General features: G+C 71.9%; 40 protein-coding genes. 20 read left to right on the plus strand and 20 right to left on the minus strand.

Annotation, left to right across the window (positions count from 1 at the left end):
• The 4 genes from cydD to hisC form a co-directional block, all read right to left on the minus strand.
• A partial coding sequence (cydD, locus tag ACRWND_RS20615) for a thiol reductant ABC exporter subunit CydD (RefSeq protein WP_431951484.1) occupies positions 1 to 1,853 on the minus strand: 1,853 nt, incomplete at its 3' end.
• A 24-nt stretch (positions 1,854 to 1,877) separates the two neighbouring features.
• The gene (cydB, locus tag ACRWND_RS20620; RefSeq protein ID WP_431951486.1) at positions 1,878 to 2,879 is read right to left on the minus strand and encodes a cytochrome d ubiquinol oxidase subunit II; all 1,002 of its coding nucleotides are present in this window, start codon (positions 2,877 to 2,879) and stop codon (positions 1,878 to 1,880) included.
• A gap of 11 nt (positions 2,880 to 2,890) precedes the next feature.
• On the minus strand, positions 2,891 to 4,393 hold the full coding sequence (locus ACRWND_RS20625) for a cytochrome ubiquinol oxidase subunit I (RefSeq protein WP_431951488.1): 1,503 nt from the start codon (positions 4,391 to 4,393) through the stop codon (positions 2,891 to 2,893).
• A 158-nt stretch (positions 4,394 to 4,551) separates the two neighbouring features.
• Positions 4,552 to 5,625 carry a histidinol-phosphate transaminase gene (gene hisC, locus ACRWND_RS20630; protein ID WP_431951490.1) on the minus strand — a complete coding sequence of 358 codons (1,074 nt, stop codon included), beginning with the start codon at positions 5,623 to 5,625 and terminating at the stop codon, positions 4,552 to 4,554.
• Positions 5,626 to 5,965: 340 nt separating this feature from the next.
• Here hisC and ACRWND_RS20635 point away from each other — a divergent pair, with 340 nt between their 5' ends.
• From ACRWND_RS20635 to ACRWND_RS20650, 4 genes are all read left to right on the plus strand, one after another.
• Positions 5,966 to 7,066, plus strand: a complete 1,101-nt coding sequence (locus tag ACRWND_RS20635; RefSeq protein ID WP_431951492.1) for a LacI family DNA-binding transcriptional regulator — start codon at positions 5,966 to 5,968, stop codon at positions 7,064 to 7,066.
• Positions 7,067 to 7,236: 170 nt separating this feature from the next.
• The gene (locus ACRWND_RS20640; protein ID WP_431951494.1) at positions 7,237 to 8,271 is read left to right on the plus strand and encodes a metallophosphoesterase; all 1,035 of its coding nucleotides are present in this window, start codon (positions 7,237 to 7,239) and stop codon (positions 8,269 to 8,271) included.
• 161 nt (positions 8,272 to 8,432) lie between these two features.
• Positions 8,433 to 9,299: a hypothetical protein gene (locus ACRWND_RS20645; protein ID WP_431951496.1), complete on the plus strand. Its 867-nt coding sequence runs from the start codon at positions 8,433 to 8,435 to the stop codon at positions 9,297 to 9,299.
• Between the two features lie 49 nt (positions 9,300 to 9,348).
• Positions 9,349 to 9,921: a DUF4240 domain-containing protein gene (locus ACRWND_RS20650; RefSeq protein ID WP_431951498.1), complete on the plus strand. Its 573-nt coding sequence runs from the start codon at positions 9,349 to 9,351 to the stop codon at positions 9,919 to 9,921.
• A gap of 118 nt (positions 9,922 to 10,039) precedes the next feature.
• Here ACRWND_RS20650 and thiC read toward each other — a convergent pair whose 3' ends face one another.
• Complete coding sequence (gene thiC, locus ACRWND_RS20655) at positions 10,040 to 11,785, minus strand: phosphomethylpyrimidine synthase ThiC (RefSeq protein ID WP_431951500.1); 1,746 nt, start codon at positions 11,783 to 11,785, stop codon at positions 10,040 to 10,042.
• A gap of 181 nt (positions 11,786 to 11,966) precedes the next feature.
• Here thiC and ACRWND_RS20660 point away from each other — a divergent pair, with 181 nt between their 5' ends.
• Positions 11,967 to 13,319 carry a YibE/F family protein gene (locus ACRWND_RS20660; protein ID WP_431951502.1) on the plus strand — a complete coding sequence of 451 codons (1,353 nt, stop codon included), beginning with the start codon at positions 11,967 to 11,969 and terminating at the stop codon, positions 13,317 to 13,319.
• On the opposite strand, the gene ACRWND_RS20665 is transcribed toward ACRWND_RS20660, so the two are convergent.
• Positions 13,276 to 13,497, minus strand: a complete 222-nt coding sequence (locus tag ACRWND_RS20665) for a DUF5326 family protein (RefSeq protein ID WP_431951504.1) — start codon at positions 13,495 to 13,497, stop codon at positions 13,276 to 13,278. The two genes, ACRWND_RS20660 and ACRWND_RS20665, sit on opposite strands and share 44 nt — an antisense overlap.
• Positions 13,498 to 13,619: 122 nt before the next feature.
• On the minus strand, positions 13,620 to 13,937 hold the full coding sequence (locus ACRWND_RS20670) for a cupin domain-containing protein (RefSeq protein ID WP_431951506.1): 318 nt from the start codon (positions 13,935 to 13,937) through the stop codon (positions 13,620 to 13,622).
• 68 nt (positions 13,938 to 14,005) lie between these two features.
• Here ACRWND_RS20670 and ACRWND_RS20675 point away from each other — a divergent pair, with 68 nt between their 5' ends.
• The 6 genes from ACRWND_RS20675 (at position 14,006) to ACRWND_RS20700 (ending at position 18,810) form a co-directional block, all read left to right on the plus strand.
• Entirely contained in the window at positions 14,006 to 14,383 is a 378-nt protein-coding gene (locus ACRWND_RS20675) for a phage holin family protein (protein ID WP_431951508.1), read from the plus strand.
• Positions 14,384 to 14,407: 24 nt separating this feature from the next.
• A complete protein-coding gene (locus ACRWND_RS20680) occupies positions 14,408 to 14,944 on the plus strand; it encodes a low molecular weight protein-tyrosine-phosphatase (RefSeq protein WP_431951510.1) in 537 nt (178 codons plus the stop codon).
• Positions 14,941 to 15,837 (plus strand): fructosamine kinase family protein, encoded by an 897-nt coding sequence (locus ACRWND_RS20685; protein WP_431951512.1) that lies wholly within the window; start codon positions 14,941 to 14,943, stop codon positions 15,835 to 15,837. The genes ACRWND_RS20680 and ACRWND_RS20685 overlap by 4 nt, the downstream gene beginning before the upstream one ends.
• A gap of 80 nt (positions 15,838 to 15,917) precedes the next feature.
• A complete protein-coding gene (locus ACRWND_RS20690) occupies positions 15,918 to 17,054 on the plus strand; it encodes a cystathionine gamma-lyase (protein ID WP_431951514.1) in 1,137 nt (378 codons plus the stop codon).
• Positions 17,055 to 17,282: 228 nt separating this feature from the next.
• Positions 17,283 to 18,179: a LysR family transcriptional regulator gene (locus tag ACRWND_RS20695; protein WP_431951516.1), complete on the plus strand. Its 897-nt coding sequence runs from the start codon at positions 17,283 to 17,285 to the stop codon at positions 18,177 to 18,179.
• Between the two features lie 103 nt (positions 18,180 to 18,282).
• Positions 18,283 to 18,810, plus strand: coding sequence for an NUDIX domain-containing protein (locus ACRWND_RS20700; RefSeq protein WP_431951518.1), 528 nt, complete (start codon positions 18,283 to 18,285; stop codon positions 18,808 to 18,810).
• A gap of 160 nt (positions 18,811 to 18,970) precedes the next feature.
• On the opposite strand, the gene ACRWND_RS20705 is transcribed toward ACRWND_RS20700, so the two are convergent.
• The 3 genes from ACRWND_RS20705 to ACRWND_RS20715 form a co-directional block, all read right to left on the minus strand.
• Positions 18,971 to 20,416, minus strand: a complete 1,446-nt coding sequence (locus ACRWND_RS20705; protein WP_431951520.1) for a globin domain-containing protein — start codon at positions 20,414 to 20,416, stop codon at positions 18,971 to 18,973.
• 283 nt (positions 20,417 to 20,699) lie between these two features.
• A complete protein-coding gene (locus tag ACRWND_RS20710; RefSeq protein WP_431951522.1) occupies positions 20,700 to 21,332 on the minus strand; it encodes an HAD family hydrolase in 633 nt (210 codons plus the stop codon).
• Entirely contained in the window at positions 21,293 to 22,249 is a 957-nt protein-coding gene (locus ACRWND_RS20715; RefSeq protein ID WP_431951524.1) for a LysR family transcriptional regulator, read from the minus strand. Before ACRWND_RS20715 ends, ACRWND_RS20710 begins: the two co-directional genes overlap by 40 nt.
• Before the next feature lie 84 nt (positions 22,250 to 22,333).
• Between ACRWND_RS20715 and ACRWND_RS20720 the strand changes: the two genes are divergently transcribed.
• On the plus strand, positions 22,334 to 23,275 hold the full coding sequence (locus tag ACRWND_RS20720; protein ID WP_431951526.1) for a GNAT family N-acetyltransferase: 942 nt from the start codon (positions 22,334 to 22,336) through the stop codon (positions 23,273 to 23,275).
• A 106-nt stretch (positions 23,276 to 23,381) separates the two neighbouring features.
• On the opposite strand, the gene ACRWND_RS20725 is transcribed toward ACRWND_RS20720, so the two are convergent.
• The 3 genes from ACRWND_RS20725 to ACRWND_RS20735 form a co-directional block, all read right to left on the minus strand.
• Positions 23,382 to 24,269: a hypothetical protein gene (locus tag ACRWND_RS20725; protein WP_431951528.1), complete on the minus strand. Its 888-nt coding sequence runs from the start codon at positions 24,267 to 24,269 to the stop codon at positions 23,382 to 23,384.
• A 178-nt stretch (positions 24,270 to 24,447) separates the two neighbouring features.
• A complete protein-coding gene (locus ACRWND_RS20730; RefSeq protein ID WP_431951530.1) occupies positions 24,448 to 25,044 on the minus strand; it encodes a hypothetical protein in 597 nt (198 codons plus the stop codon).
• Complete coding sequence (locus ACRWND_RS20735) at positions 25,028 to 27,565, minus strand: hypothetical protein (RefSeq protein ID WP_431951532.1); 2,538 nt, start codon at positions 27,563 to 27,565, stop codon at positions 25,028 to 25,030. Before ACRWND_RS20735 ends, ACRWND_RS20730 begins: the two co-directional genes overlap by 17 nt.
• A gap of 727 nt (positions 27,566 to 28,292) precedes the next feature.
• On the opposite strand from ACRWND_RS20735, the gene ACRWND_RS20740 reads away from it, so the two are divergent.
• Positions 28,293 to 28,859 carry a dihydrofolate reductase family protein gene (locus ACRWND_RS20740; RefSeq protein ID WP_431951534.1) on the plus strand — a complete coding sequence of 189 codons (567 nt, stop codon included), beginning with the start codon at positions 28,293 to 28,295 and terminating at the stop codon, positions 28,857 to 28,859.
• Positions 28,860 to 28,921: 62 nt separating this feature from the next.
• Here the strand turns inward: ACRWND_RS20740 and dnaB are convergent, their stop codons facing one another.
• On the minus strand, positions 28,922 to 30,391 hold the full coding sequence (gene dnaB, locus ACRWND_RS20745) for a replicative DNA helicase (protein ID WP_431951536.1): 1,470 nt from the start codon (positions 30,389 to 30,391) through the stop codon (positions 28,922 to 28,924).
• Positions 30,392 to 30,827: 436 nt separating this feature from the next.
• On the opposite strand from dnaB, the gene ACRWND_RS20750 reads away from it, so the two are divergent.
• Complete coding sequence (locus tag ACRWND_RS20750) at positions 30,828 to 32,171, plus strand: MATE family efflux transporter (RefSeq protein WP_431951538.1); 1,344 nt, start codon at positions 30,828 to 30,830, stop codon at positions 32,169 to 32,171.
• A gap of 103 nt (positions 32,172 to 32,274) precedes the next feature.
• Here ACRWND_RS20750 and rplI read toward each other — a convergent pair whose 3' ends face one another.
• From rplI to rpsF, 4 genes are all read right to left on the minus strand, one after another.
• The gene (gene rplI / locus ACRWND_RS20755; protein WP_431951540.1) at positions 32,275 to 32,724 is read right to left on the minus strand and encodes a 50S ribosomal protein L9; all 450 of its coding nucleotides are present in this window, start codon (positions 32,722 to 32,724) and stop codon (positions 32,275 to 32,277) included.
• 18 nt (positions 32,725 to 32,742) lie between these two features.
• On the minus strand, positions 32,743 to 32,979 hold the full coding sequence (gene rpsR / locus ACRWND_RS20760) for a 30S ribosomal protein S18 (protein ID WP_026250812.1): 237 nt from the start codon (positions 32,977 to 32,979) through the stop codon (positions 32,743 to 32,745).
• 44 nt (positions 32,980 to 33,023) lie between these two features.
• Positions 33,024 to 33,605, minus strand: a complete 582-nt coding sequence (locus ACRWND_RS20765; protein WP_431951543.1) for a single-stranded DNA-binding protein — start codon at positions 33,603 to 33,605, stop codon at positions 33,024 to 33,026.
• Positions 33,606 to 33,666: 61 nt separating this feature from the next.
• Positions 33,667 to 33,957, minus strand: coding sequence for a 30S ribosomal protein S6 (gene rpsF / locus ACRWND_RS20770; RefSeq protein WP_361791024.1), 291 nt, complete (start codon positions 33,955 to 33,957; stop codon positions 33,667 to 33,669).
• Between the two features lie 291 nt (positions 33,958 to 34,248).
• On the opposite strand from rpsF, the gene ACRWND_RS20775 reads away from it, so the two are divergent.
• The 3 genes from ACRWND_RS20775 (at position 34,249) to ACRWND_RS20785 (ending at position 36,982) form a co-directional block, all read left to right on the plus strand.
• Complete coding sequence (locus tag ACRWND_RS20775) at positions 34,249 to 34,581, plus strand: hypothetical protein (protein ID WP_431951545.1); 333 nt, start codon at positions 34,249 to 34,251, stop codon at positions 34,579 to 34,581.
• 156 nt (positions 34,582 to 34,737) lie between these two features.
• Positions 34,738 to 35,859 (plus strand): lipid II:glycine glycyltransferase FemX, encoded by a 1,122-nt coding sequence (locus ACRWND_RS20780; protein WP_431951547.1) that lies wholly within the window; start codon positions 34,738 to 34,740, stop codon positions 35,857 to 35,859.
• Positions 35,860 to 35,950: 91 nt separating this feature from the next.
• Positions 35,951 to 36,982, plus strand: coding sequence for an alanine racemase (locus ACRWND_RS20785; RefSeq protein ID WP_431951549.1), 1,032 nt, complete (start codon positions 35,951 to 35,953; stop codon positions 36,980 to 36,982).
• Between the two features lie 111 nt (positions 36,983 to 37,093).
• On the opposite strand, the gene ACRWND_RS20790 is transcribed toward ACRWND_RS20785, so the two are convergent.
• On the minus strand, positions 37,094 to 38,641 hold the full coding sequence (locus ACRWND_RS20790) for a glycosyltransferase family 87 protein (protein WP_431951551.1): 1,548 nt from the start codon (positions 38,639 to 38,641) through the stop codon (positions 37,094 to 37,096).
• Between the two features lie 150 nt (positions 38,642 to 38,791).
• Positions 38,792 to 41,146 carry a transglycosylase domain-containing protein gene (locus tag ACRWND_RS20795; protein ID WP_431951559.1) on the minus strand — a complete coding sequence of 785 codons (2,355 nt, stop codon included), beginning with the start codon at positions 41,144 to 41,146 and terminating at the stop codon, positions 38,792 to 38,794.
• A 770-nt stretch (positions 41,147 to 41,916) separates the two neighbouring features.
• Between ACRWND_RS20795 and ACRWND_RS20800 the strand changes: the two genes are divergently transcribed.
• From ACRWND_RS20800 to ACRWND_RS20810, 3 genes are all read left to right on the plus strand, one after another.
• A complete protein-coding gene (locus tag ACRWND_RS20800; protein WP_431951553.1) occupies positions 41,917 to 42,567 on the plus strand; it encodes a PadR family transcriptional regulator in 651 nt (216 codons plus the stop codon).
• Between the two features lie 23 nt (positions 42,568 to 42,590).
• Positions 42,591 to 43,673, plus strand: coding sequence for an inositol-3-phosphate synthase (locus ACRWND_RS20805; RefSeq protein WP_431951555.1), 1,083 nt, complete (start codon positions 42,591 to 42,593; stop codon positions 43,671 to 43,673).
• A gap of 99 nt (positions 43,674 to 43,772) precedes the next feature.
• Positions 43,773 to 45,062 (plus strand): MFS transporter, encoded by a 1,290-nt coding sequence (locus ACRWND_RS20810; RefSeq protein WP_431951557.1) that lies wholly within the window; start codon positions 43,773 to 43,775, stop codon positions 45,060 to 45,062.
• Positions 45,063 to 45,171: the final 109 nt, after the last annotated feature.

Here is a 45,171-nt window from a genome sequence, read left to right on the forward strand (position 1 = left end):
CCCCTCCACACCCGGGTCAGCGGGGCGCGGTCCGCCGTGGGCGACCCGGCGGACCGCGAGGACACCGAAGACGTCGGGGAAGCCGAGGAGAACGAGGAGGCTGAGGCGGACGCCGAGGACGCGTCTGGGCCGACGCGCCGGGCGGCGGCCCCGCGGGGCGCCGGGACGGACGCCAAGGCCGAGGCCCGGGCGGTCCGGCGCGCATCGGTCGGCCCATCGGTCGGCGCGCTGGTCGGCACAGCAGGCCGTGGGCCGCCGCCGAGCCGTACCGTGCGGTCCGCCACGGCGAGCAGCGCCGGGCGGTGCACCACGAGCAGCACCGTACGGCCGGCCGCGAGCCGGCGGACGGCGTCGACCACGGCCACCTCGGTCTCGCCGTCCAGCGCGGCCGTGGGCTCGTCGAGCAGCAGCAGCGGGCGGTCGGCGAGGAACGCCCGGGCCAGGGCGACGCGCTGCCGCTGTCCTGCGGAGAGCCCGGCCCCGTCCTCGCCGACCGCCGTCGCGGGGTCGAGGTCCGGGGCGCCGGCGTCCCGGAGCGCGGTGCGGACCTCGGCCGCGTTCGCGTCCGGCCGGGCCAGCCGTACGTTGTCGGCGACGGTCCCGGCGAACAGGTGCGGCCGCTGGGGCACCCAGGCGATCTGCGCGTGCCAGCCGGCCGGGTCGTGGGCGGCGAGGTCGGCGCCGCCGGCCAGGACCCGGCCCGAGGTCGGCTCGGTGAAGCCCAGCAGCACGGAGAGCAGCGTACTCTTGCCGATCCCGCTGGGGCCGGTGAGGGCGATCGTCTCCCCGGGGGAGATGCGAAGGGAGACCGGTTCGAGGCGGCCCCGCACGGCGACCCCGTCCAGTTCGACGACGGCGCCTCGCAGGTCGGGGGCCGGGGCCGTGCCGCGCCGGGGCGGCGCCGTCTCGAGGACGGCGAAGACCTCGTCGGCGGCCGAGAGCCCCTCGGCGGCAGCGTGGTAGTGGGCACCCACCTGGCGCAGCGGCAGATACGCCTCGGGCGCCAGGACGAGGATGACCAGCCCGGTGTAGAGGTCGAGTTCGCCGTGGACCAGCCGCATGCCGACGCCGACGGCGACCAGGGCGACGGAGATGGTGGAGAGCAGTTCCAGAGCGACGGAGGAGAGGAAGGTGATGCGCAGCGTCCGCATCGTGGCGCGCCGGTGCTCGGCGGTGATGGCGCGGATGGATGCGGCCTGGGCCTTGGCCCGGCCGAAGACCTTGAGGGTGGGCAGGCCCGCGACGACGTCGAGGAAGTGGCCGGACAGCCGGGCGAGCAACTGCCACTGACGGTCCATCTGGGCCTGCGTGGCCCAGCCGATGAGGATCATGAAGACCGGGATGAGGGGGAGGGTCAGCGCGATGGTGAGCGCCGAGATCCAGTCCTCGGTGACGATGCGGGCCAGGACGGCGGCGGGTACGACGACGGCAAGGCCCAGTTGGGGCAGATAGCGGGCGAAGTAGCCGTCCAGGGCGTCGATTCCCCGGGTGGCGAGCGCGGTGAGCTCTCCGGTCCGGCGCTCGGTGAGCCCCGCCGGGCCGAGGGCGGTGACGTGCTCCAGCAGCCGTGTGCGCAACCGGGACTTGACGGTGGCCGAGGCCCGGTGCGCGCACAGCTCGGTGAGCCAGGAGACCGCCGCGCGGCCGGCCGCCACACCGGCGAGCAGCAGCAGCGGGCCGCGCAGCGCCCCGGCGTCGAGGCCGTCCTGGAAACCCCCGACCACGATCTTCGCGAGGAGCATCGCCTGCGCGACGACCAGTCCCGCACCGGCGAGACCGAGCAGGACAGAGACGGCGAGGAACACCCGGGTCGCGCTCGCGTGCCTCAGGAGCCGGGGGTCGACGGGTTTCACGTGAAACAGCTCCTTCGGTGCGCGTCAGTGCGCTTCGGCGATGTGCTGGGTGCCGATCCGCTTGCGGAACACCCAGTACGTCCAGGCCTGGTAGAGCACGACCAGCGGGGCGGCGATCCCGGCGCACCAGGTCATGATCTTGAGCGTGTACGGGGTCGAGGAGGCGTTCTCCACCGTCAGGCTCCACGCCGGGTCCAGCGTGGAGGGCATGACGTCCGGGAAGAGCACGAGGAAGAACATCGCCACCGTGGCGACGACGGTGATCCCGGAGAACGCAAACGCCCAGCCCTCGCGGCCCCGCAGATTGGCGCCCAGAGCGGCGAGCAGCGCCGCGACGGCGACCGCCGCGGCCGCCAGGCTCCGGCTGTCGCCGCCGTCGCCCTGCGTCCAGGCCAGGAAGGCGAGTGCCAGCAGCACGGTGACGGCTCCGGCCCGGGTGGCGAAGCGGCGGGCGCGGGCGCGGATGTCGCCGAGGGTCTTCAGCGCCGCGAAGACCGCGCCGTGGAAGGTGAAGAGGCTGAGCGTGACCAGCCCGCCGAGCAGGGCGTAGGGGCCGAGCAGGTCACGGACCCCGCCGGTGTACTCACCGGAGGCGTCGATCGCGACGCCGTGCACGATGTTGGCGAAGGCCACGCCCCACAGGAACGCGGGGACCAGGGAGGTCCAGAAGATGGCCTGCTCCCAGGCGGACTGCCAGCGTTCGCCGGTGCGCTTGGCGCGGTACTCGAAGGCGACCACCCGGATGATCAGGCAGAGCAGGATCACCAGCAGCGGCAGGTAGAAGCCGGAGAAGAGGGTGGCGTACCACTCGGGGAAGGCGGCGAAGGTGGCGCCGCCCGCGGTGATCAGCCACACCTCGTTGCCGTCCCAGACCGGCCCGATGGTGTTGATCAGCACCCGCCGCTCGGGGCGGTCGCGGGCGAGCAGCCGGGTGAGGACACCGATGCCGAAGTCGAAGCCCTCGAGGAAGAAGTAGCCCGTCCACAGGACGGCGATGAGGACGAACCAGACGTCGTGGAGTTGCATGCCGTCTCTCCCTAATACGAGAAAGCCATCGGGCGGTCGGGGTCGCCGCCGCCGATCTTCGTGGGGGGTTGGAGGTCGGCCTCGGTGAGCTCGGGCGGCCCGGCCTTGGCGTACTTGACCAGGAGCTTGACCTCGACGACCGCGAGGACGGCGTAGAGCGCGGTGAGGACGATCAGCGAGGTGAGCATCTCGGCGGTGGAGACACCGGGGGAGACCGCGTCCTCGGTGCGCAGCAGCCCGTAGACGACCCAGGGCTGACGGCCGTTCTCGGTGAAGATCCAGCCCCAGGAGTTGGCGATCAGCGGGAAGCCCATGGTGAGCAGCCCGATCCGCCAGTACCAGCGGGACAGGGCCGGGGAGAGGGCGGTGTTCCGGGTGAGCATCAGGCGCGGCGGTTCGTCGTCGGCGGTGCGCTGCTCCTCGGCGAGCCAGAACCGGCGGCGGGTGAGCCACAGGCCGGCCAGGCCTACCGCGAAGGAGGTCATGCCGAACCCGATCATCCAGCGGAAGCCCCAGTAGGCGACCGGGATATTGGGCCGGTAGTCGCCGGGGCCGTACTTCTCCTGCTCGGCCTTGTCGATGTCCTTGATGCCGGGGACGAAGGAGTCGAAGTCGTCGTGGGCGAGGAAGGACAGCAGTCCGGGGACCTCGATGGCCACGCTGTTGTGCCCCTTGTCGACGTCGCCGTAGGCGAAGATCGAGAACGGGGCCGGGGCCTCGCCGTCCCACAGGGCCTCGGCGGCGGCCATCTTCATCGGCTGCTGCTCGTACATGACCTTGCCCAGCCGGTCCCCACTGATCGCAGTGAGCAGGCCGGCGACGACGGCGGTGACCAGGGCGAGGCGCAGCGAGGTCCTCATGACCGCCACATGCCTGCGCCGGGCCAGGTGGTAGGCCGATATGCCGATCATGAAGGCGGCACCGGTCAGGAAGGCCGCGGTCAGTGTGTGGAAGACCACGACGAGGGTGGTGTTCTGGCTGATCACCGCCCAGAAGTCGGTGAGCTCGGCGCGTCCTGTGGCCTTGTTGTAGCGGTAGCCGACCGGATGCTGCATCCAGGAGTTCGCGGCGAGGATGAAGTACGCGGACAGGATCGTGCCCAGCGAGACCAGCCAGATGCAGGCCAGGTGGATTTTCTGCGGCAGCTTGTCCCAGCCGAAGATCCACAGGCCGATGAAGGTGGACTCGAAGAAGAAGGCGATGAGCGACTCGAAGGCGAGCGGGGCGCCGAACACGTCGCCGACGAAGCGCGAGTAGTCCGACCAGTTCATGCCGAACTGGAACTCCTGGACCAGGCCGGTGGCCACGCCCATGGCGATGTTGATCAGGAAGAGCTTGCCCCAGAACTTGGTGGCCTTGAGGTACTTCTCCTTGCCCGTGCGCACCCAGGCCGTCTGCAGACCGGCGGTCAGGGCGGCGAGGGAGATCGTGAGGGGTACGAAGAGGTAGTGGTAGACGGTCGTGATGCCGAATTGCCAGCGCGCGACGGCGACGGAGTCCAGTGCAAGATCCACGCCACGCCTCCTATCCTGGTGCGCTTGTGAAAGTGAACGCATTCACAAGCACAGTATGCCGCACACGTTTTCGCCCCCTCACACCGGGGGGTGTAGGGGGCGGAAACGGGACGGGTCAGGACGCCCTTGCGGAACCCGGGGCACCGCGCCCGGGCCGGCTACAGCTCCTTGCGGAAGGTCTCCGCCGTGCGGAGCATGACGTCGTTGGCGGCCTCCTCGCCGATCGTGATCCGCACGCCCTCCCCCGCGAACGGACGTACGGTGACGCCGGCCCGCTCGCAGGCCGCCGCGAAGTCGGCCGTGCGCTCCCCCAGCCGCAGCCACACGAAGTTGGCGTGGGTCTCCGGCACGGTCCAGCCCTGCCCGGTCAGCGCGTCGACGACCCGGGTCCGCTCACCGACCAGCGCGTCGACCCGCCGCAGCAGCGCCTCCTCCGCGCGCAGCGAGGCCACCGCCGCGTCCTGGGCGAGCTGGCTCACACCGAAGGGGACGGCCGTCTTGCGCAGCGCCGCGGCGACCGGCTCGTGCGCGATCGCGAAGCCCACCCGCAGTCCGGCGAGCCCGTACGCCTTGGAGAAGGTGCGCAGCACCGCCACGTTGGGGCGGTCGCGGTAGACCTCGACCCCGTCCGGCACCTCGGGGTCGCGGATGAACTCCCGGTACGCCTCGTCCAGTACGACCAGCACATCCGAGGGGACGCGGTCCAGGAAGCGCTCCAGCGCGGCCCGGCGGACCACCGTGCCGGTGGGGTTGTTGGGGTTGCAGACGAAGACCAGCCGCGTCCGGTCGGTGATCGCGGCGGCCATCGCGTCCAGGTCGTGGGTGTCGCCCGCGTCCAGCGGCACCCGCACCGAGGCCGCTCCGCTGATCTGCGTGATGATCGGGTAGGCCTCGAAGGACCGCCAGGCGTAGACGACCTCGTCACCCGGTCCCGCGGTCGACTGCAGCAACTGCTGGGCCACACCGACCGATCCGGTACCCGTCGCGATGTGCTCGACCGGCACGCCGAAGCGGTGCGCCAGCTCGGCGTGCAGGGCCGTGCACGCCATGTCCGGGTAGCGGTTGCACTTCTCCGCGGCGGCGGTGGCCGCCTCCAGGACACCCGGCAACGGGGCGTAGGGGTTCTCGTTGGAGGACAGCTTGTAAGCCGTCACCCCCTCTTCCACGGCCGGGGGTCTTCCCGGCTTGTACGTGGGGATGCCGTCCAGTTCGCGGCGCAGTTTGGGGCTCATGCCCCACACCATACGAGTGGCTGGGCGGCCCGGGGGAGGCCTTGCGGCACACGGGTTCGCGACAGGGGCCCGCGGCGGCGGACCGGGGTGCGGCACGCACTGCGCGCTGGTGGCGCGCGCGGTGGCGCGCATCCCTCGTAGGGGTGAGTTGAAGGCCCCGCAGCCCACGCGGCACGGGGGCGGCGGCGGGCCGTGCAAGGGCCGTATGCGGTGCCGGATACCCGCCGCCACCTGCGCTTTCCCGGCACGCGCCCGGCGGCGCGTGCGAGGAAACGTATCTGTCGGCGCCCTCCTTCGCACCCCGCGAACGGACCAACCGCGCCCCTACTATCACCACGCCATGACAGCAGCAGGGAAGCACCAGGCGAGCCGGCCCGTCGGACGCCGGCTGAGGCGTGCCGGCATCAGGGACGTGGCCGCCGCGGCAGGGGTCTCGATCACCACCGTCTCCGACGCGCTCAACGGCAAGGGCCGACTGCCCGACACCACCCGCCGTCACGTCCGTGAGGTCGCCGACCGGCTGGGCTACCGCCCCTCGGCCGCCGCCCGCACACTGCGCACCGGCAGGTCAGGGCTGATCGGCCTGACCGTGACGACGTACGGGGAAGAACCCTTCACCTTCACGGAGTTCGCCTACTTCGCCGAGATGGCCCGGGCCGCCACCTCCGCCGCGCTCGCCCGCGGCTACGCCCTGGTCATCCTGCCGGCCTCCTCCCGGCACGACGTGTGGAGCAACGTCGCGCTGGACGGCACGGTCGTGATCGACCCCTCCGACCACGACCCCGTGGTCACCGAGCTGGTACGGCAGGGCATCCCCGTGGTCAGCGACGGCCGCCCGGCCGGAAGCCTGCCCGTCCGCGCCTGGGTCGACAACGACCACGAGGCCGCCGTCCTCGGCATCCTGGAACACCTCGCCGAGGCCGGGGCCCGCAGGATCGGCCTGCTCACCGGCACCAGCACCGACACCTACACCCGGCTGTCCACCGCCGCCTACCTCGACTGGTGCGAGCGGATCGGCCAGGAGCCCGTCGTCGAGGCCTACCCCGCCCACGACCCGTGCGCCGGCGCCGTCGCCGCCGACCGCCTGCTCGCCCGGCCCGACCGCCCCGACGCCGTCTACGGCCTCTTCGACCCGGGCGGCACCGACCTGCTCGCCGCCGCCCGCCGCTACGGGCTGCGCGTGCCCGACGACCTCCTGCTGGTCTGCTGCAGCGAGAGCATGGTCTACGCGACGACCGAGCCCCCGATCACCACCCTCTCCCTCAAACCGGGGCGGATCGGCACCGCGGTCGTCCAACTGCTCGTCGACGCCATCGAGGGGGTGGACCCGGGCCGCCCGGTGCGGCAGGTGATGCCGACCGAGCTGATCGTGCGCACGTCCTCCCAGCGGCGGTCGCCGCGCACCACCGTCAGCCCGCCCCGCGGGCCCGCGGGAGGATAGAAGAAGGCGTCCGCCGGGAGGAAGAGGAGCCCATCCCGGGCGGATTTGTCCGGACCCAGGAAAATCGCTGTCAGCAGGTGTGTCACGCCACGACATCCTCATTCCTATGATGGGCGGATGGTGGCGAGACGGTGGAGGGGTCGATGACTCAGGGGGCAGGTCGGGGACCCATGCCCGATACCTCGTACGGCTGGTCTCAGGACCCGTCGGAGGCGGTGGCGCACGCCGCGCCCGTGGCGCCCCCGGCGCACCCCGCCGACGTCGGAGCCCCGCCCGCGCATCCGGCCGGACACCCGCCAACCATGATCGACGAGCAGATGGCGCCGCCCGAGTACACGCCCACTCAGCGCGACCTCCCCGTCATCACCACGACGGACGCCCGGGCCCTGGGCCCGCTCTACGCCGTCGGCGACATCCACGGCTACCTGGACCGATTGCGCGAGGCCCTGTACACGACCGGGCTCATCGACGCCGAGGGCCACTGGGCGGCCGGCAACGCCCGCCTGTGGTTCCTGGGTGACTTCACCGACCGCGGCCCCGACGGCGTCGGCGTGATCGAACTCGTCATGCAGCTCTCCGCGGAGGCCGCCGCGGCCGGCGGCTACGCCAGGGCCCTCATGGGCAACCACGAGCTGCTGCTGCTCGGCGCCCACCGCTTCGGCGACACCCCGGTGAACTCCGCCGGCGGCACCGCCTCCTTCCTGGCCGCCTGGCGCCTCAACGGCGGCCAGACGAGCGACATGGAGCGGCTGCAGGACCACCACATCGCCTGGATGTCCCGGCTGGACGCGGCCGCCCTCACCGACGGCCACCTGCTGCTGCACTCCGACACCACCGCGTACCTGGAGTACGGCACCACCATCGACGCGATGAACGACGCCGTCACCGGCGTCCTGCAGCGCGGTGACGCCGACGAGTGCTGGGAGCTGTTCCGCAAGTTCACCCGGCGCTTCGCCTTCCGCGGCGAGGCCGGGCCCCAGGCCGCCCGCGAGCTGCTGGACGCCTACGGCGGCCACCGCGTCGTGCACGGCCACAGCCCCATCCCATACCTGCTCGGCGAGCCGGGCGGCGATCTCGGCGCCGAACAGCCGGACCGCTCCGCGGTCGTGGAGGGCCCCCATGTGTACGCGGACGACCTGGCGGTGGCCATGGACGGCGGGGTGACGATGGACGGCAGGCTGCTGGTCGCCCAACTGCCCCTCTAGTCCCCGGAAGGCCCGATTTTCCGGAAACACTCTGTCATGGCGTCACCCCCGCGCTCTACCATCGGTATTCCGTAGGCAGCTTCTCCTCCGCTTCCGCCCAGCCGGACCGGACCTTCGTCCTTCGTGAACCCCGGGAGGAGCCGGAGACGGAGCATCGGGGGATGCACATGAACAGCGCTCCACACCTGCTGACCGAGGACCGTCCGGAGTTCGAGCGGGCCCTCGACGCGGCCCTGCGGTCGGAGGGCACCCGGGCCGCGCTCGCCGACACCCACAGCCGCCTCAGCGCCGAGCAGTTGCGCACCATGGCGCTCAACGCGGCCGCCCCCATCGCGGCCTGCGCCGCACCCGAGTACGAACAGTTCGTCAAGCTCCGCGAGACCGCGGCAGAGCGCCGCCGCGCGGCACGCACCGCGCGCGTACCCGGCCTCGGCTACGCGGCCGCGGCGGCCCCGGTCACCACGGACGGGCCGGGGGCCGGACTGTTCGCGATCGTCGCCGTGCTCACGCCGATCCTGGCGGCCACGGCCGCCGTCATCCTGCTCCTGCTGGGATACGCGCTGCGCCTCGGGCACCCGGAGCCGGCGATCGCGCCGCCGCTGCGCCAGGCCGGCTGGCTGTTCGCGGCCGTCGCCGCCTGCGGCATCGTCATCGGCATGGTCGGACTGCTGCTCACCGCACTGCGCAACGGCGCGGCCAACCGCCACGAGCCCCCGGACGACGACGGGTCACGGGACGTCGCGCTCGCACGCGAGGTGTGGCGCCGGGCGCTGCTGGAGCGAGGGCTGCAGCCCTTTCTCGCAGAAGCCCTGGCTCAGGCCGCCGGCACGGCCACCACGGCCCCCGCCCCTTCCGCGACCACCGGGGGCAACGCCCGGATGCCGCGCCTCGGTTACTCCCGCCCGGACTTCTCCAGCCCCGGCCCCGAGTCCTCCCCCGAACCGGGCGACCGCTTCTCCAGCCCCGACTTCTCGAGTCCGGACTTCTCCAGCCCCGACTTCGGCGGCCCGGAGCACCGATCCGACTGACGCGTCGCAGCGGGGAGCGCTGTCACACCCCCGTGTCAGGGTTCGGAGCATGGACATCGACCGGTTCTGGTCCCTGATCGCATCCGCCCGCTCCACCGCGGCGACCAGTGGCGAGCCCTTCGACGAAGTGCTGGCGGACCTGCTCACCGGGCTCCCGGCCCCGGAGATCCTCGCGTACGCGGAACGCTTCGACGCCCTGCACGACGCCTTGTACCGCTGGGACGTCTGGGCCGCCGCCTACCTGGTGGGCGGCGGTTGCTCCGACGACTCCTTCATCGACTTCCGCGCAGGGGTGATCGCCCAGGGCCGCGCGTGGTACGAGCGCGTCGCCGCCGCACCCGACAGTCTCGCGGGCCACCCCGCAGTGGTCGCGGCCGCACGGGCCGGGAGCGATGACGCGCTGTTTCACGAGGAGGTCGACTACGTGGCCGCCGAGGCCTTCGAGCGCATCACCGGCGACCGGGACGCCTTCTACACCGCCTGGGCCGCCCACCGGCCCGGCGACGCCCGGGCCACGGCGGAACCGGACATGGGCGAGGACTTCGACTTCGACGACCCCACGGAGATGCACCGCCGCCTGCCCCGGCTGGCCGGTCTGTACCTCGGCCCGGACAGCGCCTGAAGGCGGTCGAGGCACCGTGGCCCTGCCCCGGGGCGGGCCCGCGAGCCTGTGAGGTCGCGGGCCCGCACGGCAGCGGGCGGGTCGGTCGGCGGTCAGCGTGCGGCAGTCGATCCGCGGCTCAGTCGGCGATCGGGAGGTAGACGCGGTTGCCCGAGGCGGCGAACTCGCGCGACTTCTCCGCCATGCCGGCCTCGATCTCCTCCGCCGTGCCGCCGTGCCGGCGTCGGATGTCCTGGGAGATCCGCATGGAGCAGAACTTCGGACCGCACATGGAGCAGAAGTGCGCGGTCTTGGCCGGTTCCGCCGGGAGCGTCTCGTCGTGGAACTCCCGCGCCGTGTCCGGGTCGAGGGCCAGGTTGAACTGGTCCTCCCAACGGAACTCGAAGCGGGCGTCGGAGAGCGCGTCGTCCCATTCCTGGGCGCCGGGGTGGCCCTTGGCCAGGTCGGCGGCATGCGCGGCGATCTTGTACGTGATGACGCCGGTCTTGACGTCGTCGCGGTCGGGCAGGCCGAGGTGCTCCTTGGGGGTGACATAGCAGAGCATGGCCGTCCCCCACCAGGCGATCATCGCGGCGCCGATGCCGGAGGTGATGTGGTCGTAGGCGGGCGCGATGTCCGTGGTGAGCGGGCCCAGGGTGTAGAACGGCGCCTCCTCGCAGATCTCCTGCTGGAGGTCGATGTTCTCCTTGATCTTGTGCATCGGGACGTGCCCCGGGCCCTCGATCATGGTCTGGACGCCGTGCCGCTTGGCGACGGAGTTGAGCTCGCCGAGCGTGCGCAGTTCCGCGAACTGGGCCTCGTCGTTGGCGTCCGCGATGGAGCCGGGACGCAGGCCGTCGCCCAGGGAGTACGTGACGTCGTAGGCGGCGAGGATCTCGCAGAGCTCCTCGAAGTTCTCGTAGAGGAAGCTCTCCTTGTGGTGCGCCAGGCACCAGGCCGCCATGATCGACCCGCCGCGCGAGACGATGCCCGTCTTGCGGCGGGCGGTCAGCGGAACGTAGCGCAGGAGCACTCCGGCGTGCACCGTCATGTAGTCGACGCCCTGCTCCGCCTGCTCGATGACGGTGTCCTTGTAGATCTCCCAGGTCAGTTCCTCGGCCTTGCCGTCCACCTTCTCCAGGGCCTGGTAGAGGGGGACGGTGCCGATGGGGACGGGGGAGTTGCGCAGCACCCACTCGCGCGTGGTGTGGATGTTGCGTCCCGTGGAGAGGTCCATCACCGTGTCGGCGCCCCAGCGGGTGGCCCAGGTCATCTTCTCGACCTCCTCCTCGATGGAGGAGGTGACGGCCGAGTTGCCGATGTTGGCGTTGACCTTCACCAGGAAGCGCTTGCCGATGATCATCGGCTCGGTCTCCGGGTGGTTGACGTTCGCCGGCAGGACGGCGCGTCCCGCCGCGATCTCCTCCCGGACGACCTCGGGGGAGACGTTCTCGCGGATCGCGACGTACTCCATCTCCGGGGTGATCTCGCCGCGCCGCGCGTACGCGAGCTGCGTCACCGGCTGCCCGGTACTGCCGCGCCGCGGGAGGCGGGGGCGGCCGGGGAAGACGGCGTCCAGGTTGCGCAGACCGCCGCGCGGCGAGGTGTGCCGCAGGCCGTCGTCCTCGGGACGGACGGGACGGCCGGGGTACTCCTCGGTGTCGCCGCGGGCGACGATCCAGTTCTCCCGCAGCGCCGGGAGGCCGCGGCGGACGTCGGTGGTGATGTTGGGGTCGGTGTACGGGCCCGACGTGTCGTACAGCGTCACATCCTGGCCGTTGGTCAGATGCACTCGGCGGACGGGGACCTGGATGTCCGGGCGGGACCCGGTCAGATATCCCTTGTGCCAGCCGATTTCGCGCGCGCGTGCATCCTGCATGGTCATGAGACCCACTCCCTACGCCGGCATTACCCGGTAACAGGTTCAGCGGTCGGCGCAGCTGATGGCCCCTCGGCCGGTCAGCGCCCTCTCAGCCCGGTGCTCCGAGCTCCCGCGTTTGCAAAGGTGCCTCAACGCTAGCGGGTCCACGCCGGTCCACACCAGTGGGTGTTGCGATGATCGGGCGGTGGAAGCCTCTCCCCCGCAGACACCCGCCCACGGGCACACGCACAGCCACACGCACGGGCACGGCCACGGCCCGGTGCCGCCGGTCTCCCGGCACCTGCGCACGGTCATCGCCGCCGTGCTGATCCCGTTCGTCGCGGCCGTCGCGGCCGGCCTGGTCGTGCTGTGGCCGGGCGGTGTGCCCGAGCACCGGCACACCGGCGTCGGTTTTGACCAGCAGACGCAGACCGGGCGGGTGGTGAAGGTCGAGGACGTCGGATGCGCCGACGTCGGCGCAGGACCGGACGCCGATGCCGCACCCTCCCCGGCCTCGGCGCGGAAAGCCGCGGCCACCTGTGAGCGCGCGACGATCGAGGTCGGCTCGGGCGAGGACAGGGGCCGCACCTTCACCGAGATCGTGCTCCCGAGCCAGACCCGGCACTACACCGAGGGGCAGAGGGTGCTCCTGGCCTACGCGCCGCAGGCGCCGCGCGACCTGCGGTACTCGGTGGCCGACGTCGACCGGGCCTTCCCGCTGTGGCTGCTGGCCGGGATCTTCGCCGCCGCGGTGGTCGTGGTCGGACGGCTGCGCGGATTCCTGGCGCTGGCCTCGCTGGTCGTCAGTTTCGCGGTGCTGACGCTCTTCATCCTCCCGGCGATCCTGCACGGCGGCGATCCCCTGCTGGTCGCGGTGGTCGGCGGCAGCACCATCATGCTGATCGCGCTCTACCTGTGCCACGGCCTGAGCGCCCGCACCTCGGTGGCGGTGCTGGGGACCCTGTGCTCGCTGCTGCTGATCGGCCTCCTGGGCTCGGTCTTCGTCGACCGGGCGCTGCTCAGCGGCGACACCTCCGACGAGACGGGGCTGATCCACTCCCTGTACCCGGGCCTCGAGATCCGCGGACTGCTGCTGGCCGGCATCGTCATCGGTTCCCTGGGCGTCCTGGACGACGTGACGGTCACCCAGACCTCGGCGGTGTGGGAGCTGCACGGGGCTGATCCGGGGGCGAGCCGGCGACGGCTGTACGCGGCGGCGATGCGGATCGGGCGCGACCACATCGCCTCGGTCGTCAACACCCTGGTGCTGGCCTACGCGGGCGCGGCACTGCCGCTGCTGCTGCTCTTCTCCGTCACGGAGCGCGGGGTGCTGGCGGTGGCGGGCAGCGAACTGGTCGCCGAGGAGATCGTACGGACACTGGTGGGCAGTGTCGGCCTGGTGGTGGCGGTGCCGTTGACGACGGCGCTGGCGGTCCTGGTGGTGTCCGCGGACCGCGGCGGCGGCGGCGCTGTGCTCGCGGGCACCGCCCGTCACGTGGCGCGGCCCCGCGGGGTCACCACCTGTCGCGGTGGTCGGACGAGGACGAGGACGAGGTGAACTTCCTGACCAGGTACACCAGCCCGCCGACCAGCGCCACGAAGACCAGCACCTTGAAGAGCAGCCAGAACAGGAAGCCGATCGCACTGGCGATCATGCCGCCGAAGACCGCGATCGCGATCACCGGCACCGCGACCCATGTGACCCACCAGGGCAGGCCTTCGAAAAGCTTCTTCACCGTGTCCTCCTCCGTGTCGTCCTTCCGCTCCCAGGCTAGGGCCGCGACGGCGCTCCGCGGAGGCTCCGCGGTCCCCATCCCTCCCTGACCCTTCCCCTACGGGACCCGGGGCCGGCCGCCCCTCAGGCCTCGGGGGGCGAGAACACCACGAGGACCTTCAGGTCCTCGGTGACGTGGTGGAAGCGGTGCGGCGCCCCGGCCGGGACGTAGACCACGCTGCCGCGCGCGACGTGCGTCGTCTCCTCCCCCACGGTGATCAGCGCCCGGCCGCTCACGACCAGGTAGATCTCGTCCTGGGCATGCGGTTTCTGCGGGTCGAGCTCCCCCGTCCGCAGGGCGTACAGGCCCGCGGACATGTTCCGCTCGCGCAGGAAGCTGAGGTACGCGCCCTCGTTGGCCGCCCGCTCGGCCTCCAGGTCGTCCAGCCGGAACACCTTCACGTGGCCGCTCCCTCTCGTCCGTGCGCCTGCTCTGTGCCTGCGCTGCAGCTTCTGCGACGATCTCAGCCATGATGAACTTCGTCGTCAAGACGCTCGCGAACGCCGGGGCCCTGCTGGTGGCCATCTGGCTCGTGAGCGGCATCACGCTCACCGGTGACGACACCGGCCAGAAGGCCCTCACCCTCATCCTCGTCGCCCTGGTCTTCGGCGTGGTGAACTGGCTGGTGAAGCCGGTGGTCAAGCTGCTGTCGCTGCCCCTGCTGCTGCTCACGCTCGGGTTGTTCACGCTGGTCGTGAACGCCCTGATGCTGCTGCTGACCTCCTGGATCTCCGGCGAGCTCGACCTGGACTTCCACGTCGACGGCTTCTGGGCGGCGTTCCTCGGCGGCCTGGTCATCAGCATCGTCTCGTGGGCCCTGAACATGATCCTCCCGGACGAGGACTGACATCGGGGCTGCATCATGGAGCCCATGAGCGCTCCGTCCTCCCGCACACCCCTGCGGGTGTGCTTCGTGTGCACCGGCAACATCTGCCGTTCGCCGATGGCCGAGTCCGTCTTCCGCTCCCGCGTGGCGGAGGCCGGGCTCGCCGGCCTTGTCGTCGCCGGCAGCGCGGGGACGGGCTCCTGGCACGAGGGGGACGACGCGGACCACCGCACCGTGGCCGTGCTCCGCGCGGCCGGGTACGGGTACGAGCACATCGCGCGCCAGTTCCAGCCCGAATGGTTCGCCGAGCTCGACCTCGTGATCGCCCTCGACTCGGGCCATCTGCGGGATCTGCGCCGGCTGGCGCCCACGGCGCGGGACGCCGCCAAGGTGCGGCTGCTGCGCTCCTACGACCCCGCCGCGGACGCCGGTGCGGACGACCGCGGCCTGGATGTTCCCGACCCCTACTACGGGGACCTGAGCGGCTTCGAGGAGTGCCTGCGGATGTGCGAGGCCGCAGCCGACGGGCTGCTGGACGCCGTACGCGACGCCCTCGGCAGCGAGCCCGCCGGCACCCCGTGACGGACGCGCCCGGGCTCGCGGACCGGGTCGCCGCCCTGCTGGGCGAGCCGGTGACGGAGGCCGGCCCGGTGGGCGGCGGTTCCGTCTGCCGATCCGTCCGGCTGCGGCGCCGCTCGGGCGGCACGGTCTTCGCCAAGACCCTCGCGGACGCGCCGCCTGGCTTCTTCGCCGCCGAGGCCGCGGGCCTGCGGCTGCTGGGCGGGACCGGCACGGTCGCCGTACCCGAGGTGCTGGCCGCGGACGAGCGCACGCTCGTCCTGGAATGGGTGGAGCCCGGTCCGGCGACCCCCGCAGCCGCCGAGCGCCTCGGACGTGAGCTGGCCGCGCTCCACCGCGTCCCCGCCCCGGGGTACGGGACGGCGCACGCGGCCTTCATCGGCCCGCTCCCCCTGCCGGCGGCCGGGCCCGGGCCCGCGTCCGGGCTGCCGGGCGGCGGGGAGGACTGGGCCGCGTTCCACGCCGCGAGGCGGCTGCTGCCCTTCCTGCGGCAGGCCGCCGACCGCGGGGCCATGGCACCGGCGGACGTGCGCGCGGTCGAGCGGCTCTGCGAACTGCTGCCGAGGATCGGCGGCCCCGCGCAGCCTCCTGCGGTGATCCACGGCGACCTGTGGTCCGGCAACGTGCTGTTCGCCGCCGACGGCCGCGCCCGGCTCGTGGACCCGGCGGCGCAGGGCGGGCACCCCGAGGCCGATCTGGCGATGCTGGAGCTGTTCGGCTGCTCGCACCTCGAGCGGGTGCTCGCCGCGTACGAGGAGGTCCGGCCGCTGCCCGGCCGCCGGGAGCGGGTGCCCCTGCACCAGGTGCACCCGCTGCTGGTGCACGCCGTCCTGTTCGGCGCGGGCTACGGCGCCGCCGCGGGGCGCGCCGCCCGCGCGGCCCTCACGTCCGTCTAGCGGACGGCCGTGTTCGCTGGCCCATACACCGGTATCTTCCGCTTGTACATGTGTGAACGCGGGGGAGCGAGGAGAGGGCGATGACGGAGTACGAGAGCAGGCCGGGGGACAGCACCCGCAGCGTGCACGCGGGCCGCCCGCCCGCCCTGCCCCACGAGCCGGCGCTGCCCGGCCCGGTGTTCGCCGCGCACTACCACCTGCCGGGCGACGTCACCGGCCCGTACACCTACGGCCGCGACGAGAACCCCACCTGGACCCGGCTGGAGGAGGCGATCGCCGCGCTGGAGTCGCCCGACGTCCCCGCCGAGACGCTGGCCTTCTCCTCCGGCATGGGGGCGATCTCCTCCGTGCTGCTCTCGCAGGTGCGTTCCGGCGACACCGTGGTGCTGCCCTCCGACTGCTACCAGGCCACCCGCTCGCTGCAGGGCCGGCTGGAGGACTACGGGGTCGCGGTGCGCCTGGCGCCCACCGCGGGCGACGCCCAGCTGGAGGTGCTGGAGGGCGCCCGGCTGCTGTGGATCGAGACGCCGTCCAACCCCGGCCTGGACGTCTGCGACATCCGCCGGCTCGCCGACGCCGCACACGCCGCGGGCGCGCTCGTGGCCGTCGACAACACCCTGGCCACCCCGCTCGGCCAGCGCCCGCTGGAGCTGGGCGCGGACTTCTCGGTGGCGAGCGGCACCAAGGCGCTGTCCGGCCACGGCGACCTGCTGCTGGGGTATGTGACCACGCGCCGGCCCGAGCTCGCCGCCGGGGTGCGGATGTGGCGCAAGACGATCGGCGCGATCCCCGGCCCCATGGAGGCCTGGCTCGCCCACCGTTCGCTGTCGACGCTCGCGCTGCGGGTGGACCGGCAGGCCGCCAACGCCCTGGAGCTGGCCGCCGCCCTGCTCCGGCGCCCGGAGGTGACCGACGTGCGCCACCCCGGCCTGGCGGAGGACCCGGCGCACCCCGTCGCGGCCGCGCAGATGACGCGGTTCGGCAGCGTCGTGTCCTTCACGCTGCCCGACAGGGAGCACGCCGAGCGCTTCCTGTCCGAGCTGCGGCTGACCACCGAGGCCACCAGCTTCGGCAGTGTGACCAGCACCGCGGAGCGCAGGGCGCGCTGGGGCGGCGATGCCGTCCCCGAGGGCTTCGTCCGCTTCTCGGTCGGCGTGGAGGACGCGGCCGACATCGTGCGGGACGTGACGCGGGCCCTGGACGCCGCCGCGCGCTGACCCCATCCGTTCATCTCGCGCGGATGGGCACGCAGTCATCGGCCGCACATGCGGAAGGGGTGGCCCGAGCCTCCCCCCTCGTGGCTCGGACCACCCTGGCTTGACGGGCGGAGATCCGCTTGGACAAGGCTAGTTGACTCTGCGTCAGTGTCCAATCACAGTTGCGATACAGACCTATCGATATATTTATATGTCCGCGGTCGTACGGCGGCCGGGAGGGAGCGGTTCATGGATCTGGCTCTGCTGCGCACGTTCGTCACGGTGCACCGAGCCGGTTCCTTCACCAGAGCCGCCCAGTTGCTGGGCCTGTCCCAGCCGGCCGTCACCATCCAGATCCGCAGCCTGGAACGGCAGCTCGGCCGCCCCCTGTTCCTGCGCCTGCCGCGCGGCGTCGCCCCGACGCCGGTCGGCGACGACCTGGCCCACCGGGTGGCGCCGCACCTCGACGCCCTGCTACAGATAACACAGGCGGACCTCGGCGAGCAGTCCGCGCAGCGCACCCTGCACCTCGCCGGGCCGCCCACCTTCACCTCCGTGCGCGCTCTGCCCGCTCTGGCCCCGCTGGTCGCCGAGGGCCTGCAGCTGAGGGTCACCCTGGTCGGCGAGGACGAGGCGCTGGCCGGGCTCGCCGCGGGCCACCACGACCTGTCCATCGGCACCGTCCGGCCCCGCGACCGGCTGCTGACCGCCGCCGCCCTGTGGGACGAGGAGCAGGTCCTCGTGGCCGCGCCCGCCTGGCTGGAGCGGATCGGCGGCCCGCTCGCGGTGCGCGATCGCGGCGCACGGGTCCTCGAGGGCATCCCCGTGATCTCCTACGACGAGGGCATGCCGCTGTTCGACCACTACTGGTCGGCGGTCTTCGACGTGACCCCCGCCATCGTCCCCGCGGTGGTGGTGCCCGATCTGCGGGCCGTCCTGGAGTGTGTGGTCTCCGGCATCGGCATGGCCGTCCTGCCCCGCTACCTGTGCTGCGAGGCGATCACGGCGGGTGCCGTCAGCGCGCTGCTGGAGCCGCCGGTGCCGCCGCTGCGCACGTACTTCGTCTCGGTGCGCGCCGGCACGCTCGCGCTGCCGCACATCGCGCGGGTGCACGAGCAGCTGATCCGCTCCTCCGCCGCCTGGTGACTGCGCGCCCGGCGCACGGCGGGTGGCCTCCGGAAGAACGGAAGGTTCCGATTCGCCGTCCCGGAGGCGTTTGCCGCCTCCCGCGCCGCGGCAGATCTCAGGCATGGCCCCGGACAGCGAGAACCCTGCCGCACCGGGTGCGCCGACCGTCCCCGCCACCCGGCCGGTGGTCAAGCGCACCGCCCGCGCCATCCTGCTCGACGGCGACTTCCTCGTGCTCATCAAGCGCACCAAGCCCGGGCTCAACCCGTACTGGGTCACCCCCGGGGGAGGCGTCGAGCCCGAGGACGCCACCATCGTCGAGGCGCTGCACAGAGAACTGGACGAGGAGCTGGGCGCCAAGGTCACCGATGTCGTGCCGGCCTTCGTCGACACCGTCGAGCACATCGGCGAGGACGGCTCGCACGGGGTGAAGGTGCAGCACTTCTTCGTGTGCCGGCTGGCGTCCATGGACCCCTCGCGGCGGCACGGCCCGGAGGTGGACGAGCCCTCGGGCACCTACGACGTCGTCCGCGTGCCGTTCAGCCGGGTGGGGCTCGCCTCCGTGGAGATCGTTCCGCTGACCCTGCGGCACTACCTGGACGGCAACATCGAAGGGGTGCTGGGACTGCTGTCGACCGACCTCGGCTGACGTCGGCTGTGGGGCCGGCTGGGTCGGCTGACGTCGGACGAGCCGGCTGACCGGCCCCGGCCGGCATCGGGTGCCGCGGGTCCCGCGGGTGCCGTCGGGAGGCTCCCGTGGCGACGTTCCTTCCGGCGAGGGGCCGCGCGGGCGGGCGGCGCGGGCGGTCTCAGCGGCCCGCCGCGACCAGTTCCTCGATCAGGTCGTGCCGGATGCGCCGGGAGGGCATGCCGCCGCGCACGAGGGTGTCGACGCCGCTGCGGATCATCCCGGGCGGCCCGCTCAGATACGCGTCGTACTCGGGCCAGGGGCCGTACTGCTGCACGATCTCGGGGAGCGGACCGTGCAGCCCCCCGTCCCCGCGGCCGTCGGAGACCACAGGCCGCACGGAGAGCCAGGGGTGGCGCTGGGCGAGCCCGAGCAGGGTGTCCAGGTCGTAGAGGTCGTGGTCGCTGCGGGCACCGTAGAAGACGTCGACGGCCCGGCGGCGGCCGTGCTCGGCGACGTCCTCGACGAGGGCCTTGATGGGGGCGATGCCGGTGCCGCCGCCCAGGCAGAGCAGTCCGTTGTCGGTGGTGTGGTCCACGACCATGGAGCCGCCCGGCGGGCCGAGCCGCAGGACGTCGCCGGGACGGGCGCGGTGGACCAGCGCCCGGCTCACCCAGCCGGCCGGCACGGCCTTGACATGGAACACCAGCAGGCCGTCCGCGCGGGGGGCGCAGGCGAAGGAGTAATGCCGCCAGACCCGGGGCCACCAGGGCGTCTCCAGTGTCGCGTACTGGCCCGCGAGGAAGGGGTACGGGTGGTCGGTGCGGACGCCGACCACCGCGATGTCGGGGGTGCGCAGCTCGTGGCTGACGACCTCGGCCTGCCACCAGGGCGGTGCGTGCTTCTCGTCGGCGGCCGCCGCGTCGATCATGGTCTGCGAGATCACCGTGTAGGCGCGCGCCCAGGCGCTTTCGACCTCGTCGTCCCACAGGGCGGATGCGTACCGGCTCAGCGCCCCGATCAGGCATTCCCCCACGGCCGGGTAGTGCTCGGGGCGCGTGCCGTATTTGCGGTGGCCGCGGCCCAGGTGGGACAGGTATTCGGTGAGTATCTCGGTGTCGTCGAGGTGTTCCGCGGCGGTGAGGAGCGCTTTCAGCAATCGGTCGCGTTGCGTGTCCATCGCGGCGGGAAAGAGTTCACGCAACTCCGGATGCCGTATGAACAAAAGCGCATAGAAATACGACGTCGTCTTGTCAGCGACGGGCGCGACCTCCTCCAGCGTGCGCCGGATGAGTCGCGCGTCCGCGCTCGGCGGCCGTGGCCGCGGCCGGGCCTGCGCCCGCGGCGCAGACGGTGGCAGTGGCGGTGCGGCGGGCGGCTCCGGGCGCGGACGCGACCCCGCCGCGTCCTGGGCGGGGCCGGACCGCTGCCGGCCGGGCTCGGAGGTCCACCCGGCTCCCTTGCCCACCGGCCTTATCGGCCGCACCCGGCGGCTCGGCGCAAGCGCGCCTTCGCCCTGATGGTGGGGTCGGGGCCCGTCAGGGGGTGTGTGCGGCGTGAACCAACCGGAGGACCCGGTCCCGGTTCCCTTTCCCGTTTCGGCCGCGTTCGTGGTCAGAGCGTCCATGATCAGCTTCGCCTCGAGCCTCTCCCGGTCGGAATCCGTACCTCAGCCTCACATCCTGTGCGGAAAGCCTGCCAGGGCTTCGAGCCGCCCGGACAAATAGCCGGAAGTACGGGAAACGGCGATACCGATCGGGTTAAGCTCAGCCGAATGTGAAGCGCGCCGCGGCGGAGTCGTGGGCGCTGTCCGGAGTCGTGCGTCTTCCCGGAGTCATGCGCCCCGGGGCGCCTGTTTCCCCCGGCGTCACTCGATTCCCACGACGATCAACGCTTCGGCCCCCGCGCGTTCAGCCCGAGACCAGCGCATACGCCTCCCGCAGATCGCGCCCGGTGTACGCGTGGCTCGCCAGGCCGCGCACATGGTGGTCCCCGTTGACGGCCACCGACACCGGCACCGCGGCGAACAGCGCCGTGTCCGAGAGCGAGTCCCCGTACGCCACGCAGTCGCGGCGGCTGATCCCGTAGCGGGCGCACAGTTCGTCCGCCGCCGTCACCTTGCTCTCCGGCAGCAAGATCCCCGCCGCGTCCAGTGCCACGGCCGGGTCGAACGGGAGCTGCGGGAAGGCCGACGCCCGGACCGCGTGCGCCCCCCACTCCAGCAGCCGGCGCACAAAGAAGTCCGGGGAGAGCGACACCACGGCGCAGTGCTCCCCCCGGGCGGCGATGTCCGCCCACACCTCCCGTATCCCGGCCAGCCACGGGGCATGCGCGAACGCCGCCGCCACCTGTGCCGGGGTGAGCTCCCGCCACAGCTCGTACGCGCGCACCGCGTAGCCCGGCGGGTCCAGCAGGCCGTTCCCGAGCGCGTGCTCCAACTCCCTGAACTCGGCCACCAGCCCCAGCTCCCGGGCGAGCTCCAGGCTCGCCGAGGAACCGTGCATCAGCGTCCCGTCCATGTCGAAGATGTGCAGTCGTCCCATGCGGCCCCTCCCTCGTCGGCCGCCGACCGTCCGGCCCCCGGCGGCGCTTTCCCGAACAGCCGGGCGGCGTCCTCCACCGCCCCGCGGACCGCCGGCCTGCGGTCCGCGGCCCGCCAGGCCAGCGCGACCGTGCAGCGCACGTCCCCGGCCAGCGGCACGAACACCACGTTGGACCGGGCGTAGTGCTCGTCCGTCGACGTGCTCGCCAGCGCGCAGCAACGGCCCGCTGCCACGAGTTCGAGCGTCTCCTCCAGGGACCCGGACGGCACCGTGCCCGCCACGTGGACGACCCCCACGGCCGACGGGTGGCGGAAGCCGGCGTAGGCCGCGTCAGCGGTCCGCGGCACCACCCATGTCCTGCCGCCCAGTTCGGCGGGCGCGACCTCGGTGCGGCGCGCCAGCGGGTCCGTCGCGGGCAGCGCCACGCAGCGCCGGTCGTCGGCGACGGTCACCATCCCCAGGCCGGGAGCGTCCAACGGCGGCCACACGATGCCCAGGTCGCACCGGCCGTCCAGCAACCCGCAGGAGGGGTCGTCGAAGTCGTAGCGGCGCAGCCGCACCTCGCCGCGGACGCGCGCCTGGATCAGGTCCAGCAGCTCGCGGGTCCGGCCGGCCGCGGCCTCGCCCAAGAAGCCCACGGTGAACGGCCGGGGCGCCGTCCCGGCCAGCAGTCCTTCGAGCTCGTCCGCCGCGTCGACGGCCGCCACCGCGTGGGCCAGGATCCGCCGCCCCAGGTCGGTCAGTTCGGCCCGTTCGCGGTTGCGCACCAGCAACGGCCGCCCGGCGGCGGCCTCCAGTCGGCGCACCGACTCGCTCACCGTCGGCTGCCGTACGTCGAGCCGCCGCGCGGCCGCCGAGAACGAGCCCGTGCGCGCCACCGCCACAAAGGCCCGCAGGCCGGGCAAGGAGAGCGTCACCCGGGGAGGATAGCCGGGTACCGGCCGATGGCCATAGGGGATAACTATGGGAGCCGCCCGCCGCCTCGGCGGCACGCTGCCCGCATGACATTCCCCGCGGCACCCGTGCGCCGTCTCACCCCCGCCGATCTCCCCGCCTGCAGCGCGCTGGCCGTCAGCAGGGACTGGGGGGCCGAGGAACACAAGTGGCGCTTCCTGCTCACCCACGGGACCGGCTACGGCGTCGACGCCCCCGACGGCGACGGCCTGGCCGCCACCACCGTCCTGACCCGTTACGCGGGCGGCCTGGCGGCGGTCAGCATGGTCCTGGTCGCGGCCCGGTACGAGGGGCGGGGGCTCGGGCGGCGCATCATGTCACACGTCCTGGCCGAGGCCGGCGACGACACCGTCACCCTGCACGCCACCGATCGCGGCCGCCCGCTCTACGAGAAGCTCGGCTTCCGCGCGATCGGCACCGTCGTCACCCACCGCGGCCGCCTCTCCCCGCCCGAGCCCGCGCGTACCACGGAAACGGCCGGGGCCTCCAGCGGTTCCCGCGTTTGCGACGGCTTCGGCGGCTCCGACGGCCCTGGCGGCCCCGGCGGCTCCAGCACCACGCGGTCGCGAGCCTTCACCGAGACCGACCTGCCGGCACTGCTCGCCCTGGACGCCGAGGTGTTCGGCGCGGACCGCTCACCCCTCCTGCGCGACCTGCCCCGGTTCGCCGAACGCGTCATGGTCGCCGAGCAGGACGGCACCCTGACCGGTTACGCCTCGGCGTGGGTCAACGGGGACACGCTGGTCGTCGGCCCCGTCGTCGCCGGGAGCCCTGCCGTGGCCAGGGAGCTGATCACCACGATCGCCCGGAACGCGGACCTGCCCGTCCGCCTCGATCTGCGCACCGACCTCCCCGACGGCCAGGGCGGCTGGGCCGCGGAGCACGGCGTGGCACCCGTCTTCCCCAACACCTTGATGGTGCTCGGGGACCGGGAACTGCCCGGCGACGCTCACCGCCGCCATGCCCCGCTGATGGTGGCCCTGGGCTGACCCCGCACGCCCGACGGCGGCCGGTTCCGCGGGAGCTTCCCGCCGACCCTCCGGCCGGGCCGTGACGTCCGCCGCGGAACCCCTGCCCGCCGGGCCTAGCGGAAGGTCACGCCTGCCACAGCTTCTGGCCCTGGTAGCTGATATAGAGCTCGCCCGAGCCCGTGATCACGAGGACGGCGCCGTCGTGGCCGTCGGTCCTGGTTGACCAGGCCGTGCTGGTGTCCGTGCGGTAGACGACGAAGTTGCCGTCGTCCTGGAATACCGTGCTGACCCCTTGCCCCGTCGTTCCGCTCGCCCATCTGACGGCACCGCGGTACGTCAGAACGAGGTTTCCGCCGGAGGTCATCGTCAGCGACGTCTCACCGTTGACGATGGACTGCCCCCGGTTGAGCACTCTGGTGGCCGACACCGTCAACGGCGCCGGCGGCTTGGCCGGGGCCTTGACCGTGGCTTTGACCGTCGGCGATGCGTCGTTCGACTTCGGCAGCTCCGTCTTCGAGCCGCCGCCGGAGGTGTTGTGTGTCGTCGAGGTCGTGGGTTCTTCCGCCTTCAGGGAGTGGCTCGGTGACGCCGGCGTGCGGGGCTTCCTGCGCGGGGAGGAGGTACTGGACGGGGTCGGCTTCCTTTCCGGAGTGCGGCTGGCAAGGGGGCTCGCCCCGGCGTCGAGGAGCCGCGAAGCCTCCGGTCCCGCCGAACTGTCCGTCACGGTCCCGGCGGGTGCCGGGTCCGCGTCGCCGCCGACGGTGCGCTGCAGCGTGAGGAACGCCGCCACCGCGACGGCGGCGCAGACGACGATGGCCAACCCTCGTCGTGCGCCGCCGCCCGGACGGCCGGCCTTCGGCCCCGTCGGACCGGTGGGCCCGAGAGCGGTGGGCCCGAGAGCGGTGGACTCGGGTCCTGTCCGCTGCGTGAGCCTGGACGTCACCGACCTGACGGAGGCCTGCGTCGAGGCCTTGCGCCGCAGCGCGGTGTACACCGCCGCCTCGACCGACACCGTCGGCGAGTCACCTTGCGCAGGTGCCGGTCCCACCGCGGGTCGGGCATCCGCCCGGGACTCCGGCACACGCGCCGCCTTGGCATCCGCCCGGGACTCCTGCACACGCGCCGCCTTGGCATCCGCCGGTTGTGCGGGCTCGGCCTGGTCGCGGTCGGACCTCGACCACGTCTCGCCCTCACGCACCGACTTCAACTCCGCGGCGGCCGTTTCGGCGATGCGGCTTCCAGCTGGGACAGCCGTGTCGACCAGTGGTACCGGCGGGACGGCAGAGGACGAAGACGAAGACGAAGACGAGGACTTGGGCGCGGGCGCCGGTGTGGTCGCCGGCTTCGGCTTCGGCTTCGGCGTCGGCGCGGACCCCACCGGAGCGGGCGGCGACTTCGGCTTCGGCTTCGGCTTTGGCGTCGGCTTCGGCTTTGGCGTCGGCTTCGGCGTCGGCTTCGGCGTCGGCGCGGACCCCACCGGAGCGGGCGGCGACTTCGGCTTCGGCGGCGACTTCGGCGTCGGCGCGGGCGCCGGCGTCGGCTTCGGCGTCGGCGTCGGCTCGGCGGACGCGGGTGCGAAGAGCGAGTCGGCCTCGGTGTCGACGACCGGAAGCGAGGTGGCTTTGCGCGTGGTCACCGCCGGAGCCTTGGGCGAAGCGGGTGACTTCTGGTGGTGCAAGGACGGGCTCCTGTCTGTCGTTGTCTGCCGGGGACTCGGGGACGGTCCGGCGCCCCGACCCGGCCGGCCCGTTGCTACGTGGCTGTACCTGCTCAGTGGTCGCCGACACTTCCGCTGCAGCGTGCCGGCCATGGACCGGTGCCCCAGGTCAGCTCCGCCAGCGCCTGTTCGAGACGGGCCAGCGCGGTCTCGTCGGCGTCCTCCAGAGCGTCCGCGCTCCCGGCCGTGAGCCGGTCGGGCAGCTGGCGGAGGAGGATCAGCGGCTCGCCGCCCTGCGTGCGTACATCGAGCACCCGGTACTTCGTGCCCGGCGCAAACACGATCTCGTTCATTGCCTTGCGCGCTCCCTCGCGCAGCGCACCCACGGCGCGGCCCGTGATGGACCAGATCACGTACGCCGCCTGCGCCCCCGAGACGGTGTCGGCCTGATCGATCGGCAGGCCACTTATCGGGGCGGCATCATAGAGCATCTGACCGCGGCGCGGCGTGCTGCCGGTGCCGAACGGGGGCGCCCCGCGCAAAACCGCTCCGCGGTACGGCGGGAGCCACTGCAGCCCGGACGTCAGGCAGGCGGCGAACGGCTGCCACTGGGGCTCGCCCGAACGCAGCAGCGCCCGCAGCTCTGCGTGGCGCTGCGGACTGTCGGCCTGTTCCATGTACATGCGAACGGCGACGAGATCGTCGTGGACGGCCTCGTCCTCCTGTCCCTGGGGGGCCGGCAGGCTGGTCATCGCCCGGCGCACCGCAGAGCTGTGCCGCTCCCACACCGCACTGGCGAAGCCGCGGAAGGCGCTGCGCTCTTCGAGCGTGCTGCGATGGCGTGGTGACGTCGGTGCGGGGCCCCTGGCGGCGTGTCCGGCCTCGTGCGGGGACTGCTGGGCTTCGGGAGCCTGCGCGGGCCGCGGCGTTCGCGGCGGCGGGGCGGCGGAGCCCGGTTTGGGTGCCGCCGGGGCGGTGCGGCGGGGGGCGGGTGAGGGGGCCCCGCGGTGCTCGGCGGGCCCCTGCGGACCGCGCTCGTCCAGGGGCCGGGGCGGCTTCTGCTGTGTGCCCTGCGGGCGGCTCGCGCTCCCGGCGGCCGGACCCACGCGTGGGGTCCCAGGGGTCCGGGGGCCGGGAGCAGGAGTTCCGTGGGTCCCAGCGGCCCCGGGGGCCCCAGCGGTCCCAACGGCCCCAACGGCCCCGGGGGCCCCAGCGGTCCCGGGGGCGGCCGGGCGTACCCCTTGGACGGGGGAGAAGCGGATGACGCGCAGGCTGTGCTCGGCCGCCAGGGACCGCAGCGCACGGCCGCCGTCGGGCGGGGTAGCGTGGACGTGCAGCGTGGTGAGGGCTCGGACGGCGGGATTCACCGCCACGAGCACACGGGACACAACGGGCCACAGCGTCGCCGTGAGACGGTCGCCGGGCCGTCCGATATCGATCACGGGTCCGTCGTGGTTCACCGGCCGGTCACTGTGCGGGATCGGAGCGCCGCCCATGGGGCCGACCCACAACCCGGCCCTGGTGAGCACGACGCGCCACTCGGGGGACAGGAGGAACTCCCCGTTCACGGCGGGACCGTTCGCGGGGCGGAGCCCGCCGATCCCCTCGGGTGCGAACCAGCGCAGCAGGCGCGGCGGGTGCGGGCGGTCCGCGGTGCCCGCGGGAGCGCAGACGACCGCGTCGACGTACGGCAGCCACCGCGGCACCTCGTCGGTCCCGACCATCGCCGAGCGCACCCCGTAGCGCCCCATGGGGCCGTCGGAGGCGAACAGGGGCAGGCCCGTGGTGACCTCGACCTCGATGCCCAGAGTCGAGGAGACCGACTGGGCCAGGGGCAGCAGATCGGTTCTCCCCCCTGGCACGAGGCGCACGTCGCAGTCCTCGGCCGGTATCGCCTCCAGGAGCGCGACGACGTCCGATGCCGCGACGTCCTCACCGAAGGGGACGCCCACGATCACGGCGGCCCGCCGGGGATCGACAGGAACGGTGTGGAAGAGGTCGCCCGGACTCGGTGCAGCCGAGCCCGCGGGGCGGATCAGCAGCCCTGCCGGCACCTGATCCACCACGCAGCCGCTGACCGCCGTCGCGGGGACCCGGCGAAGGGCGTTCTGCCACCGGGGAGACGGCATGCGCGGCCCGAGCGGCACCGGAGCCCGCCCCGGGGCGAAGCGCCGCCACCCGCCGGTGCCGGGCGGCACGAACGCCGAGCCGCCCGGCACCACCATCACCGGTCCGTCGGGCGCCTCGACCGTCATGTCCCAGGCGTCGGCGATCCGCCGGGCCGTGGCGGGGCGGCCGGGGCGGTCGTCGCCGGCCCCGGAGAGCACCAGACGCACGGTCCGGGTGCCGTCCGCCCGGAGGGTGTCCAGTACCTCGCGGAGCCGTGGCCACAGCCCGCTGTGCCCGGACGGGTCCACGGCGACGACGATCGTGGCCGTGCCGTCCGGCGAGGCCATGGTGCGGGACAGGTCGATGACGTCGGCCGGGTCCAGGCTGTCCTCGGTGGGCGGCCGCAGCACAAGCAGTCCGCCGTGGTCCTCGACGAGAACCCGCGGGGCGGGGTCGTCGTCGAGCCGACTCTCGGGTCGCCTGCGCGGCGGAACGCTCGCGCCGCCGCCTTGCCTGGCAAACGTCTCGCGCCAGCGGCTCATGGGCCTTCCTTGTCCTTACACGTACCGATTCACCGAAACCGGCTCGCGCCGACGTCGCCGCGACCGGACCTCCAGGGCACCCGCGGGTGCCGGGGCAGCAGCGGCTGCGCCCATCCTGCGTTCAGGGGGTGTGCGCCGCTTCGCCGGCAACCGCCGGCGCCGTCCGCCGCACCGCACGCGGCAGTGGCGCCCGGTCACCCGTCCGACGCGTCGCGCCCTCCGCCGCGGACCCCCTCATCGCCGCGACAGCGAATGTCACCGTTGCCCCGTCCCAGCCCCGGCAGCTGATGACCGCGATGTCGCCGCGCCGTGGCCTACGAGGTTCCCCGCACCCCGTCGTTCCGCTCGTTCCCCCCTGTCACACCGCGGTGAGTCGCGGCCAGGTTTCCCCCGTAGTCTGGCGGCCATACCGACGGACGGTTGACGTCGGGCCTCCTCCGGGTGAACAAACTCGCCTGGCCGACCCTGCCGATGAAGATTATCGCCGACCGACGGAGTTGCGTGAGCACGGTCCCGGATCGGACCTCTCCCGGCGAATCCCCCTTGCGGTCGCTTCCGGTGCGCGACCCGGGAGTTCTCGGCCGCCTCACGGCCTTGGCACCCGTGATCCGTCTCCACACGCCGGGCCCCGAGCACGAGGACAACCGGCGAGCCCGGATCGCGCGCCGATACGGTTCCCGAGCCGCACCGGTCCACGTACCGGACACCCCCGGACGAAAGGCTGGCCATGCGGAAACTGATCTACGGCATGAACCTGACTCTGGACGGCTACATCGCCGCGGCCGGCGACGACATCGGCTGGAGCGGACCTCCGAGCCACGAGCTGTTCCAGTGGTGGCTCGACCATGACCGGGCGAGTGGCCTGTCGCTCTACGGCCGCAAGCTCTGGGAGACGATGAGCTCCCACTGGCCGACCGCCGACCGGCAGCCGGGCGCCACCCCTGCGGAGATCGAGTTCGCCCGGAACTGGCGGGACACGCCGAAGGTGGTGTTCTCCTCGACGATCGACGAGGTCGACTGGAACACCCGCCTGGTCACCGGCGACGCGATCGCCGAGATCACCCGGCTCAAGGCCGGGGACGGCGGCCCCATGACCATCGGCGGCGCGACCCTCGCCGGGGCGGCCGTGCGTGCCGGCCTGATCGACGAGTACGTGATCGCCACCCATCCGGTCCTGGTGGGCGGCGGCACGCCGTTCTTCCCCGCGCTGGACACCTGGGTGAACCTGAGCCTGGTGGAGCACCGGACGCTCCCCGGCGGCGTCGTCCTGACCCGGTACGAGACGAGGCGCTGAGCGCCGTCCGTCCGACGTCGCCCAGGGGACCGCACGGGAAGGAGACCTCCCGGCCGGACCGCTCAGGTCTGCGCCATGTCCACGAAGCGCGAGTAGTGGCCCTGGAAGGCCACGGTGATGGTGGCCGTGGGGCCGTTGCGGTGCTTGGCGACGATCAGGTCGGCCTCGCCGGCGCGCGGCGACTCCTTCTCGTAGGCGTCCTCGCGGTGCAGCAGGATGACCATGTCCGCGTCCTGCTCGATGGAACCGGACTCGCGCAGGTCGCTGACCATGGGCTTCTTGTCCGTGCGCTGCTCGGGACCACGGTTCAGCTGGGAGAGCGCGATCACCGGGACCTCGAGTTCCTTCGCCAGGAGCTTGAGGTTGCGGGACATGTCCGAGACTTCCTGCTGACGGCTCTCGGGGCGGCGCGAACCGCCCGCCTGCATCAGCTGGAGGTAGTCGATGACGACCAGCCGCAGGTCGTTGCGCTGCTTGAGCCGGCGGCACTTGGCGCGGATCTCCATCATCGACAGGTTCGGCGAGTCGTCGATGTAGAGGGGGGCCGCCGAGACGTCGGGCATACGGCGGGCCAGCCGTGTCCAGTCGTCGTCGGTCATGTTGCCGGACCGCATGTGGTGCAGGGCGACCCGGGCCTCGGCGGACAGCAGGCGCATCGCGATCTCGTTGCGGCCCATCTCGAGGGAGAAGAAGACGCTGGGCATGCCGTGGGCGACCGAGCACGCCCGGGCGAAGTCCAGCGCGAGCGTGGACTTGCCCATCGCGGGGCGGGCGGCGATGACGATCATCTGGCCCGGGTGCAGGCCGTTGGTGAGGGAGTCCAGGTCGGCGAAGCCGGTGGGCACCCCGGACATCTGGCCGCTGCGCGAGCCGATGGCCTCGATCTCGTCGAGGGCGCCCTCCATGATCTCCGAGAGCGGGAGGTAGTCCTCGCTGGTGCGCTGCTCGGTGACGGCGTAGATCTCGGCCTGCGCGGAGTTGACGATCTCGTCGACGTCGCCGTCGGCCGCGTACCCCATCTGCGTGATGCGGGTGCCCGCCTCGACGAGCCTGCGCAGGACCGCGCGCTCGTGCACGATCTCCGCGTAGTACTCGGCGTTGGCGGCGGTGGGCACCGCGTTGACGAGGCTGTGCAGGTAGGGCGCGCCGCCGACGCGGACGAGCTCGCCGCGCTTGGTCAGCTCGGCGGCGACGGTGATGGGGTCGGCGGGCTCGCCACGGGCGTAGAGGTCGAGGATCGCCGCGTACACGGTCTCGTGCGCGGGCCGGTAGAAGTCGGCGCCCTTGAGCACCTCGACGACGTCGGCGATGGCGTCCTTGGACAGCAGCATGCCGCCGAGCACCGACATCTCGGCGTCCAGGTCCTGCGGCGGTACGCGCTCGAAGCCGGAGCTCCCGCGATCGTCGTCACGGTCGCGGTCCCGCTCGTCCCTGCGCCGGAAGCGGGAGACGGGCAGACGGTCGCCGGGACCGTCCGGCGGGAAAGGCGGTTCGCTCCCCCAGTGGTCGTCCGCGGGTTCGGGCTGGCTCACCCCCCTGCCACCTCCTCCCCTCCGGCGCGGACCACTGCGTCGTGCCCCTTTTGCTACGCCACGGCTCTGACATTCACGTCGCTCGGGCACACCTGTGGCACCGGGCGACGCCCCACGGTAGGGGTCCACGGGGCTCACAGCCAAGACGGTTATCCACAGGCGTGGGGGATGACCTGTTGATGAACTGCCCCTACCTGTGGAGAAGCCCCCTCCAGCTGTGTACAGGGCGGGGGACAGCGCGGTGGACAAGCACACAATCACCCAATGATCACGCGGCTGACCTGCGGTTTTTTCATCCACCCGCTGTGGACAAGAAAAACTTGCCCGCTCAGCCCAAGATCACGACAAACGGCACGGAGGAGATCACCCTGCGCAGCCACAAGTAAGAGGCAGGGCCCCCTTGTGTCCCTTACATGTGGATGATTACCCTGGCCGGGTGCCCCAGGTCGCCGAAGTCTCACCCCGTCAAGCCGTACGCCGCCACGACCGCGAGATCATCGGTCTCGCACTGCCCGCCTTCGGGGCGCTGGTCGCCGAACCGCTCTTCCTCATGGCCGACAGCGCGATCGTGGGCCACCTCGGCACCTCGCAGCTCGCGGGCCTGGGCGTCGCGGGCGCCCTGCTCACCACCCTCGTCGGCGTCTTCGTCTTCCTCGCGTACGCCACCACCGCCGCCGTCGCCCGCCGGGTGGGCGCGGGCGACCTGCCCGCGGCGATCCGCCAGGGCATGGACGGCATCTGGCTCGCCCTCCTCATCAGCGCCGCCGCGGTGGCTATCGCGATCCCCGCGGCCCCCGCCCTCACCGACGTGTTCGGCGCTTCCGGCACCGCCGCCCCCTATGCCGTCACCTACCTGAGGATCAGCGCACTCGGCATCCCCGCGATGCTCGTCGTCCTGGCCGCCACCGGTGTGCTGCGCGGGCTGCAGGACACCCGGACCCCGCTCTACGTCGCCGTCGGCGGCTTCGCCGTGAACGGTGTGCTCAACGTGGTGCTGGTGTACGGCGCCGGGCTCGGGATCGCCGGCTCCGCCTGGGGCACCGTGATCGCCCAGAACGCGATGGCGGCCGTCTACCTGGGTGTCGTCGTCCGCGGGGCACGCCGGCACGGCGCCTCCCTGCGGCCCGACCTGGCCGGCGTCCGCGCCTGCGCCCAGGCGGGGACGCCCCTGCTGATCCGCACGCTGAGCCTGCGGGCCGTGCTGATGCTGGCCACCGCGGTCGCCGCCCGGCTCGGGGACGCCTCGATCGCCGCCCACCAGATCACCACCACCCTCTGGTCGCTGGCCGCCTTCGCCCTGGACGCGATCGCCATCGCCGGTCAGGCCATCATCGGCCGCCACCTCGGCGCCGACGACGTGGCCGGGGCCCGGGCCGCGTGCCGCCGCATGGTGCAGTGGGGCATCGCCTCGGGCGTGGTCATCGGCCTCGTCCTGGCCGTCTCCCGGCCGCTGGTCGCCCCGCTGTTCACCACGGACCCAGCGGTGCGCTCCGAACTGATGACCGTCCTGCTGGTGGCGGCGCTCTTCCAGCCGGTCTGCGGCGTGGTCTTCGTCCTGGACGGGGTCCTCATCGGCGCCGGCGACGGCCCCTACCTCGCCTGGTCGATGGTCGTCACCCTCGCCGTCTTCACCCCGGCCGCCCTGGCCGTCCCGGCTCTCGGAGGGGGACTCACCGCCCTGTGGTGGGCGACGGGCCTGATGATGCTCACCCGGCTGGCCGGCCTGCACTGGCGCGCCCGCTCGGGAAAGTGGGCCATCGCCGGCGCCGTGCGCGCCTGACCGGCGACCTGCCGGTCGGCGACCAGAGGCTTCCCGCCGACGACAAGACGCCGGGCCCGGGACCTCATGGTCCCGGGCCCGGCGTTCACGCGGTGCGCGAGGGTCAGGAAGCGACGACCTCGACGTCGAGAGCGGCCTCGACCTCGGGGTGCAGACGCACCGACACCTTGTGCGAGCCGACCGTCTTGATCGGGGAACCGATCTCGACCCGGCGCTTGTCCACGTCCGGGCCGCCCGCGGCCTTGACGGCGGCGGCGATGTCGGCCGGGGTCACCGAGCCGAACAGGCGGCCGGCGTCACCCGCGCGGGTGGACAGCTTGACCTTGACGCCCTCGAGCTGCGCCTTGAGGGCGTTGGCCTGCTCGACGGTCGCGATCTCGCGGATCCGGCGCGCGCGGCGGATCTGCTCGACGTCCTTCTCGCCACCCTTGGTCCACGCGATCGCGAAACCGCGCGGGATCAGGTAGTTGCGGGCGTAGCCGCTCTTGACCTCGACGACATCGCCGGCGGCGCCGAGGCCGCTGACCTCGTTGGTGAGGATGATCTTCGCCATTGCTCAGTCCACCCTTCCTTAGCGAGCGGTCGAGGTGTAGGGCAGCAGCGCCATCTCACGGCTGTTCTTCACGGCCGTGGCGACGTCGCGCTGGTGCTGGGTGCAGTTGCCGGTGACCCGGCGGGCACGGATCTTGCCGCGGTCGGAGATGAACTTCCGCAGCAGGTTCGTGTCCTTGTAGTCGACGTAGGTGATCTTGTCCTTGCAGAACACGCAAACCTTCTTCTTAGGCTTGCGAGCAGGCGGCTTCGCCATTGTCTCTCTCCAGTGTGATCAAGAAGTTTGGTGCGCTGCCGCCCTTAGAAGGGCGGCTCGTCCGAGAAGCCGCCGCCGGAGCCGCCGGAGCCGCCGCCCCAGCCGCCGCCGCCCTGGCCGCCCCCGGCCGGAGCGCCGGTCGCCCACGGGTCGCCGTCGGGCGCGCCGCCCTGGCCGCCACCGGGGCCACCGCCCCAGCCGCCGCCCTGGCCGCCCCCGCCGCCGTACCCGCCCTGGCCGCCGCGCGAGGCGCCGCCGCCACCGCTGGCGCGGGTGACCTTGGCGGTCGCGTTGCGCAGGCTGGCGCCGACCTCGTCGACGTCCAGCTCGTAGACCGTCCGCTTGACGCCCTCGCGGTCGTCGTACGAGCGCTGCTTCAGACGGCCCTGCACGATGACGCGCATGCCCTTCTGAAGCGACTCCGCCACGTTCTCCGCCGCCTGCCGCCAGACCGAGCACGTGAGGAAGAGGCTCTCGCCGTCCTTCCACTCGTTGGTCTGCCGGTCGAAGGTGCGGGGAGTGGACGCGACTCGGAACTTCGCGACCGCCGCACCCGAGGGGGTGAAGCGCAGCTCGGGGTCGTCGACGAGATTGCCGACGACCGTGATGACGGTCTCGCCTGCCATGGTGAGTGACCTCTCGGCGTTGCTTGGCTTCTCGGTTTCCCGAATGCCTGAGCCGTCAGGCTCAGTGGGTCTCGGGACGGAGGACCTTGGTCCGGAGGACCGACTCGTTCAGGTTCATCTGACGGTCGAGCTCCTTGACGACCTCAGGAGTGGCGTTGAGGTCGATGACCGAGTAGATGCCCTCGGGCTTCTTCTTGATCTCGTACGAAAGACGACGACGGCCCCAGGTGTCGACCTTCTCGACCTTGCCGCCGCCGTTGCGGACGACGCCGAGGAAGTTCTCGATCAGCGGGGAGACAGCGCGCTCCTCGAGATCGGGGTCGAGGATCACCATCACCTCGTAGTGACGCATGTGGAACCCACCTCCTTTGGACTCAGCGGCCACGGCGTTTCCGTGGCAGGAGGGTTTGCATCGCGTCGCAACGGTATCCCGGCCCACTGACAACGCCCCCGGACCCGCGGGGACCGCTCCCCGCGGCCCCTTCGGAACCGTCATGTGGACCTGCACAGACACCGGTGCAGACGGTACACACTACCCGCCTCGCGGCTTCCGGTTGAAATCCGCCCGCGCATGCCCGCAATCTGTACACATCGGGTGTGTTCGGCGCTACGATGCGCCACCTCTCCATCACGGAGGTGCCCCATGGCACAGGCAGTACGACCCGCTCGCGGCGGCCGGCCCCATCGGTCCCGGTTCACCCTCAACACGGACGGCCGGCCCCATCCGGTGGAGAACACCCTGGCCGTCGTGACCGTCGTGCTCGGCCTGGTCTCCGCCATCGCGGCGTTCTGGAGCGGCCTGCACCTGCTCAGTTCCTGGGCGGGCCTGGTCGGCGTCCTGGTGGGCGCCTTCGGCCAGTACCGCTCCGTCACCACGGCCGAGCGCTTCCTCTTCATCATCGGCATGGGACTGGCCGCGGTCGGCTTCTACATCGGCATGGCCCACGGCGGTCTCTTCGGCGGCGTGGTGTCCTGAGCCCGCGCCGCCTGCCGTCCCTCCCGGCCCCCGCCGGGCGAAGCCGCGGAACCGACTTGTCCACAGCCCTCGCAGGGGCGTTCGCCGTTCGCAGTAGGCTTCGGCGCAGTAATGCAGTCAGCAATGCCGTAGCCGCAGCGATGGGGAGCGCCCCGCATGAGCTTGACCCTGAGGACCATCAGTCGGGAACAGCACCTGGCGTACATCCAGAGCCTGCCCTCGGCAAGCCACTGCCAGGTGCCCGCCTGGGCCGACGTCAAGACCGAGTGGCGTTCGGAGAACCTCGGCTGGTTCGACGACAAGACCGGTGAGCTCGTCGGCGCCGGCCTGGTGCTCTACCGGCAGTTGCCCAAGGTGAAGCGGTACCTCGCCTACCTCCCCGAGGGCCCGGTGATCAACTGGTACGCCCCCAACCTGGACGAGTGGCTGCGCCCGATGCTGGCGCACCTGAAGCAGCAGGGCGCGTTCTCCGTGAAGATGGGTCCGCCGGTCGTCATCCGCCGCTGGGACGCGGCCGCCATCAAGTCGGGCATCGCCGACCCGGACGTCAAGCGCCTGCGCGACGTCGAGGCGACGTTCATCGAGCCCCGCGCCTTCGAGGTGGCCGACCGGCTGCGCCGCATGGGCTGGCAGCAGGGCGAGGACGGCGGCGCCGGCTTCGGCGACGTGCAGCCCCGCTACGTCTTCCAGGTGCCGCTGGAGAACCGCAGCCTCGACGACGTCCAGAAGGGCTTCAACCAGCTCTGGCGCCGCAACATCAAGAAGGCCGAGAAGGCCGGCGTCGAGGTCGTCCAGGGCGGCTACGACGATCTCCCCGTGTGGCAGCAGCTGTACGAGGTCACCGCCGAGCGCGACCGCTTCCGCCCGCGGCCGCTGCCGTACTTCCAGCGCATGTGGCAGGTCCTCAACGCCGAGGACCCCAACCGCATGCGGCTGTACCTCGCCCGGCACGAGGGCGAGGCGGTCGCCGCCGCCACGATGCTCGTCGTCGGCCGGCACGTCTGGTACTCCTACGGCGCCTCCGCCAACCACAAGCGCGAGGTCCGGCCGAGCAACGCCATGCAGTGGCGGATGCTGCGGGACGCCTACGCGCTCGGCGCGAGCGTGTACGACCTGCGCGGCATCAGCGACTCGCTCGACGAGAGCGACCACCTCTTCGGTCTCATCCAGTTCAAGGTGGGCACCGGCGGGCAGGCTGCCGAATACTTGGGCGAGTGGGACTTCCCCCTCAACAAGCTGCTGCACAAGGCGCTCGACATCTACATGTCCCGCCGCTGACCGGCCGGCCCCGCCGGCCGGCCGACCCCTTGCCCAGCTGCCCCAGCTGTCCGACTGACCGCAGAACCGCAGAAAGGTCCACGTTCCGGCCATGGCGCTCACCCTGTACGTCGACACCGCGCGCTGGCGTGCGCACCAGCAGTCCGTGGCGGAGCAGTTCCCCGGACTGGTCCCCGTCTGCAAGGGCAACGGGTACGGCTTCGGCCACGAGCGCCTGTCCGAGGAGGCGATCCGGCTCGGTTCGGACATCCTCGCGGTCGGTACGACGTACGAGGCAGCCCGGATCAAGGACTGGTTCGGCGGGGACCTGCTGGTGCTGACCCCGTACCGGCTGGGCGAGGAGCCGGTGCCGCTGCCGGACCGCGCCATCCGCTCCGTGTCCTCCGTCGAAGGCGTGCGCGGCCTGGTCGGGGCCCGGGTCGTGATCGAGGTCATGAGCAGCATGAAGCGGCACGGGGTCAGCGAGGACGACCTGGTCAAGCTGCACTCGGCCATCGACGACGTCCGGCTGGAGGGCTTCGCCATCCACCTGCCGCTGGACCGCACCGACGGCTCCGACGGGGTGCAGGAGGTCCACGCCTGGATGGAGCGGCTGCGCGCCGCCCGGCTGCCGCTGCACACCATGTTCGTCAGCCATCTGAAGGCCGCCGAGCTGGCCCGGCTGCGTGACGAGTTCCCGCAGACCCGTTTCCGCGCCCGCATCGGCACCCGGCTGTGGCTCGGCGACCACGAGGCCACCGAGTACCGGGGCGCCGTCCTGGACGTCACCCGCATCGCCAAGGGCGAGCGCTTCGGCTACCGCCAGAACAAGGCCTCCGAGGACGGCCACCTGGTCGTCGTCGCCGGCGGCACGTCGCACGGGGTGGGCCTGGAGGCTCCCAAGGCCATGCACGGCGTGATGCCGCGCGCCAAGGGCGTCGCGAGGGCCGGCCTGGCCACCATCAACCGCAACCTGTCGCCCTTCGTGTGGGCCGGCAAGCAGCGCTGGTTCGCCGAGCCCCCGCACATGCAGGTGTCGATCCTCTTCCTGCCGGGCGACGTGGCGCCCCCGGCGGTCGGTGACGAGCTGGTGGCACACCTGCGGCACACGACGACGCAGTTCGACCGCGTCGTCGACCGCTGACGCACACGCCGCCGCCCCCGAGCCCCTGAGGCCCGGGGGCGGCGTGCCGGCGGTCTCTGCGGTGCCCCGGACGTCCTGGACGCCCTTGGGCGGCCCCTCCGCCCCCTCCGCTCAGTGCGGCGGGGTCCGGGGCTCCTTCTCCAGGCCCCAGTGCACCGTGGGCGCCTCCCCGAAGCCGTAGCCGTCCTCGGCCCCGTGCTGCAGCGGCGCCGCGTGCCGCGGCTGGTGCGAGGGCCGCCCCAGCACGAACACGTCCTCAGCGCCGTCCAGCACGCCCCCGGAGGGGTCGTCCGAGCCGTCCTGGCGCACCGCGTCGCGCTCCGGGAAGAGGATGTCGCGGACGACGACCGCGCACAGGTACAGCGTCCCGAGCAGGTGCGCCGCGATGGCCAGGTGGTAGCCGTCCTGCGGCAGGCCCTTGCTGTTGCCGCCCGTCGTGTACGCCAGGTACGACCAGATGCCGAGGAAGTACATGACCTCGGCGGCCTGCCAGACGAGGAAGTCCCGCCAACGGGGCCTCGCGAGCGCCGCGAGCGGCACCAGCCAGAGCACGTACTGCGGTGAGTAGACCTTGTTGGTCAGGATGAAGGCGGCCACGACGAGGAAGGCCAGCTGCGCGAAGCGCGGGCGCCGCGGGGCGTACAGGGTCAGCCCGGCCATGCCGGCGCAGAACAGCAGCATGAGCGCGATCGCGTAGAAGTTCGCGCCGTCGATGGACCTGCCGGTCTGCTGGGAGATGATCAGCCAGATGGAGCCGTAGTCGACGCCCCGCTCCTGGCTGAAGGTGTAGAACTTCGCCCAGCCGTCCGAGGCGAGCAGCATCACCGGGAGGTTCACCACCAGCCAGGCGCCCGCGGCGCCGCCCACCGCCGCTCCCCAGGCCCTCCACTTCCCGGCCCGCAGGCACAGCAGGAACAGCGGCCCCAGCAGCAGCACCGGGTAGAACTTGGCGGCCGTCGCCAGCCCGATCAGGATGCCCGCGGCCAGCGGCCGGTTGCGCGACCAGAGCATCATCCCGGCCGCCGCGAGGGCGACGGCGAACAGGTCCCAGTTGATGGTCGCGGTCAGCGCGAACGCCGGCGCCAGGGCGACCAGCAGCGCGTCCCACGGACGGCGCCGGTTGGTCCGGGCCACGCAGACCGCGATGACGGCCGTGCAGACCAGCAGCATCCCGGCGTTGACCAGCCAGTAGACCTGCTCCCGGTGCTGGATGGTGCCGCCGTGCGGGGTGAACCAGGAGGCGACCTCCATGAAGAGCCCGGTCAGCACCGGGTACTCCAGGTAGCCCATGCCGCCGGAGATCGTGTCCGGGATGTGGTCGAAGTACGGGACCAGGTCGTCGGCGAAGCCCCGGCCGTAGTACAGGTGCGGGATGTCGGAGTAGCAGGCGTGGCTGTACTGGGCGTTCGCCCCGAAGAACCAGCCGCTGTCGTAGCAGGGCAGCTTCTGCACCATGCCCAGCGCGAACATCCCGATGGCGATCAGCACGATCACCCGCAGGGGGTTCCACCAGCCCCGCCGCCCCACGGCCGCGAAGCGGCCGAGCGGACCGCCGATGACCTCGCTCCCGGCCGCGGCGACCGGGTCATCGCGGGTCGGGGGCACGACCGCCTCGGCCTCCGAGGCCTCGTGGTGGGGGTCTTCGCGCACGATCGTCATGGGCCACATCCTGCCCTACATCCGCGCGCGTGGAGCGTCCGATCCCCAGGCCGCCGGCCTCGCCCCCACCCGCCGGGGAACGGCCGCGGCCGCGGAGGGCACGGTGCCCTCCGCGGCCGCGGATTCACTGCTCGGCACTACCCGGGGCGGTCAACCGCCCGGACCTCCGAGCAGTCCGCCGTTCTTGCCTCCCCCACGGGTCGATGTGGCGGTCGGGGTCCCCGTGGGAGTCGTCCCGCCGTCCGTGGCACCGCCGTCCGTCACGCCGCCGTCCGTGCCGCCGCCGTCCGTGCCGCCGCCATCCGTCACGCCGCCATCCGTCACGCCGCCGTCCGTAGCGCCGCCGTCCGTGGCACCGCCGTCCGTGGCACCGCCGTCCTGGCACTGCCACTGCCAGGGCTTGCACTCCGGCGACTTCGTCGGCGTCTCCGGGACCTCCGGCTGCGTGTGGGTCGGGGTCACCGGCGCGGTCGGCGTCTCCGTCGGGGTGGCCGAGACCGAGGGGCTCGGCGACACCGAGGCGCCTTCCCCGTTGTGGATCTTGCCGATCTTCGGGGCGTCCGGGAAGCCGCTGTCGGGGCCCGTCACCGCCTCCTTCATGTACGCGGTCCAGACCTCGGTCGGGATGTCACCACCGTGGATGGACTCGACGCCTGCCGTGCCGTTCATGGACAGCAGACTGTGGCTCTTGGGGTCCTCACGGAACATCGCCACGGCCGTGGACAGCTGCTGGGTGTACCCGACGAACCACGCCGACTTGTTGCTGTCGGTCGTACCGGTCTTGCCGGCCGCCTTGCGGCCGAGCTCCTTGGCGCGGAAACCCGTACCGTTCTGGATCACGTTCTCCAGGACGTCGGTGACGTTGTCGGCCACCTCGGGCGGCATCGCCTGGGAGACCTTGGGCTTCTTGAAGCCGGGGACCTCCACCCCGTCCTTCTTCACCGAGGTGACCGAGTACGGGTCCGCGTGCTTGCCGGAGGCGGCGAAGGTCGCGTAGGCGTCGGCCATGCGGATCGCGCTCGGGGTGGACGTACCGAGGGCGAACGACGCGTTCTGGCTGGCCATGGAGGACTTCAGGACGCCGGACTTCTCGGCGACGGCGGCCACCTTGTCCATGCCCACGTCCATGCCGAGCTGCACGAACGGCGTGTTGATGGACTGCTCCATCGCCTTGCGCAGCGTGATGTAGCCGTTCTTCGCGTCGCTCTCGTTCTCCTGGTAGAAGGGCGTGTTGTCCTTGTTCAGCACGTAGGTGCCGTCGGGCCGCTTGATCTTGATGTGGTCGTTGCCGTTGTAGAGGCTCATCGGCGAGATGCCCTCGCCGTCCGAGCGGTAGGTGCCGTACTCCATGGCGGCTGCCAGCACGAACGGCTTCCAGGTCGAACCGACCGGGACGCCCAGGGTGTCGGCGTTGTTGGTGAAGTGGTTGTTCTCGAAACCCGCGCCACCGTAGAGGGCGACGATCGCCCCGTCGTTGGGCTTCACCGACGCGGCGCCGAACTGGACGTGCTTGTCCAGCTCCCGCTTGTCCGGCTTGATGTTCGCCTTCTCGACCTTCTTGACCGCGGCGGCCAGCGCGTCGACCTTCTTCTTGTCGAAGGTCGTGCGGATCGTGTAGCCGCCCTTGTCCAGCTCCGTCCGGCTGATGTCGGAGTGGGCCAGCACGTAGCGCTTGGCCGTGTCGACCAGGTAGCTGATCTGGCCGGTCATCCCCTTGGTCGCCTTGAGGCCCTGCGGCTCGGGGTACTTGGCGATGGCCTCGTCGTACTCGGCCTTGCTCAGGTGACCGTCCTTGTACATCTCGGAGAGGATGGTCTTCCACCGGCGCTCCGAGTTGGCCCGGTTCTTCTCGGGCGTCGCACTCGAGTCCAGGTTGACGTTGCCGGCCGGGTCATAGTAGGTCGGGCCCTTGAGCAGCGCCGCGAGGAACGCGCACTGGCTGGGGCTCAGATCCTTGGCGTCGACGCCGTAGTAGGTCTGCGCCGCCGCCTGGATGCCGTAGGCGTTCCGGCCGTAGTACGAGGTGTTCAGGTAGCCCTGCAGGATCTGCGGCTTGCCGAGCTTCGCGCCCACCTTTATCGAGATGAAGAGCTCTTTGAACTTGCGGCTGACCGTCTGGTCCTGGCTGAGATAGGTGTTCTTGACGAACTGCTGGGTGATCGTCGAACCACCCTGGGTGTCACCGCCGTTGGCCATGTTCCAGAAGGCACGGCCGATACCCATGGGGTCGACACCGGAGTCGTCCCAGAAGGTCTTGTTCTCCACCGAGATGACCGCGAACTGCATCGCCTTGGGAATCTCGGAGAGCGGCACGTTCTGCCGGTTGACCCCGACGCCCGTGGCGACCATCCGGGAACCGTCGGCCCAGAGGTAGACGTTGTTCTCCGACTTCGCCGCATCGTTCTCGTCGGGGATGCCCACCAAGGCGTAGCCCACGCCGCCGACGGCCACGATGCTGCCGAAGAGGAACAGGCACAGCCCGGAGACGAGCTTCCAGGACGGCATCCAGCGACGCCATCCGTCCTTCCCCCACCGCGGATAGTCGATGATGCGCTTCTTCGGGGGCTGTCCTCCGCCGCGGCCGCCCTGCCCGCCCGTGGCGGCACGGCGGCGGCCGCCCCTCTGCGTGGCCTGGGCCGCACGGCGGGCGGCGGCACGTCCCTGGTACGGCGGCTCGGCCCCGTGGGCCCGGCCGCCGGCGCTCGCACGGCTCCCCGCGCCCGCCCCCGGATGGGGGCCGTGCCCCATCCCCTGGCCCGGGCCGTATCCCTGCCCCGAACCGGTTCCTTGCGTGCCGTACGGCTGCGGCCTCGGTGGCCCAGCGGCCCGCCGACCGCCGGGCGGCGGGGGCTGCTGCTGCGCGCCGCGCCGGGCGGCTGCCCGGCCGTCGCCGGGCGACTGCGGCGGCTTGCGACGGTGCTCGCTCATGAACAGCTACTCCTAGGACAGGCGGAATCGCCTGAAGCGGCAGTTGGTTTTCCGGTCCCCCCGGCGTGCGATGCCCGCACTGCACCGGCGACAGGGACGCTCACTGACGTCACTCGGTTCCCAGTGCTCTGCATGGCGAACAGAGTACGCAGGGACAAAAGATGCGTTAGTCAGAAGTTCGTCACATTCCGGGCAGTTGACAGAGGACGGATTTCGCGATGTGACGCCAGTCACCGCGGGGCGCCTTGCCGTGCCCGGGAACTCGTTCTATCGTCTCGATGTATCGAGCCGATACATCACGGCGAGATAAGAGGCGACGAGGACACGGACGGGAGGGGAGCGAGGGCATGAGCAAGCGCTCCGGTATCCTTGAGTTCGCCGTCCTGGGCCTGCTGCGCGAATCCCCGATGCACGGCTACGAGCTGCGCAAGCGGCTCAACACGTCACTCGGTGTGTTCCGCGCGTTCAGCTACGGCAGCCTCTACCCCTGCCTCAAGACACTGGTCAATCAGGGCTATCTGGTCGAGGAGACCGGCCCTGAGCCCGATCCGCTCGCCGCGCCGCTCGCCGGCCGACGGGCGAAGATCGTGTACCGGTTGACGGCGGCCGGCAAGGAGCACTTCGAGGAGCTCCTCGCCCACTCCGGCCCTGACGCGTGGGAGGACGAGCACTTCGCGGCTCGCTTCGCCTTCTTCGGCCAGACGTCCAGGGACGTACGGATGCGTGTCCTCGAGGGGCGGCGCAGCCGTCTCGAGGAACGTCTGGAGAAGATGCGCGCGTCCCTCGCGCGTACCCGTGAGCGGCTCGACGACTACACGCTCGAGCTGCAGCGGCACGGCATGGAGTCGGTGGAGCGAGAGGTCCGCTGGCTGAACGAGCTGATCGAGACCGAGCGGGCAGGGCGCGGCAAGCAGCCCCCGGCCGCTCCGTCCGCCGATGCCGAGCAGGACAACCAACAGGAAAACGGCGGACCCGGCACGCGCCGGGGACCCGCGTGACGAGAACACAGGGAGCAACCGGAATGGGTTCGGTTCGCGTAGCCATCGTTGGCGTGGGCAACTGCGCCGCCTCGCTGGTGCAGGGTGTCGAGTACTACAAGGACGCCGACCCGGACAGCCGCGTGCCCGGCCTCATGCACGTGCAGTTCGGCGACTACCACGTGCGTGACGTCGAGTTCGTCGCCGCCTTCGACGTGGACGCGAAGAAGGTCGGTCTCGACCTCGCGGACGCCATCGGCGCCAGCGAGAACAACACCGTCAAGATCTGCGACGTCCCGCAGAAGGGCGTGACGGTCCAGCGCGGCCACACCCTGGACGGTCTCGGCAAGTACTACCGCGAGACCATCGAGGAGTCCGCCGAGGAGCCGGTCGACGTGGTGCAGGTCCTCAAGGACCGCCAGGTCGACGTGCTCGTCTGCTACCTGCCGGTGGGGTCCGAGGACGCGGCGAAGTTCTACGCGCAGTGCGCCATCGACGCCAAGGTCGCCTTCGTCAACGCCCTCCCGGTGTTCATCGCCGGCACCAAGGAGTGGGCGGACAAGTTCACCGAGGCCGGTGTGCCGATCGTCGGTGACGACATCAAATCGCAGGTCGGCGCCACCATCACGCACCGCGTGCTGACCAAGCTCTTCGAGGACCGCGGTGTCATCGTCGAGCGCACCATGCAGCTGAACGTCGGCGGCAACATGGACTTCAAGAACATGCTCGAGCGTGAGCGCCTGGAGTCCAAGAAGATCTCCAAGACCCAGGCCGTCACCTCGCAGATCCCCGACCGCGACCTGGGCGCGAAGAACGTCCACATCGGCCCCTCGGACTACGTGGCCTGGCTGGACGACCGCAAGTGGGCGTACGTTCGCCTCGAGGGCCGCGCCTTCGGCGACGTCCCTCTGAACCTGGAGTACAAGCTCGAGGTCTGGGACTCCCCGAACTCCGCGGGTGTCATCATCGACGCGCTGCGCGCGGCGAAGATCGCCAAGGACCGCGGCATCGGCGGCCCGATCCTGTCGGCGTCCTCCTACTTCATGAAGTCCCCGCCGGTGCAGTACTTCGACGACGAGGCCCGCGAGAACGTGGAGAAGTTCATCCGCGGCGAGGTCGAGCGCTGAACGGCGGCGTGACCTCCGTCTCCGCTCGTCGTACGACGTGACCGCGCAGGCCCCCGGATACGGCATCCGGGGGCCTGTTCGTCATGTGAGGGTGTGTGCATGCCCGTAGTCCGTGATCTCCGTCTGCTGCTGCGCTTCCGCGACTTCCGCCGGCTGCTGACGGTGCGGTTGCTCTCCCAGCTCGCCGACGGGGTCTTCCAGGTGGCGCTGGCGACCTATGTGGTCTTCTCCCCGGAGAAGCAGACCTCGCCGACCGCCATCGCCTCCGCGGTGGCGGTCCTGCTGCTGCCGTACTCGCTCCTGGGACCGTTCACGGGCGTTCTCCTGGACCGTTGGCGGCGCCGGCAGGTCCTCCTCCACTGCAATCTGCTGCGGGCCGCGCTCTGTCTCGGCACGGCCGGCCTGGTGCTGCTGCGTGTCCCGGACTGGCTCTTCTATCTGTCGGCTCTGTCGGTCACCGGCGTCAACCGCTTCGTTCTCGCCGGTCTGTCGGCCGCCCTGCCCCGCGTCGTCGACGGTGAGCGCCTGGTCATGGCGAACGCGCTCTCCCCGACCGCCGGAACGCTCGCCGCCACGGCGGGCGGCGGAGCGACCTTCCTGGTGCATCTGGTGGTGGCCGAGGGCCCTGCCTCCGACGCCCTGGTCGTGGGGCTGGCCGCCGTCGTCTATCTCTGCGCCGGGCTCGCCGCGCTCGCCCTCGGACGGGATCTGCTGGGACCGGACCCGTCCCGTGTCCAGCCGCGCGTCGGCGAGGCGCTGCTGAGCACCTTCCGCGGTCTGGTGCACGGACTGGGGCATCTGCGCCGACGGCCGCCCGCGGCCCGCGCCCTGGCCGCGATGACCGCGATGCGCTTCTGCTACGGCGGACTCACGGTGACGGTGCTGATGCTCTGCCGCTACGCCTGGTCGGGGTCGGGTGGCGCGGACCACGCGACGGCCGACGGACTGGCACTGCTCGGCCTGGCGGTCGCCGTCTCGGGCGCCGGCTTCTTTACGGCGGCCGTCATCACCCCGTGGGCCACCGGGCGTTTCGGCACCTTCGGGTGGATCACCGTCTGCGCGAGTTCGGCCGCCGTCCTGCTCCCCGTACTGGGCCTCACCTTCGAGCCGGGGCCGGTGATCGCGGCGGCCTTCGTGCTGGGCCTGGCCACCCAGGGAGCGAAGATCGCCACGGACACGGTGGTCCAGTCCTCGATCGACGACGCCTACCGGGGGAGGATCTTCTCCCTCTACGACGTGCTGTTCAACGTCTCCTTCGTCGGCGCCGCGGCCGTCTGTGCGCTGGTCCTCCCGCCCGACGGCCGCTCCGCCGGGCTCCTCCTCGTCCTCTCGGCGGTGTACGCGGCGGTGGCGCTGGGCATCGCCGCACATCAGCGTCGTTTCACGTGAAACAACGCGACCACCGCGCCTCCACCTGTTTCACGTGAAACCGGCGTCTTCAGTTCGCCGCCATGACCGCGGGGGGGTGTTTTGCTTTGAACACCACCCCCCCCCCCCC

It is taken from the genome of Actinacidiphila sp. bgisy167 (assembly GCF_965342175.1).
Taxonomy (GTDB): Bacteria; Actinomycetota; Actinomycetes; order Streptomycetales; family Streptomycetaceae; genus Actinacidiphila.

Bases quoted from the DNA above. Each gene is read 5' to 3' on its own strand.
- cydB (WP_431951486.1), bottom strand. From the start codon at position 2,879: ATGCAACTCCACGACGTCTGGTTCGTCCTCATCGCCGTCCTGTGGACG.
- hisC (WP_431951490.1), bottom strand. From the start codon at position 5,625: ATGAGCCCCAAACTGCGCCGCGAACTGGACGGCATCCCCACGTACAAG.
- ACRWND_RS20635 (WP_431951492.1), top strand. From the start codon at position 5,966: ATGACAGCAGCAGGGAAGCACCAGGCGAGCCGGCCCGTCGGACGCCGG.
- ACRWND_RS20640 (WP_431951494.1), top strand. From the start codon at position 7,237: ATGCCCGATACCTCGTACGGCTGGTCTCAGGACCCGTCGGAGGCGGTG.
- ACRWND_RS20645 (WP_431951496.1), top strand. From the start codon at position 8,433: ATGCACATGAACAGCGCTCCACACCTGCTGACCGAGGACCGTCCGGAG.
- ACRWND_RS20650 (WP_431951498.1), top strand. From the start codon at position 9,349: ATGGACATCGACCGGTTCTGGTCCCTGATCGCATCCGCCCGCTCCACC.
- thiC (WP_431951500.1), bottom strand. From the start codon at position 11,785: ATGACCATGCAGGATGCACGCGCGCGCGAAATCGGCTGGCACAAGGGA.
- ACRWND_RS20675 (WP_431951508.1), top strand. From the start codon at position 14,006: ATGATGAACTTCGTCGTCAAGACGCTCGCGAACGCCGGGGCCCTGCTG.
- ACRWND_RS20680 (WP_431951510.1), top strand. From the start codon at position 14,408: ATGAGCGCTCCGTCCTCCCGCACACCCCTGCGGGTGTGCTTCGTGTGC.
- ACRWND_RS20690 (WP_431951514.1), top strand. From the start codon at position 15,918: ATGACGGAGTACGAGAGCAGGCCGGGGGACAGCACCCGCAGCGTGCAC.
- ACRWND_RS20695 (WP_431951516.1), top strand. From the start codon at position 17,283: ATGGATCTGGCTCTGCTGCGCACGTTCGTCACGGTGCACCGAGCCGGT.
- ACRWND_RS20700 (WP_431951518.1), top strand. From the start codon at position 18,283: ATGGCCCCGGACAGCGAGAACCCTGCCGCACCGGGTGCGCCGACCGTC.
- ACRWND_RS20705 (WP_431951520.1), bottom strand. From the start codon at position 20,416: ATGGACGCTCTGACCACGAACGCGGCCGAAACGGGAAAGGGAACCGGG.
- ACRWND_RS20710 (WP_431951522.1), bottom strand. From the start codon at position 21,332: ATGGGACGACTGCACATCTTCGACATGGACGGGACGCTGATGCACGGT.
- ACRWND_RS20720 (WP_431951526.1), top strand. From the start codon at position 22,334: ATGACATTCCCCGCGGCACCCGTGCGCCGTCTCACCCCCGCCGATCTC.
- ACRWND_RS20735 (WP_431951532.1), bottom strand. From the start codon at position 27,565: ATGAGCCGCTGGCGCGAGACGTTTGCCAGGCAAGGCGGCGGCGCGAGC.
- ACRWND_RS20740 (WP_431951534.1), top strand. From the start codon at position 28,293: ATGCGGAAACTGATCTACGGCATGAACCTGACTCTGGACGGCTACATC.
- rplI (WP_431951540.1), bottom strand. From the start codon at position 32,724: ATGGCGAAGATCATCCTCACCAACGAGGTCAGCGGCCTCGGCGCCGCC.
- rpsR (WP_026250812.1), bottom strand. From the start codon at position 32,979: ATGGCGAAGCCGCCTGCTCGCAAGCCTAAGAAGAAGGTTTGCGTGTTC.
- ACRWND_RS20765 (WP_431951543.1), bottom strand. From the start codon at position 33,605: ATGGCAGGCGAGACCGTCATCACGGTCGTCGGCAATCTCGTCGACGAC.
- rpsF (WP_361791024.1), bottom strand. From the start codon at position 33,957: ATGCGTCACTACGAGGTGATGGTGATCCTCGACCCCGATCTCGAGGAG.
- ACRWND_RS20775 (WP_431951545.1), top strand. From the start codon at position 34,249: ATGGCACAGGCAGTACGACCCGCTCGCGGCGGCCGGCCCCATCGGTCC.
- ACRWND_RS20780 (WP_431951547.1), top strand. From the start codon at position 34,738: ATGAGCTTGACCCTGAGGACCATCAGTCGGGAACAGCACCTGGCGTAC.
- ACRWND_RS20785 (WP_431951549.1), top strand. From the start codon at position 35,951: ATGGCGCTCACCCTGTACGTCGACACCGCGCGCTGGCGTGCGCACCAG.
- ACRWND_RS20790 (WP_431951551.1), bottom strand. From the start codon at position 38,641: ATGACGATCGTGCGCGAAGACCCCCACCACGAGGCCTCGGAGGCCGAG.
- ACRWND_RS20795 (WP_431951559.1), bottom strand. From the start codon at position 41,146: ATGCCGTCCTGGAAGCTCGTCTCCGGGCTGTGCCTGTTCCTCTTCGGC.
- ACRWND_RS20800 (WP_431951553.1), top strand. From the start codon at position 41,917: ATGAGCAAGCGCTCCGGTATCCTTGAGTTCGCCGTCCTGGGCCTGCTG.
- ACRWND_RS20805 (WP_431951555.1), top strand. From the start codon at position 42,591: ATGGGTTCGGTTCGCGTAGCCATCGTTGGCGTGGGCAACTGCGCCGCC.
- ACRWND_RS20810 (WP_431951557.1), top strand. From the start codon at position 43,773: ATGCCCGTAGTCCGTGATCTCCGTCTGCTGCTGCGCTTCCGCGACTTC.